Consider the following 56981-nt stretch of genomic DNA (forward strand, 5'->3'; position numbering starts at 1 on the left):
GCCGACGATGCGCCGCTTTCCGGCGCGCACGCGCGCTATCCGTTGCTGTTGTTGTCGCATGGCACGGGCGGCAGCGCGGACAGTCTCGACTGGCTGGCGGCGTCGCTGGCCGCGCAGGGTTACATCGTCGCGGGCGTCAATCATCCGGGCAACACCGCGCTGGAGCCGCTGACGCGCGACGGCTTCATGCTCTGGTGGGAACGCGCGACCGACGTGAGCGAAGTGCTCGACGGCGTGCTTGCCGATCCGCGGCTCGGCCCTCATGTCGACACGGCGCGAATCGGCGCGCTGGGCTTTTCGCTCGGCGGCTATACGGTGCTCGAACTCGCGGGTGCGCGCACCAATCTGGCCGCGTTCGAACGCTTCTGCACGTCGCCGGCCGCCGACGCGATCTGCACGCCGCCTGAAGCCGCCCACCTCGCAAGCGAGCCGGGTGCGCCGAAGCTCACGCTCGACACGCTGTCGCCTGAAACGAAAGCGTCGCGCGCGCGCTCGGGCGACTCGTATCGCGATCCGCGCATCAAGGCGGCATTTGCGATCGCGCCGGCGCTCGGAGAGGCGTTCGACAAGGCTTCGTTCGCGGACGTGACGATTCCGGTCGCGCTGCTGGCCGGAGCGGCCGACGTGACCGCGCCGGTCGGCACGAACATCCACCGTATCGGGGATCTGATGCCGCAGGCGACGGTCACGATCGTGCCGGGCGCGTCGCACTACACGTTCCTGGACGTCTGCGAGCCGCAGGTCGTCGAGCATCTGGCGATGATCTGCAAGGACGGGCCGGGCGTCGATCGCGCGGCGGTGCATGCGCAAACCGCCGCGCGGGTGCGGGGTTTCTTTGCGGCGACGTTGCCGGCGGGGCGTTCGCAATAGTCGCGGCATTCATCGCCGCATCATTCATCGCGGTATTTGCCACCACATTCGCCGCGCCGCTCAATCCTCCAGCGGCGACAGCGCCTCGATCGGCACCGGCTTGTCCTCGCCGAGCCTGATCGACGGCACGAGCGCGAGCAGCGCGACCACGAACAGCGCAATCACGAAGATCGACACGAAGGTCAGATGCAGCGACTGATGCAGCACGAGCCGGATCAGGTCGCTATCGCCGAGATCCACCGCGCGGTTCTGCAACAGCGCCTTCAACTGATCCGACGTGACGACGGCCACGCCCTTCGAATGCGTGAGCCCGAAGTTGAGCACCGCGCCGAACAGCGTCGCGCCGAGCGTACTGCCGAGATTGCGCGAGAACAGGTTCGACGCGGTCGCGCTGCCGCGTTCTTCCATCCGCACGATCTCCTGGATCAGCACGAGCGAGCTGACGCTCGACGTGCCCATGCCGAAGCCCATCACCAGCGAACCGAGCGCGGCGACGAGCGGCGACACGCCCGGCGACAGGAACAGCAGCAGCACCGCGCCGAGCGGCACGAACGCGCTGCCGCCGACCAGGATGCGCCGCAGGCCGACGCGATGGAACGACTTCGCCGCGAGCGTCGCGCCGGCCGGCCAGCCGACCATCATCATCGTCAGCGCGAGGCCGGCCACGACCGGCGAGCGATGCAGCACGCCCTGCACGTACATCGGCAGGAACGTGGTCGCGCCCATCAGGATCATGCCGGAGAGCACGGTCGAGCTGTTGCACGCGGCGATCGGCCGGCGGCTCCACAGCGCGAACGAGATCATCGGCTCGGCCGCGCGGCGCTCCTGCAGCACGAACAGCAGCGCACACAGCAGGAACACACCGCCCGCGAGCGCGGCGGGCGCGAACGCGTTGTCGCCCGCATAGGTGAGCGCCATCATCAGCGCGGCGATCGCGGCCATGAAGAGCGCGGCGCCGCCGAAGTCGATCGACGGGCGCGCGTGCCGCTCCGACTCCCGCAGGAACGCGATGAAGCCCGCCGCCGACGCGAGGCCGATCGGCACATTCATCCAGAAGATCCACGCCCACGACAGGTTGTGAATGATGAAGCCGCCGACCATCGGCCCGACCACCGCCGAAATCGCCCACACGCTCGCGAGATAGCCCTGCACCTTGCCGCGTTCGCGCGCGGGGTACAGATCGGCGACGATCGTCAGCGTGATCGGCTGGATCGCGCCCGCGCCGACGCCCTGGATCAGGCGGAACACGATCATCGCCGGCATCGACCATGCGAAGCCGGCGAGCACCGAGCCGAGCAGGAACACCGCAATGCCGGCGAGCATGACCGGCTTGCGTCCGTACAGATCAGCGAGCTTGCCGAAGACCACGGTCATCGCGGTCTGCGTGAGCAGGAATGACGAGAACACCCAGCTATACAGATGCAGGTCGCCGAGTTGCGAGACGATCTGCGGCATCGCGGTGGACACGATGGTCGCTTCGATCGCGACCATCGCCATCGACGCCATTACGGCGGCGATCACGAGCGCGCGCGAGGATTGAGAACTGCGTGGAGACGGCGGCTGCGGGCTGCTTGGGGCGCTGCGTTGAGGGCTGGAAGACATGAAGGGCGTAGTATCGATATGTTGGGCGCGTCCGACGGCCCGCGGGGCCTTGCCGCGACGCCGCATCAGCGCGGCCGCGTGGCGGCCGGTGTGGAGTATGCACCTTGCGGAGAATGCGTGCTTCGGACCCGACGGTCCGGAGCGTCGGCCGGTTGGCACGGCCGTTGCGCATTCAGGTTTCCCTTTCGACACATGGAGGACGATTATGAGGATCGAATTCACCGGACGCCGGGAAGTGATAGCTGCCGCACGCGTCGCCTTCGAAGCCAATGTGGACGGGACGGACGTATGGTGCAGCGTATCGCTGGATGCGCTGAATAGTCATTTCGGCAACGGGGGCCCGTCGGCTCACGATCTGGTGGGGACGTTCGAGGCGAATCGCGCGCGCATTGAAAATGCGACACGGCGGGTGCTCGAAAGAAACGGCGGGCGGTCCGTCGAACTCGAGACGCGCGACTTCGACAAGGTTTGAAACGCGCTTTTTGACTGCGCGGTCCAGCCGTGGGGTTTGACCGCGCAGGCCGGCCGGGCGGCTGAAACGATGCGGCAGGGAACGACGCGTCACGGCGCGCTACGCGTGTCGTGGTGATTCGGAACGCGCAGCGCAATTAGCACGATGATTCGCGCGACGATTAAACGGCTGCGGTATAGTCGCGGCAATCAATCATTCGCCTCTTTGCTTCTCTGGAGAATATCGTGCAGGAAATCATCGAAGGTTTGATCCGCTTTCAACGCGAGGTCTTTCCGCAGCAGAGTGCGCTGTTCAAGCGTTTGTCGACGGCGCAGAGTCCCCGCACGCTTTTCGTCACCTGTTCGGACAGCCGCGTGGTGCCGGAACTGCTCACGCAGACGGAGCCGGGGTCGCTGTTCGTGATCCGCAACGCGGGCAATATCGTGCCGTCGTACGGCCCGGAGCCGGGCGGTGTGTCGGCCACCGTCGAATACGCGGTGGCCGTGCTCGGCGTGCAGGACATCGTGATCTGCGGCCATTCGAACTGCGGCGCGATGACGGCAATCTCGACTTGCACGAATCTCGAGCACATGCCTGCGGTTGCGAGCTGGCTGCGTCACGCGGATGCGGCGAAGGCGATCAACGCATCGCGCCACTACTGCTCGGATGCCGAGCGTCTGGCAGCGCTGGTCAAGGACAACGTGATCGCGCAGCTCAGCAATATCCGCACGCATCCGTCGGTAGCCGTCGGGCTCGCGAACAAGACGCTGCGGTTGCACGGCTGGATCTTCAACATCGAAAGCGGGGAGATGCTCGCGCTCGACGGAAAGAGCGGCGAGTTTTTGTCGTTGGCGGATAACCGGGATATTTATGCCGTTTGACGTGGGTTCTTGATGTGTTATTGAATGGTTTTTTTTAGCGTGTTTCTCAGCTTTGCTTGCTGACGTGTCATTTGTTCTGTCATGACCTGGTAACCCCGGTGATTGACGCGGCGGTACGATACCCCACCTGAAAAAAACGCGGCGCAGCGGATTTTCCGTGCGCCGCGTTTTTTTTTCGGGTTTGAGCGATGGGCTCTGACTTCATCGCAACCGGCAGGTGGTGGTGATCATTTCTTATCCTGTCTGAAATGTCGATCCGGTTCGCACCAGTGGGTAACGTCCAGCCAGGAACATTCCTAAAAAGTTTAAAGCCTTGTAAAGATTGATATTGAGATAGCTACGGGGCTGCGTGTGAGTTGCTACGATGCGAGTCTTGCCGGGAACAGTAGCGGGTATGACCAGACCTATTAATCGAGGCCATCCTCTCAAGACGCTCGTAATGATTGGCTTGTCGATCGGGCTTGCCGGATGTAGTCAACCGATCGAACAACACGGAAAGGATTCACAGATGACGCAGCCGGGCACGACGCTATGGCGGACCATCGATGCACTGGTGCAGCAGATTCCATTTACCAAGATCAAGGTCGAAAACTTGCTCGCGACTCACCTTGTCGAGAAAGACACTAGTGGAAGCCCATTTCAAAATACGGCATTCCAGTTCTATACAGGCGGTCCCGTCACACTGACGGATGGCGTAATAATCAGCGACGTAGATTTGCGTATCCGACACAGATCAGGACATCCCGGCTTTCTCGTGCTTAACGTTGGCGGCAACTGCATTCACCCGGACGAGGTTCGTGCACACTACGGCAAACTCAAAATCACGGACTATCCTCGCGGGAATTCGCTTGATGAGGCCACGTCATATTCGGTTTTTCCTGAGTGGGGGAAATTGTCGTTTGGTTTCGTGGAGCGTAACCGGAGTTGTCTGGCATATGTCGCCTTCGATCCGAGGTTCGAGGCAGACAAGACCGCACAGTAGTGGAAGTTTCAGTTTGGATAGAGCGGAGGTCCGAGCACGCACAGATCCCGTGACGTTTGACATGCGATGTATTCGTGCCACGAGGATTGGTCATCAATGTTTGGCAACGAAATCACTTCGAACACGGGGCAGACTTGCTCTGACTGCTATGGAAACTGATATGACCGGACTCGCGAGTCCGGCTAGTCTGATCAGGTATTTCGCAATACTCGGTGCGGCGATTGTGCTTGTCGGATGTAGCCAGTCGGCCGTACAACACGGAAAGAATTCACAAATAGCGAAAGCGGACATGACCCTGTGGCAAACTATCGACGCAGTGGCCCAACAGATTCCATTTACCAGGACCAGGATCGAAAGCTTGCTGGTAACTCAGCTTGTCGAGAAAGATACCAGCAGGGACCCGATACAGAACACCGCATTCCAGTTCTACACAGGTGGCCCGCTCAAGCTCTCAGATGACGTAGTAATCAGCAACGTAGATTTACGTATCCGGCATAGAGCAGGACACCCGGGTTTCCTCGTTCTTAACCTTGATAGCTCTTGCATTACCCTTGATACAGTACGTGCGCATTATCATGGGATCAGGCTCACGGACCACCCTCGCGGGCGTTCGCTTGATGAGGCCGCGTCATATTCGGCTTTCCCGGAATGGGGAAAACTGTCGTTTGGTTTCAAGGAGCGTAACCGGAGCTGCCTGACATATGTTGTCCTCAATCCGAGGTTCAATGAAGACAATACCGAGTAATAGTAGAACTCTGTTTGGAACAGAGTCGGATCTTTGTCTTTGAAATATCGAAACTGACCTAGAACAACCTGTCCAAGGCCTTACTGGACGAACTGGTCAAAAGTCCGATGATACCGGTCCAGATGCAGGATCGGATGCTGGCGTTCAATCTCTTCCATTCCGCTAACCCCGCGGCCAGTATTTGCTGTTCGATACGTTCGCTTGCCACAGCCCATCGAACGTCAACAGGCCCATCATCCACGGCGTGCAGTAGCGCATTTAAATGGCCGTTCCACATGGTTGCTGGATCGCTTGATAATCAGCGAACAGGAATATGCGTCAATTGGTGTGCCGGGTGACAAATAGGGTAAACCTTCGTTGGCGCGCACTTTACCGCGATCTATTTTTCCCTTGCAAAGATCTGCGGTAGTTACTGCTATCGGAAAAACAAAAAATCAGCAATCCGCGAAGCTGAAGTGCGGATTTCTTTCTTGCGCCACATGATGTTCGCAAATATCGAACTAACACAAAGAACGAATCCCAAAAAATTGATATGAATGGGGTGGCGTGATGAATAAGCGCAAGGGATGGAGAACGAGGGGGAACGAGGAGTCATTACATGCGGCTCATTCAATGCCGCTGCGCGGGCTGTGCACTCGTGCATCCAGATTCTGGCTCGGCAGTCTTGCTTTGGTAACGGCCTGTACCAGTCCGACATTCAATCCGCATATTCCATCATCGCAGCAAGAAGCCGCGAGTGTTCACGTTGCCGTGCTTTCGGCCGGCAGATGGAGCGAATACGAATCGGTCTTGCAGCCAAACATGTCGGTCACCATAGAGCAAGCCGAGAACATGGCGCTCCCTGTGACATCGAACTATGTGCGTAATGTCTACGACGCGTTCAACGGCAAGTTGAAAGTCGGCTGGGGTAAAACCAATAACGTTAATGGCGACGGTGGGGATGACCAGACAGGTGCGGCGGCTCCCGCGTCGGGAGCGAGTTCGACGGACGCGGGAGGCGGTGGAGGAAAAGGCGGAAAGAAGAGCGGTAAGGACAGTAAGGGCGGCGCGGCTGGCGCTTCGGAAGCTTCGGCGGCAAGCCCCGCGAGCGCGGCAAATGGCGCAAGTGCGCCTGCTGCCGCGAGCGCAAGCGACGTTGGCAATGCTCCGATTCCTTCAATAGAAAGTAATCCGCTATTGCAGCATGAACTCGCGCTCAGTATTTATCAGGAAATGCAAATCCTGAGCCGCTATCTGAAGGATGCCGCGTTCAAGGCGGACTGGGAGCCGTATGTGGTTCGCGCGCAGATAAGCGTCTCTCCGTATGCGCATTACCAACCTTTCGACGTTTACGTCGACATGGGGCTCTTTGCCACCTGTATGACCAAACACGAACAGCCGAAATCACCTACGAATGCGGCGATAGCCATACCGTTACTGGTGACGGACAGCATCGAAGCTCAGCAGGCATCCAATACGGTCCAACTCGCTCGTGACCTCGCGCTGGGTCTGGGCGGAAACATCGGCAACGTTGCGCTCCAGGGGGATATGGAGAAGATCACTAAAAATCTTCAATCCATTCTTGGCATGGACTACAACAGTCTGTACATGGTGTCTCGGGTTACCGACAGCATCATGCAGGTCCGGTTCGGGGCACCGGCTAATGCACAGTCGCAATACTCGATGTCGACCGTTACTCACAACGTGACGCTCGTTGTACTGACTCCTCGCTGCAAGGCCGACCATATGCAATTGAATGTCGCAACGGTTAGTCATTTGCGCAATGCGGTGTCCGGAAAGGTGCTGGATGCAAACGACACTTATGGACTTACTGAAGCGAGAAAGGTGCTCACGCGCATTGTGGGACCGTCGTTTCTCACCTCTCCAGCGAATAATCCCAAGGATATCGGGGACCTGGTCGGTGCTATTCGCTTCGGACACTATGGCACGTTTCTCCAGACGCTCAAGAAGGCGTGCCTTCCTACGGATAACGCGCAGGTACTTTGGACCGCGTTGGGGGACGTCGGCGCCAGCAGTGAGTTTTCCGTGGCCTACGTCGACCTGCCGCCGGCGAATAAGGGGCCTCTGACGCAGGCAAACCAGATCGTTTATCTTCAGGACGGCGCCACCTCGAGTACCGCGACTATTGGCATCAACCCTGAACTGCTGCCGGTGACCCAGTCAGCCCAGTTGCAACTGGCAGGCGGCAAGCTCGTGCTGGCGGCCAATTCCATTACTCCAACAAACGAAGGCCGCACGCTGCAGATTCAATTTCCGTCACTTGCGCCGTTGAAATCGATGCCGGGCAACGTCGTACCCGGCAAGGCGGGTCCGCTGAAGGGGACGCTGATTTTGCAACCCGCGACGGAGTCGTGGGATGGTCCGACGGCTGCTGGCGCAACGGACGGGAAATTCGTGTTCTCGTCGCTCCTTTATATGCCGACGCCCGAACCTCCCAAAAATGCGGCGACGACCACGCGCAAACAGCCGGTCCACGAACCCGCGACCAGGAAGAAGGAGCCGGCCGCCGGCGGGGCAGCGGGTGCCGCGGCGGCATCCGCTCCGACGCCGCCATTGCCTACCCAGCCGGTCGCGCCCGCGCACGGCGCTCATGATGACGTCGCCCCGGCGAATCATGCCGCGGGCCACAGGAAAGGGGAGCAACTTCCGGATAAGGCGGGCGCAACGCACGACGGCTGAGCGTACTTCCCGACAAAGTCGATTTACTCTGGATGCGGAGGTTCGCAATGGCAAAGGGCGGAAAAGAGAAACGGTCTGGTAAGCGCACAGAAAGCTTGCATGAAAGCTTAGCAGGGCCATGGTATAGCCCCGGGAGCAACTATCCGTTGTTGGCAAAAAAGCGCCGTGCGCCGACACTGGTGGGCGTAGCGGAAGATCCGGGCGACTCGAACGACTCGGACGACTCGCAAGAAGGGCCTTACTATCACGACGGCGACGGCGTGCCCTTGCTGGCTCATCACGAGCAGGCGGTACGCCCTTCGAAAGGTGGCATACCCGACTCCAACGGAATGCCGCTTTTTCCCGTCACGTCGCACCACACACACGTGCGCACGATAAAAGGCTTCGGCTGGACGCGAGATGTTCCTGACCAGCGCGATCACTACTACTCGGCGCCGCTATACCTCGAGTTACCCGACAGGTATAGCCTGCGTGAATCGTGTCCGCCTGTGTACGACCAGAAGAATCTCGGCAGCTGCTCCGCGAATGCCATCGCCGCGGCCGTTCAATTCGAACGGATGAGGCAGTCGTTGCCGCACTCCGGACGTGTGCCTTCGCGTCTGTTCATCTACTACAACCAACGTTCGATCGAGGGGGCCGTGAGCGAGGATTGCGGCGCGCAGATACGCGACGGCATCAAATGCGTGGCGGCACTTGGATCGTGTTTCGAAGGCGGGCGCATAGGCGAGTGGGCCTACGACAAGAAGAAGTTCGCGCGGCGCCCGCCCAAAGCGTGTTACGAACAGGCGTCGCTCGACCGCTCAGTGGGCTACAGCCGCCTGCGACAACAACTCGAGCAACTGAAGGGATGCATCGCGTCGGGCTGGCCTTTCGTATTCGGATTCACGTGCTACGAGTCGTTCAGTTCGGAAGAGATTGCCCGATGCGGCGTGTTGCGTTTGCCAAGGCGATCGGAACATATCATCGGCGGGCATGCGGTGATGGCTGTCGGTTACGACGACATCAGCGCGACCTTTGAGGTCCGCAATTCGTGGGGCGACAACTGGGGCCACGGCGGGTACTTCACGATGCCGTACAGCTACGTCACCGATCCGGATCTGTGCGCGGATTTCTGGACGATCCGGCTCGTATCGGCGGCGGGCTGACAGAAACGGAAGTATCGAACGGTTGGCGCAGCAACAGGGGCTCATGACAGTCGACTACGTCAACCGTCCAGAAGATGCCTACGTGGCGCTGCGACGCGGCCAATACGGCATTGTTATCACGAGCATTGCGTTACCGGAAAGCAATTCGCGTGGGGCGGCGGCGCTCGACGAGTGTGGCGGGCTGACTTTCCTTGGAAAACTCTGCGCGGTTCCGTACGCTTCGAGTCGAGCGCCCGCGATCATCTATTCGTACCACTTCTCGCAGGCGGACGGCGTACCGCCTAACGTGTACGGCGTAGCGCGCAATCGGGCGCAGCTTGTTCAGTTCGTTTTCGATATCGTCGAGCGGGGATTTCCGCAGGCGGAGTGCGCACGGCGCAGCGACGACGTGGACCCGACATATACGTTCGCAACGTGCCACCCCTATCACGACCAGGCCGCGGCGGCTGGACATTCCGCATCCGCGACGCGGCCGGCGAGCAGCGTTCCCTCGTCGGGTGATCCGCATACGGTCCAGCCGGTCCGCGGGATTTACCGATGCAGTTCGCTCGACCGGCGTCGGCGGTGAGTTCACGCGACAACTAGCGGAGTCGACTTCACCACAGGGGATGCGTCGTTCTAAAAACAACTACTCCGTCAGCCGCCTGCGAACAGTCGCCATCAACCGCTCGAACGGCAATGTACTGGCCGCAAGCGCCGTGGTATCGGAAAAGTTCTCACGCGCAATATCGGTCAGTACCTGCCCCGGCGGCGCCTCGACCAGCACGTTCGCGCCCATTTCCTGCATCGCGGTGAGCGCATCGAACCAGCGCACGGTATAGCGCATATTGGTGGCGAGATCTTCCCGGATCGCATCGGCCGTATACAACGGACGTCCGCCGCGATTGCCGATATAGACGCCGCGAGGCTGTCGAAAAGGCAACTCACGCGAATACGCCAGCAATTCATCAGTAGCCTGCGCGAGCAGTTCGCAATGAGACGGCACGCTGACCGCAAGCCGCGTGGCTTTACGCGCACCCGTCGCCAACGCACGCGCAATGAACGCATCGAGCGCATCGTTCGCACCGGCTATCACGATCTGGCGCGGCGCATTCACGTTGCCGATATACACACGTTGCTGAACCTCATCCGCGTGCCGCGCGGCGAGCGTTTCCACCTCGTGCTCGCTCAAGCCCGATATCGCCGCGAGGCCATACCCCGACGGATACGCCGTTTCCATCAATTCGGCGCGCCGCCGCACCATCTTCAACGCGTCACAGAATTCGATCGCCCCGCAACTGACCGCCGCCGGATACGCGCCGACCGACAGACCGGCGCTCATCTGCGCCGTCAATCCCTCGACGGCGAGCGCGCGCATGAGCGCGACGCCGGCAATCGTCAGGCCGACTTGCACCGCGACCGTCGAATTCAGTGCTTCGGATGTATCGAGCGTGAGCACGTCGAGGCCGAGCGTGTCGGACGCTTCCGCAAGCGTGTCATGCACCGCGCGATGTTGCGGCAAACGATGCAGAAAGCCGTCGCTCTGCGCGCCCTGGCCGGGAAACAGGAGCGCGAGCATCATGCCGCGCCGCCGTGAGCCGTCGAGGCCCACGGATCGGCGATCCAATACGGGCCGCTCGCATGACGCGCGAGCACGCGCGCTTTGCCCGCGGCCCATTCGGCGAGCGCGATGCCGCCCGCCGGTGTTTCGAGCTGTGCATCGATACGGATGCCGACACGCGCCGCGACAGTTTGCAGTTGCTCGAACAGCACGCACGCAACGTCTCGCGCAAGCGGTTCAGGCGTGCGGATCAACAGATCGAGATCGCTTGCTTCGGTCACGGCCGGCATATTCGTCGCCAGTTCGAAACCGGTGCTGCCGGTCGGCCCCCAGACGAATCCGGCGAGCGGAGCGCGCGCATCACTCCGCAAGGCGGCGAGGGCGACGAACGAGGGCAGCACGCCGCGCCCGCCGCCGGGTTGTGCCTGCACCAGCGATTCCGGCGCCACCACGCTCACGATATCGCTCTCGTGCGCCCACGTGCCATAGCGCCGCGCACGTCCATCACCGCGCACGCCAATCGCTACAAAACCGTCCGCTGTCAACGCACGCCGAACGACCGCATAGGGAGCACGCGCAAATGCATCGCGGACCCATGCCAGTTCGTCATCGAACGAACGCAGGCATTGCAAACGCAACAGATCATGCGGCCGCCACCGCGCATCGCTCGTGGCCGCCGCAACAGCCGCAGCCGCCGCCGTGGACGACACGGCATACGACACATCGAACGGCGCCGCCGCACCAACACGCATCACACTGCCTCCCACTGTTGCGCGAGCCGTCGCCGCACCTCGATCGACGCCGCGCGATTCTGCCGCGCCGCCGCCGATTCCAGCCGATGCGCCAGCGTCCGGTCACCCTCGCGCGCGCCACGAATCTGTTCGACGAGTACCGCACGCACGCGCTCGATCTGCGCGGCATCCGGCGCATCCGCATCGACGCCCTCGATCAGTTGATCGAGCAGTCCAAGCTTCGCAAACGACGCCATCGAATACGACATCGGCACGATCGTCTCGCCGAGCGCGTCGAGTGCCTCGATGGTGCGGCGCGTGACGCGCGCCGCCGCTTCCTTGCCCATTGCGTGCACCATCATGCCGGGCGCGTCGAGCGCGACGATCCGGTTCGCCTGATAGCCGTGCGCAAGAAACGCGCCCGACATCGCCGGTCCGACGATCAGCGCGATCACCGGGTGGCCCGCGTCGCGCGCGCTCGCATACGCATCGACCGCCGCCGCGCACGCGAGATGAATACCGAGCATTTCCTCGCGATACCCATACGCCTGGCTTTTCACGTCGACGATCGCGACGATCGGGCGGCGCGAGTGGCCCCCGGCGCCTGCGTCGGCGCGTGCGTCCGCGTCGATCGCTTCGCGTACCGCGCGCGCGAGCCGCCAGCCCTGTTCGAGGCCGACCACGTTACTGGTCGCGCGCGGAAAGCGGTTGGTGGGATCGGGCACGACCGCGATGAAGCGCGCGGTTTCGCCGCCGAGCAGCGCGTCGCCGCTCCAGACGGGCGCCTCGCTGGCCGGCTCGCCTGCCAGCGCACGGAACCAGCGCGCGCCGCGCGTCAGTGTCGTGTCGTTCATGCCTGCTCTCCGTTCGATGCGTCGTGCTCACGCGGGTTGTAGACGTCGCGCATTGTCCGCGGCGTGACGTTCGCGGGGTCGATCCGAGCGAGCCGCCGCAGGAACGTGTCGACCTGTTCGCTGCGATGCGCGGCCGGCACGCCCTGCGCGAACGCGGCGCGGACGGCGGCGCGCACCGCGTTGGTGTCCTCCTCGACGAGTCGATCCGCGAGCGCGCTCGCGACACGCTGCTCGCCACCGATCAACTGCCACACACGGCGGCGATCGCCCGCGTCCAATTCCTCGATGCCGGCTTCCTGTTCGATCACTTCGGGTCCATTCATCCCGAGCCGCGCCTGTTTCGTCACGACCAGATACGAGCACAGTGCAGCCGCGAGCGACATGCCGCCGAAGCAGCCGACCATCCCCGCGATCACGCCGACCACCGGCACGTGCCGGCGCAATGCGACGATCGCCGCCTGAATCTCGGCGATCACCGCGAGCCCGAGGTTCGCTTCCTGCAGCCGCACGCCGCCGGTTTCGAACAGCACGACCGGGCGCACTGGTTTGCCGCGCTCGCAGTCGCGCAAGGCCATTTCGAGCGCCGCGGCGATCTTGCTGCCCGACACTTCGCCGATGCTGCCGCCCTGGAACGCGGATTCGATCGCGGCGACCACGGCCGGCTCGCCGTCGATCGTGCCGCGCGCGATCACGCAGCCGTCGTCGGCCTGGCAGACGATCCCCTGCAACGGCAGCCACGGCGACTCGATGTGGTCGAACGGACCCAGCAGTTCGCGGAAGCTGCCCGCATCGAGCAGCGCACGGGCACGCTCGCGCGCGGGCAGTTCGATGAAGCTGTCGTGCAGCAGCGGCGCGGCTTGAGCCGCGGTTTGAACATGAGCGGCAGTACTCATGCGGCGTCTCCTTCCTCGGCGGCTTCGACCGCTTCCGCGAGGCGCAGCGCGACCACGCCGGGCGTCGCGCCGAAGTCGTTGATTTCGATCTGGGCGGCGCCGTCGTAGCGCGTGAAGAAGCGGTCGAGCACGCTCTTCCAGATATGGCTGTAGCCGTCGACGCTCGTGCGGACGACGACGCGCGCGCTGAGTCCACTGCCGGCATTGCTGGCGGGCGAGAGCAACACTTCCAGATCGCCCGAGCCGACCACGCCGACGTGCGCGCGGGTCGTGACGGCGCGGCGCGCCGGATAGTCGAAGGTCAGATGTTCCATGAGGCTCAGCTCCGGCCGGCGTCGCGAGGCGCCAGCATGTCGAGAAAGAGGGTGGCGGCGAGCAGGTCGGCCGCGCCGCCGGGCGATGCATTCAGCGACAGCAGCTCGCGTTCGAGCGCGTCGAGCGCGACGCGGCCCGCCCGTACCGCGCTGCCGCCCGCGTCGAGCACGCGTTGCGCGCCGCGCTGGCCCGCGTGCAAGCCGGCGAGGCCCGCGCGATGCAGCAGGCAGGTGTCGTCGAGCGTGGTCATGATCGCGAGCAGCGCGTCGATGCGCGCGGCGCTTTCGTCGATGCCGCGCGCACGCGCCGCATGCAACGCGGGCAGGCCGACGCCGATCACGTGCGGAAAGCCGTCTTGCGCCTCGCGCCGCGCGCCGCCGACCTGATAGCGTCGGCGCGCGCGTTCGCCGTGACTGTTCGAAGGGGCGGCGAAGCGGTCCGGAAAACAGGCGATCCGCGCGGCCAGCGTGCAGACGCGCGCGGCGTCCGGCTGCGTGGCATCGCCGGAAAGCCGTGCATGCGTGGCGGCGCTGGCCGACATCTCCAGCGCCGCGCCGGCGACGAGCAGACCGATGATCCAGATCGCGCCGCGATGCGCGTTGCTGCCGCCGGTCGCGCGCAGCATGTCCTGTTCGCCGGCGCGGCCGATTTGCGCGAGCTCGGTGCGCAGCAGCGCGGACGGTTCGCCACGGCGGCGCGCCACGCGCGCGAGCGCCGCGAAAGTCGGTTCGAGCGCGTGCGCCGAGCGCCGCATCGTCGCGAGATCGAGGTCGCGATGCGCGCCGCTGCCGCGCCGGTCGACCAGCGCGGGTTTGGGCGTGAGCTCGGCTTCGTCGAGCAGCGCGACGACCGCGCAACGCGCGAGTTGCGCCTCATCGGCAAGCGGCGACGCGACGACCTCCCCACGTGCCTCGCCTGCGTCGCGTACGACGCACGCACTCGCCGGATCCAGACGTTCGAGCAGAGCAGCAGCGGGCGCCATCGTCACCAGCTCCTGAAGCGCGCAGGCGGCTCGTAGAGTCCGCCCGACCACGTCACCAGATCGTCGATGCTGCGCGCCGCGAGCAGCGAACGCTTCGCCTCGCCGCGCCGGATGCCGAGATCTTCCGGATACGCGACGATGCCGCGCCGGCGCAATTCCGCGGTCTTTTCGGGTTTCGCGCGCAGGCCGATCGGCGTCACGCCGGCCACCGCGGCGAGCGCCGCGCGCCGCTCGTCGATGCCTTCGGCCCTGTGCAGATGCGCGATGCCTTCCTCGGTGACGACGTGGCTGACGTCGTCGCCGTAGATCATCACCGGTGCGATCGGCATGCCGCTTTTCGCGCCGACCGCGACCGCGTCGAGTTCATCGACGAAGGTCGGCTCGCCGCCTTTCTTGTACGTTTCGGCCAGTTGCACGACGAGCTTTTGCCCGCGCGCCACTGAGCCGTCGCCTTTCAGCAGCTTCAGCCACGCCTCGCTCGAATGACGCCGGCCGCGCGGATCGTGGCCCATGTTCGGCGCGCCCCCGAAGCCGGCCAGCCGCCCGCGCGTCACCGTCGACGAATTCGCGTCCGCGTCGATCTGCAATGTCGAGCCGATGAACAGATCGACGCCGTATTGCCCGGCCAGCTGGCACAGCACGCGGTTCGAGCGCAGGCTGCCGTCGTTGCCGGTAAAGAACACATCGGGGCGCGCCTCGATATACGCCTCCATGCCGACCTCGCTGCCGAAGCAATGGATGCTGTCGACCCAGCCCGACTCGATCGCCGGGATCATCGTCGGGTGCGGGTTGAGCGTCCAGTTGCGGCAGATCTTGCCCTTGAGTCCAAGCGATTCGCCGTAGGTCGGCAGCAGCAGTTCGATCGCCGCGGTATCGAAGCCGATGCCGTGATTCAGCGAGCTCACGCCGTACGGCTCGTAGATGCCGCGAATCACCATCATCGCGGTCAGCACCTGCAAGTCGCCGATATGGCGCGGATCGCGCGTGAACAGCGGTTCGACCGCGAACGGCCGGTCCGCCTGCACGACCACGTCGACCCACGAGCCGGGAATGTCGACGCGCGGCAGTTCATCGACGATCTCGTTGACCTGCACGATCACGATGCCGTGGCGGAACGCGGCGGCCTCGGCGATCGTCGGCGTGTCCTCGGTATTCGGGCCGGTGTACAGGTTGCCGTGACGGTCGGCCTTTTCCGCGCACAGCAGCGCGACGTGCGGGCTCAGGTCGACGAACATGCGCGCGTACAGCTCGACATACGTGTAGATCGCGCCGATCTCGAGCTGGCCGTCCTCGAGCAGTTGCGCGACCCGCAGGCTCTGCGGCCCCGCGAACGAGAAATCGACCTTGTGCGCGATGCCGCGCTCGAACAGCGTCAGATGCTCGGGACGGCTGATGCTCGAAATCAGCAGATGGATGCCGTGAAGCTTTTGCGGATCGACTTTGGCGAGCGAGCGCGACAGGAAATCGGCCTGCTTCTGGTTGTCGCCTTCGAGCACGACGCGCTCGCCGGACTGGATCAGCGTTTCGAGCGCCTCGACGATGCGATGCGCGGGCAGCACGCCGTCTTCGAGCCAAGGGGCGATGGCCGCGAGACGGCGCAGCTTTTCGTCGCGGCGGGTCGTCCATGAACGGGCGGCGGGTAATGCTGATGCGGCGGACGACGTAGCGGGCGACATGGCGGCTTCGGCGGGGTGGTTCATCGGCTCGGTCAACTCCCGGTGGTGGCGCGCGGGCGTCGGCCGCGCGGCTTCGGTTGATTGGCAAGCGCGGCTTCGGCTTGCGCGCGTTCGGTCAGGAAACGGTGCAGCAGTTCGCCGGTGCCGAGCAGATGCGCGACGACGAGCGACTGTGCGTCGGGAATGTCGCGGCGCTGCACCGCGGCGAGCAATGCGGCGTGCTCATTGTCGGACTCGCCCTTGTACGACGGCAAGCCGAACTTGAGCCGCAGATAGCGTTCGCCGCGCCGGTGCAGCAGGCCGATCATGTCCTGCAACTGCGGGCGGCCGGCGGGCGCGTAGAGACTCATGTGGAACGCGGCGTTGCGCGCGACGTACAGCGACGGGTCCGCTTCGCGCTCGGCGGCGCGGCACAGGTTGGCTGCTTCGCGCAGCGTCGCGGCGGTGTGGCGGGGAATGGCGAGGCTGAGCGCGAGGCTTTCGAGCGCCGAGCGGATCTCGTAGATTTCGCGCGCTTCGTCGGCGGAGAGCGGCGCGACCGTCGCGCCTTTATTGACCGCCACGCGGGCCCAGCCTTCGCTTTCGAGCTGGCGCAGCGCTTCGCGCACGGGAATGGCGCTCACGGAAAAATGCCGCGCGATCGCGTCCTGACGCAACGGCGCGCCCGGCGCGAGCGTGCCGTCGACGATCGCCGTGCGCAGCGCCTGGGCGATCACGTGCGAGGTGCTTTCGCGCCGCGCCGCGGCCGGAAGAATCGGCCCGCGCGCGGTGGACTCCAGGGGAAAACCTTCAGTTGCGTCGCTCATGATTTCAAATATTGTATATAAAAAGACGCGTTTTGCAGCGCGGGCAAACCCGGAAAAAGTCAGCCGGAAAAATTCGTCGGAAGAAGTTGCGCCCAGATTCCCGCCAGGCTCGCGCGCGGTCCTCTTCACGAGGAGTATGAGGACCTCGCCGGGCTATCAACAAGCGCGCACCCCGTTGTTTTTCGTTACGTTCGCCATCGTAGGCTGGAGGAGCATGATGAATACACTGACCGACCGCGGCGCGGCCGCGCGGCGGCGCACACCGCTCAATCGTTCGCAGATCGCAGGGTTCTGGGGAGCGTGGGCCGGCTGGACGCTCGACGGCATGGACTCGTTCATTTACGCGCTGGTGCTCACGCCGGCGCTCACCGAATTGCTGCCGCGCTCCGGCTTCGCGGCGACGCCGTCGAACGTCGGTCTTGCCGGCTCGATCCTGTTCGCGCTGTTTCTCGTCGGCTGGGGGTTGTCGTTCATCTGGGGGCCGCTCGCCGATCGCTTCGGCCGCACCAAGGTGCTCGCCGCCACGATCTTCACGTTCGCGATTTTCACGGGACTCGCGGCCACCTCGACCAATGTGTGGCAGCTCGGTATCTATCGTTTCATTGCCGGCGTCGGGATCGGCGGCGAATGGGCGCTCGCGGGCACCTACGTGGCCGAGGCGTGGCCGGAGGATCGTCGCAAGATGGGCGCCGGTTATCTGCAGACCGGCTACTACGCGGGCTTCTTTCTCGCCGCCGCGCTCAATTACACGATCGGCGTGCATTTCGGCTGGCGTGCGATGTTCCTGACCGGCGCGGTGCCGGTCGTGGTCGCGATTCTGATCCTGCTGCGCGTGAAGGAGCCGGAGAAGTGGCAGAAGGCCGAGGCGAATACCGCGCGCGTGAAGCCGCTGCGCGAAATCCTCGGGCCGGCTTACCGGCGCCGCACGTGGGTCGCGTGCATTCTGTTGACGATTGCGATCATCGGTCTGTGGGCGGGCGCGGTGTATGAACCGTCCGCGGTGATTCAGCTCGCGGCGCGCGCCGGCATGTCGAAGGCCGATTCGATCCGCACCGCGTCGCTCGCCACGGGGCTGCTGTCGATCGGCACGATCCTCGGCTGTCTCGCGCTGCCGCCGCTTGCCGAGCGCATCGGCCGCAAGCGGACGCTCGCGGTGTATTTCGCGGGCATGGCGGTGTCGATCGCGGCGAGTTTCGGCTGGGCGTTCTATCTGCCGAACGGGCTCGCGCCGTTCATCGCGTGGCTGTTCGTGCTCGGCTTCTTCGGCGGCAATTTCGCGCTGTTCAGCCTGTGGCTGCCGGAGCAGTTCGAAACCCGCGTACGGGCGACCGCGTTCGCGTTCTGCACGTCGTTCGGGCGGTTTATCGGCGCCGGCGTCAACTTCCTGCTGGGTGCCGCGGTGCTGCATATGCAGACGCTCGGGGTGCCGGTCGCGTTGACGGCGATTGCGTTCGTGATCGGCCTGTTCGTGATTCCGTTCGCGCCTGAGACGAAGGGCGAGACGCTGCCGCAGTGAGGTTCGCGCGGTGAGGTCAGGTCCGCGCGGATTCAAGGCGGGCGGTGCAGCTTACTTCGCGTGGCTACCCGCCCCAGGGCCTGTTCACGCTAATAACGGACTTGCGAACATGCCTTTGCGCTCGCAGTGCAAGGAGGGAGGAGCGCCGTTTGGCTCCGCCAAACAAGCGACGAGCGACGCAGCACTGTGGGCGCAAAGGCATGTTCCCCTGACTAAAAAAATGGATCGCGGGCTGGCCGCCAGAAGGGCCGATCGCGGCGTCATGCTCCTCGCGAATACGTCGGGTATTCGCTTCGTCGCATCCTTGCGCTCGGCCCTTCTGGCGGCCAGCGCAAGCCCGTTATTAGCGTGAACAGGCCCTGGGATGCAGCAGCGACAGCAGCGGCCAGCCGAGGTTGACGCCGAGGCTCGCCGCGACGATCAGCACCATGCCGGCGAGTTGCGGCAGCGACAGCGCGCGGCCGTACACCACCGCATCCACCACGATCGCGGTCAGCGGATAAACGAACAGCAGCACCGCGATTACCGGCGTGGTCAGCTTCGGCAGCGCGCCGTAAATCAGCACATACGACAATCCCGTGTGCAGCACGCCCATGCCGATCAGCCAGAACCACTGCAGCAGGCCGATATGCGTAAGCGTCAGCGGGGCGACGAGCGGCGCGATGAGCGGCAGGCACACCACGCCGACCGCGCACTGCGCGAGCGTCAGCAGATGCGGGCGCAGCTCGCCGAGACTCTTCGCGATCAGGGTCACGGCTGCGTAAAGCAGCGAGCCGAACAGCGCTTCGCCGAGGCCGATCAGATAGCGCGTATGGCCCTGAAGATGATCGGTCGCGACCACGCCCGATGCGAGCACGAGCCCGACGAACGCGGTCGCGATCCAGCCGAGCCGGTCCGTGCCCAGCCGCTCGTTGAAGAGCGCCGCGCCGATCAGCACGACCCAGAACGGCTGCACATGAAACACCACGGTCGCGACCGCGATGCTGGTGCGGTGAATCGCGTCGAAAAAGCCGACCCACTGCGTGACCATCAATACCCCGGAGATCAGCGCGAGCACGACCGTGCGACGCGTGAACTGCGCGCGCGTGAAAAAGCCCTTCCACGCGCAATACGCGGCGAGCGACAGAAAGCCGAACAGGCAGCGAAAGAACACCAGCGTCAGCGCATCGAGCCGCGCTTCCTCGACGAAAACGCCGAGCGTGCCCATCAGCAGCCCGCCGCTTGCCAGCATGATCGCGCCGTGTTGACGCGAGGTGAGAGACATGCGCAACAACTCCAGTGAAGTGATGGCCCCGAGTATTGCGCGGCTTGCGGCCCAGTCACAAACGAATTAAATTGAGCAATTCCATAAGCTGGATTGATAAATCGTGAACCCTGAATTCGACATCGACCTGTTGCGCAGCTTCGTCGCGGTCGTGGACGCGGGCAGCTTCACGAAGGCGGCCGCGAACGTGCATCGCTCGCAGGCGGCGGTCAGCATGCAGATCAAGCGGCTCGAAGCGATGCTCGGCACGACGCTGTTCGCGCGCAACACGCGCAGCCTGTCGCTGACGCGGCCCGGCAATACGCTGCTCGAATACGCGCGGCGCTCGCTCGCGCTGCAGGAGGAGGCGTGGTCCGCGATCGTGCGGCCGGAGGTGACAGGGCGTGTGGTGCTCGGCGCGCCGGACGATTACGTGTCGTCGCTGCTGTCGCCGGTGTTGCGGCGCTTCGCGACGCTGTATCCGCACGTCGAGATCGAGATCGTTTGCGCGCAAAGCACGGCGCTCGCGCCGATGCTCGCCGACAACAAGATCGACCTCGCGTTCGTCACGCGCGACCGCAAGCTGCGCGGCGAATTCGTGCGCAGCGAGCCGATGGTGTGGGTAGGGGCGTCGGTGGATACGCCGGTGCTCGCGGTGTCGCCGTTGCCGGTGGGACTGTACGAGCCGGGCTGCCTCGCGCGGCAGCATACGCTGGCCGCGCTCGACGCCGCGCGCATCCGCTATCGCGCGGCGTTCAGCAGCGCGAGCCTGATGGGGCTCGTCGCGACCGTCGATGCGGGTTTGTCGGTGATCGCGCTCACGCGTTGCAGCGTGCCGCCGCGGCTCGCGATTCTCGGCGACGCGCAGGGGCTGCCGAAGATCGCGCCGCTCGATATCGTGGTCGCGCGCAGCGCGAAGTCGGACAGGCCGACCTGCGATTATCTGGCGCAGCAGATGGTGCAGGATCTGTCGCTGCGTACGCCGGGGCGGGGCGTGGGGGCGGCGGCAGGATGAAGCACGACGGTCAGCCGCGCAAATAAGCGGTCACGTCCCCGTCCACCGCAATTCTCACCCGGTCGCCCGCGCGCGGACACAGATACCCCGGCACGCGCGCGCGCACCATCGTGTGCGTGGCGGACTGCAATTGCAGCGCGACACTCGCATCTTGCCCCTGGAAGATCACGTCGGTGACGAGCGCATCGTGCGCGGCGCCGCTCCGCGCGCTCTCGCCGGCGCGCAGCAAACGGATCTGCTCGGGACGCAGCATCACGTCGACCGCACCGTTGCCGGGCGGCGCGACCAACGTCAACTCGCCCAGCTCGCAACTCACGCGATCCTGGCGCGCGTCGCCCGGCAGCAACACCGCCTCGCCGACGAACGACGCGAGCTCGCGCGTCACCGGCCTGCGGTACAGCGTTTCAGGCGTCGCGGTTTGAATCAGCCGGCCGTTCCACAGCACCGCGACTTCGTGTCCGAGCGACAACGCCTCAGCCTGATCGTGCGTGACCAGCACCGCGGTCGCGCCGGCCGCGGCGAGCGCGCTCGCCACCGCATGACGGGTTTCGACGCGCAACGCGGCGTCGAGCGACGAGAACGGTTCGTCGAGCATCACCAGAGTCGGCGCGGGAGCCAGCGCACGCGCGAGCGCGACGCGCTGCTGCTGACCGCCGGACAGTTGCTGCGGCGCTCGCTCGCCGAAATGCGCGGGCAGGCCGACCAGCTCCAGCAGTTCGGCGACGCGATGGCGCGCGCGGCGCTGCGTGCGCGGCAGGCCGAACACGATGTTGTCCGCGACCGACAGATGCGGAAACAGCGCGCCTTCCTGCGGCACGTAGCCGATGCGGCGCTGTTCCGACGGCACGTGCAGGTCGTCGCCGGCCACCCGCCGGCCGTCGATCTCGACGCTGCCGCCGTCCGCGCGTTCGAAGCCGCACAACAGCCGCAGCAGCGTGGTCTTGCCGCTGCCCGACGGACCGAGCAGCGCGAGCAGGGTGCCGCGCTCGACCGACAGATCGATGCCGTGCAGCACCGGGTGGCCGTCGAACGCTTTCCGCAGTCCGCGGATACGAAGTTCGCTCATGAAAATCCGCAATTAAATCGATTCAACGGTGTTCGCCGAGCAGCGCCGAGCGGCCGAACAGCATGAACAGCAGCCCCGACGCGGCCAGCGAAATGCCGGTGAGCAGCGCTGCATACGGCGCGGCCGCGGCGAACGCCATCGTCGACGTGTCGGCCCACACCTGGGTCGCGAGTGTTCGCGTGTCGAGCGGCGACAACAGCAGCGTCGCGTTCAGCTCGGTGACGACCGAGATGAACACCATCGCCGCGGCCGCGCCGAGTCCGGGGCCCGCGAGTGGCAGCACCACGCGCACGAGCGTTTGCGTCCAGTTCAGTCCGAGTGCGCGGGCGGTTTCCTCGAGGCGCGGCTGCGCCTGCATGAACGCGGCGCGCACGCTGACGAGCGCGACCGGCATGAACAGGATCGCGTACGCGATCACGAGCAGCGTCGCGCTCTGATAAAGCGGCTGCAGCGCATGCACCGCGAGCGAGACGATCGCCAGTGCGATGACGAGCCCCGGCACGCCCTGCGCGAGAAACACGCTGCGTTCGAACAGCGTCGCGAACCGCGTCGGATAACGCACCAGCAGAAACGCGAGCGGCACGACGAGCAGCGTGGTCAGCAGCGCGGCGGCGAGGCCGAAGCCGAGCGACGACAAGGTCGCGTTCAGCAGCAGTTCGGGCGACACGTCGGCGGGTGTTACCGCGGCCGCGCCCGGCTGCGTGAGCCAGAAGCCGATCATGCCGAGCGGCACGCCGAGCGTCGCGAGTGTGAGCAGCGCGAAGCCCGCGACGACGACCCAGCGCCACGCGCCGAGTTCGTAGCGCAGCACCGCGCGGCGCGCGCCGCGATCGACGCGCTCATAGCGCGCGGTGCCGCGCACGCGAAACTCGAACGCGAGCACGACGAGACAGATCGCGATCAGCAGGCAGGCCAGCAGCGATGCGCCGCCGCCGTCGAAACTGGTGCGGAATTCCGCGTAGATCTGCGTCGTGAAGGTGCGATAGCGCAGCAGCGTGAACGCGCCGAACTCGGACAGCACGCCGAGCGCGACGAGCAGCATGCCGCCGAGCAGCGCCGGGCGCAGTTGCGGCAGCACGACGCGCGTGAAACTGCTCCAGCGGTTGCAGCCGAGCGCGCGCGCGCTTTCCTCGAGCGCCGGGTCCATGCCGCGCAGCGCGGCGGCGACCGGCAGATAGACGAGCGGGAAATACGCGCAGGTGAGCACGAGCAGCGCGCCGTTGAAATCCTGCAGATCTTCGCTGAGCGACACCCATGCATAGCTCGAAATGAACGCCGGCATCGCGAGCGGCGCGGCGCACAGCACGGCCCACGCGCGGCGTCCGGGCAGATGCGTGCGCTCGACGAACCACGCGGCGGCCGTGCCGATCGCCGCGCATACGAGCGTGGTCGCGATGGTGATCAGCACCGTGTTGACGAGCAGTTCGCCGACGAGCGGGCGCCAGATCAGATCGAGCGCGTCGCCGATGCCGAAGCTCGCCGCGCGCCAGAACGTAAACGCAATCGGCAGCAGCACCAGCAAAGCGCTGAGTGCCGCCGCCGCGAACAGACCGCGCGGCGCGCGCGTACGCACGCGCGCCGGGACGGTAGGGACAGCCGGCGGACCGGCTGACAGTGCTTCGCTCATTTACAGCAGACCAGCCTGGCGCAGCAGCTTGCCGGCCTGGCTATCGTCGCCGAGCTGCTGGATCGTCAGCGCGGGCGGATTCAGTTCGGCGAACGGCTTGAGCGCCGGGTCCGGCGCGACACCCGCGTGCAGCGGATACTCGAACATCACGTGGCTATTCGCCATCAACTGCTGCGCGCGTTCGCTGACCAGGTACGCGAGAAACTTCTGCGCGCCGTCGGGGTTGTGCGCCGACTTCAGCACGGCCGCGCCGGACACGTTGACGAGCGCGCCCGCGTCGCCGTGGCCGAAGTGATAGATCGCGCTGCGGGTTTTCGCGTCGCCGATTTCCGCATGCAGGCGCGACCAGTAGTAGTTGTTGATCAGACCGGTCACGACCGCGCCGCGGTTCACCGCGGCCACCACGCCTTCGTCGTCGTCGAAGATCTGCGAGTTGGTCTTCAGGCCTTTCAGCCATGCGAGCGTCTGCTCTTCGCCCTTCAGCGCGAGCACCGCGCTCACGAGCGGCAGGAAGTCGCCGTCGCTCGGCGCGATGCCGACCTTGCCTTTCCATTCCGGCTTCGCGAGATCGAACAGCGATTGCGGCAGTTGCGACGGCTGCAGCTTCGCCGTGTTGTACGCGAGCACGTTTTCACGCGCGGTCACCGCGACCCATACGCCGGTGGGCGAGCTGAAGCGCGCCGGCACCGCGGCGAGCGTCGCCGCGTCGACCTTGGCGAGCAGCCCTTTCTCTTCCAGCAGCATCAGCTCCGGCGAGTTCTCCGTGAAGTACACGTCGGCGGGCGACGCCGCGCCTTCCGCGACGATCTGCGCGGCGAGCGCCGGGCCTTCGCCGCTGCGGATTTTCACCGAAATGCCCGATTCCTTCTCGAAGTCTTTCGCGAGCAGATTGACGACCTGCTCGTGCTGCGCGTTGTACAGCGTGATCGAGGCCGCATGGGCCGCCGACGGCATCGTCGCGATAGCGGTGAGGGTGAGCGCGGCTACGCCGCCGAGCGCGCGCAGGCGGGTGGCAAACCAGGAATGAGCCATGTTCAGGACGTCCGTTGTGTTGGTATGGATTGATGGATGGTGCGCGTGATTCACGGCACTCCGTGAATCACGCGGCTTGCATGACGAATCGGATGGCGACTGCGTGCGTCAGGTCTCGAACAGCCCCGCGCCGATGTACGAACCCGGCTTCGCGCCCGGCGGCACCGCGAAAATCGCGCTGCCGACGTGCGTCGTGAACTGGTTCATCATGTCGAACTTCGCGAGGCGGTTGTTGATCGGGATGAAGCCGGTGCGCGGGTCGCTTTGATGCGCGATGAAAATCAGCCCCGCGTCGTACTCGGTTTCCTGGCGCCACGGCGGCCAGCGCTCGATATAGAAGTTGGTGCCTTCGTTATACGAATACGAGCGGCGCAGAATCTGCGCGCCGTTGTTGCTGTCCCGATTCGACAGACGCACGTGCGAGTTCTCCGGAATCATCGGATTGCCGTCCTTGTCTTCCGCTTTCAGGTCCACCGGGTCGAACTCGTTCTTGCCGCCGATCGGCGCGCCGCTGTACTTGTGGCGGCCGAACACCTGCTCCTGGAAGCCGAGCTCCATGTTGTCCCAGTGTTCGAGCGTGATGCGGATGCGGCGCACGACCGTATAGGTGCCGCCTTCCATCCACGGCGCGTCGTCGGTCGCGCGGGCCCACACGAACTGGTTCATCAGATCCGGCTTCGCGATCGACGGATTGTTGGTGCCGTCCTTGAAGCCCATCAGATTGCGCGGCGTCTGGCCGCGCGGACCCGACAGGAAGCCGGCCTGGCCCCAGCGCATCGTCGCGACGCCATACGCGCGGCGCGTCAGTTGCCGCACCGCATGAAACGCGACCTGCGCATCGTTCGCGCACGCCTGGATGAAGAGGTCGCCGCCGGTCTTCTCCTTGATCAGTTGATCGCCGTTGAAGCGCGGCAGATCGACGAGCGCGGCGGGGCGGCGCGAGGCGAGCCCGTAGCGGTCCTTGCCGTCCTGCGTGAAGAGGCCGGGGCCGAAGCCGAACGTGATCGTCAGACCGCACGGGCCGATGCCGAGCACGTCGCCGGAGTCGGGCGCCGCCTGGTTGTCGCCGGCGTTGCCCGCCGGCAGCGCGGCGGCCGTGCCGCCTTGGGTGAGATGCGCGGCCGCTTCGGTCCAGGTGCGCAGCAGCGCGATCACGTCGTCGCGCTTGTCGGTGGTCAGATCGAGCGCGGCGACGTAGGCGTGGCTCTGCTGCGGCGTGACGATGCCGCCTTGATGCGCGCCGTAGAACGGCTCGACCGCGAGCTGCGGGTCGCTGCTCTGCGCGCTATGCGCCGGTGCTTTCGCGAGCGCCGTCTGCGGCGTCGTGAGGCCGGCGCCGAGTGTGGTACCCAGGCTCGCGCCGGCCGCCACCGCGGCGCCGCCGGCCTTCAGAAAGCCGCGCCGTGACGGCCGTGGGGGTTGATCGTTTGTCATGATCACTTCACCTTCATGAAGCTTTTGATACTCGTAGTTTACTTCGCGAGCACCAGGGTATTCACGTCGTCTTCGACGTAGTAAAAGCCGTCGCCTTCCGGCGTCATTGCGATGCCGAACAGGTCGCCGTTGCCCGGCGGCGATTGCGCCTTGTCGGTATCGATCCAGCGTGCGTAGATCTGCTTGCCGGTCGCGGGGTCGATCTCGACCACCTGGCCGTTCAGCGCGTTGGTCACGAGCAGGTGGCCGTTCGGCGCGGTGGCCATCGCGAGCGGACGGTGCAGCAGGCCGTCGGCGGTCAGCTCGCGGCCGACGCCCGCGCTGGTGTCGCGCGTGAGCGGATCGTCGATTTCGGTGATGCGGTTGCCGATCGCGTCGGACACGTACAGCAGTTTCTGATCGGCCGACAGCGCGAGGCCGGTCGGCCCGACGAGGAACACGCCCTTGTCGGCCTGCGCGCCGAAGCCGCTGCCGATCACGGTTTCCTTCTTCACGACGGGCGGCTTGCCTTCCGGCACGTCGAGGTCGAGGCGCAGCACGGTGGCCTGCTTGAACACCGGTGGATTGCCGTCCGCGCCGCCGACGCCGAAGCCCGCGTTGCTGACGAACAGCGTCGCGCTCGTGCCGTTATCGACGACCGCCATGTTGCCCCACGGGTCGTTGATGTTCGGGCTCGTGATCGTCGACGCGATCTTGCCCTGCGGGTCGATCACGATCAGGCAGCCGGCGCCCTTGGTGCCGGTCGTGCCGTCGTTGCTCGGCGTGCTGCCGACGATCACCCAGCCCGACTTCAGCATCGTCATCGCGGTCGACAGGCCGATGCCGCCCGGGCATTCCTTCAGGTCGCGCGGCACGGTCGCGAACACCGTCATCTGTTTGGTGTCCGGGTGATAGTTGACGATCGTGCTGCCGGTGCCCTGCAGGTTCGTCGAGTTGTTGAAGTTGCCGACCAGCACGTCGCCTTTCTTGATCGTGCCGGCGCTGACCGGCGCGACCACGATCGCGTACGGGTTCTGGTCGCCGTTATCGGGCACGGTGTTGATCAGCGTCGTGTGATGCTTGACGGTTTCGAGGAAGCCTTGCGGCTCGGCGTATGCGCTGGCGGCCGTCGCGAGAACGGCGGCGCCTGCTGTTGCGGCGATCAGGGCCCGCGCGGCGCGCGGCGAAAACTTGCGCGTGGGTTGGTTCACGATTGGGCCTCCGTGCGGGTGCACAAAGCGGTGATGGCGATGAGGATCGAAAGCATGGGAAGTTGCTGGTCCGGTTGCGTATGGTTGCGTGTAGTTGCGGATGGGGTCGCCGCGGGCGGCATCAGAAATTGATTATGGTCCGCACGCCGACGACGAACGTATTGCGCAGCGGCTGCGTCGGGTCGTTCGGATTCTGGCCGGCGCCGGCATTGAAAGTGTATTGCGCGTCGGCCTGCAGTTGCCACCATCCATTGACCTGGTACTGATAGGTCGCCTCGAGCGCGGTTTCGCTCGTGCGCACGCCGTACGGGCCGCCGCTGAAGGCGCGGAAGTCCTGATCGAGTCCGTTCACGTGATTGCCGACCTTGATGTAGGTCAACGCGAGGCCGGCGCTGTCGTCGTCGCGGCCCTTGAACGGCGCCTTCAGCACGATGCCGAGGTTGGCCGCGAGGCTCACGAGATTGCGGTCGCCCGGCGCGCCCATCACGCGCGCGAAGACGCCGAGGCTGCGCGGCTCGTCGGGGTCCGGACGCCAGATCATCTGGTCGGCGACCGCGTAAATGCTGTAGTTGCCGCTGTGATTCGCGGGATTGCCGCTCGACGCCGGATTCGCGAGCGACAGACCCGTGCTGTCGTAACGCTGATCCGCGAACTTGTTGGTGTTGTACCAGACGCCGATCTTGTACGTGCCCGGCAGACCGTTGTTGCCCATGCCGACCATTTCACCCTCGGCCGGCTGGTTGATCGAGTATTGCAGTTCGCCGATCCACAACGCGCCGTTGTGCAGGTTGAAGTTCGTCCCGCTCATGTTGTCGGGATTGTTGCCGAGCGGGTCGCCCGAATACACGCCGGCGAGCGCGGTCAGCGACGGCGTGATCTGGCCGCGCACCCGCACGCCGAGGCCCGAAAGCGGATAGGCGGGGCCGCCCGACGGCATGTCGTACGAGGGCAGCGCGGGCCAGCCGAACATCGTGTTGAGGAACAGCGCCGCATACGAGCTCGTGATGAATTCCTGATCGATACTCTGCTGACCGATCTTGACGTCGACGCGCTTGTTCAGGAACGACTGCTGATACCAGAGTTCCCACAGACGCGTCGCGTCATCGGCTTCGATGCCGCTCGCCGTGTTCAGCGTGCCGAGCTTGTTTGCGCTCAGGTTGGCGCCGTGAATCTGCAGCGCGCTGACGTTGAAGAGGCCGCCCGGCAGACCGAATGCCTTTTGCGTGTCCATCTGCACGGTGGCGGTCGTGAGGCCGTCGTAGTCGGCGCCGCGCGCGAGACCGCCGCGCAGATTGGCGAGCACTTCGCTGGTTTCGGTGAGCTGGAACGTCACGCCGTATTTGCCGAGCCACGGCCGCAGACCGCCGATGTCGCCGAGCATCTGTTCGCGATTCCAGAAACCGGTCCACTGGTTCGTCTGGGTCGCCTGGATTTTCAGGTCGGCTTCGGGCGCTTCCGGATTCGCATCGGGATTGGTCTCGGCCATCACCGCGTTGGCGGTCAGCGAGGCCCACGCGAGGGCCGTGCACAGAGCGACGCGCCGCATCGAGGGCAAACGCGTACGATGAGTTGCGCCGGTGCGTGCCGAGGGGTCGCAAAAAGGACGCGCGCGGGAGCGCACTCCATTGAGTTGAGCGAACTTCATCGAGATCCTTATTAGTGTAGTTTCGACTGATCTGAGCAACGTTGCGACTGCCTGGCGCGAACTCGCGTATTCCCGGGATACCGGGCAGTAGATGGCGTGATCGTACGCACGCGAATTGACAGAGTCAACACAAATGAGAACGATTCTCATCAATATTACTGACATGTAAATCAATGATTTACGGACTACCCATAAATGGCATTAGCGCGTAATCGATCGTTAATAACTATGTAAATAGATCGTATTGGTGTGGTCATACAGAACGTGTCGTGACGTCGCGTGTCGAAGCGCACGATTAACCCGAAAGCCCTAAGTAAGGAGATGGAAATGAATCGACGCATTCTTCTGATTTCGCTGCTGACGAGCGCCGGTCTGTTGACGGGCGGCGCGGCGCAGGCGCAGTTGAACCTGAAGCAGTTCGGTGTCGGCGGCGGCGGCGACAATTCGGCGGGAGGCGGGGCGGCCGGCATGCTCGGCAATGCGCTGGGCGGCAATTCAGCCAGCGCTTCCTCGGGCGGCGTGTCGCAGTTGTTGCAGAACTACGTGGGCGCGAATCAGCAGGTATTGAGCGGCCAATCGAGCCTCGCGTCGGCGATGGGCATGTCGGGCGCGGCCGGCCAGGCGCAACAGGCGGCGGGTCTGTTGAGCGGCGGCACGCCGTCGGTGAGTCAGTTGACGCAGGTGGGCAGCACGCAGCAGTCGCTGTCGCAGAAGCTGACCGATGCGTTCGCGAGCCACGCGAGCGGCGGCGCGTCGTCGGCACCGGTCGACAAGCAGGCGTTCACCGATGGACTATCGTCGCTCGGCAAGGGCGTGAGCCAGTATTCGAGCCTGAAGTCGGGGCTCGGCGGCATCGGTCAGATGAGTCCGACCGCGCTGCTGCAATCGGGCGTGAATCCGCAGACCGCGCAAAGCGCATCGTATATCGCGCAGTCGGCGCCGGGGCAGTTGCAGTCGCTGATGTCGACGCTCAGCTCGGCCGTGCAGTTCGCGTCGAGCCACGGCATTACGGTGCCGTCGATCGCGACGTCGGCGTTGAAGGGGATGTAGGCGCGACGGTCATGGCGGGGTTACGGAAATACGTTGCTCTTCGGCATCGCCACCCCATGCCGCGCCTGCGTCGAAAGCGGCTATGATCGTTTGCGCCGGCCCGCGAGCGCCGAATCCGCAACCCAACCGGAACTCCGCCGATGTCTCATACCGTCAATCTGGACAACTACTTCGCCCGCATCGGCTACACCGGCCCGCGCGCGGCCACGCTGGACGTGCTGCGGGCGATTCACCGGCTGCATCCCGCGGCAATCCCGTTCGAGAACCTGAATCCGCTCACGCGCCGTCCGGTCAGGCTCGATCTCGAATCGGTCGAGCGCAAGCTCGTCGCCGAACAACGCGGCGGCTACTGCTTCGAACAGAACACGCTGTTCGCAAACGTGCTGATGCAGCTCGGTTTCAGGATCACGCCGATGCTCGGGCGCGTGCTATGGGGCCGCGAGTCCGGCGCGATCCCGCCGCGTACGCATATGGTGCTGCGCATCGATATCGACGGCGATGCGTGGATCGCCGACGTCGGCTTCGGCAGCGTGACGCTCACCGCTCCGCTGCGTCTGATCGCGGGGCTCGCGCAACCGATTCCGCTCGGCACGTTCCGTCTCGCCGACGCCGGACACGACATGCTGTATCTCGAAGTGCAGATACCCGGCGAAAGCTGGGCGCGCGTCTATCGCTTCGATCTGTGCCCGGTCGAATGGATCGATTACGAAACCTCGAACTGGTACACGTCGGCGTCGCCGGACTCGGTGTTCGCGCATAACCTGATGGTGTGCCGCGTGTTGTCCGACGTGCGCGCCACGCTGTTCAACGACCAGTTGAGCGAACGCGACGGCGCGGGGCAGCTCGTCACCGAGCGGCGCATCGCGAGCGCCGCCGAACTGGCGGACTGTCTGCGCGAGCGCTTCGGCCTGAACCTCGAGGGCATCGATATCGCCGATGTATTCGAGCGCGTGCGCACGCGCGAGGACACCGCATAAAGGAGAGCCGCGATGCTCACGCGCATGATCCTGCAGTCGCTCGCATGGCTCGTCTTCATGGGCGTGCTGTTGTTCGGCGCGGCCGGGACGCTCGCGTGGCCGGCCGCGTGGTGGTATCTGATCGAGCTGGCGCTGTTGAGCCTGTGGCTCGGCTCATGGCTCGCGCGTTACGATCCCGCGCTGCTCGCCGAACGGCTCGCGCCGTTCGTGCAGGCGCAGCAGAGCCGCTGGGATCGTCTGTTCGTGGCCGCGCTCGGAATCGTGTGGGTCGGCTGGATGATCCTGATGGGCTTCGACGCGATGCGCTTTCGCTGGTCCGCGCCGTTGCCGCTCGGGCTCGTGAGCTTCGGCGCGCTGTGCGTGTTCCTGTGCATCGTGCTGTGCCGTTTCGTATTCCGCGCGAACAGCTATGCGGCGCCGATCGTGAAGATCCAGGCGAGCCGCGGGCACAAGGTCGCCGACACCGGTCCTTATGCGTATGTCCGTCATCCGATGTATGCGGCCGCACTGCTGTTCTTTCTCGGCACGCCGCTGATGCTCGGCTCGTGGTGGGGACTCGTCGCGCTGCCGGTGATGGCGTACGGCTTCGCCTGGCGCGCGGTGCGCGAGGAACGCATGCTCGCCGAACAGCTCGACGGCTACCTGCAATACATGGAACGGGTGCGCTACCGCTTCGTGCCGTTTATCTGGTAGCGCGCCGACAAAACGCTCGCCGCCAGCGTCGAAGCGGGTAAGATTGGGTCCGGCCGCCGGAGAATTCGGCCACGGCATACAACATGTACGACCGGCGTACCACCCACGAGGTTTGGAGTGAAAACAACTACACAGGCGCACAAGGCGCCCGCCGCACAGGCCGGGCAGAAGCAGAACCCCGCCGAACGCAATCGCGACACGCCGGTCAAGGCGATGCCCGCCTATGAACAGATCAAGCGCTACGTGATGCAGCGCATCAGCGACGGCGAATGGAAGCCGGGCGGACTGATCCCTTCCGAAACGGAGCTGGTCAAGGAATTCGGCGTCGCGCGCATGACGGTGTCGCGCGCGCTGCGCGAGCTGACCGCCGAGCGCGTGCTCACGCGCGTGCAAGGCTCGGGCACGTTCGTCGCGCCGCAGCGGTATGAATCGACGGTACTCGAGATCCGCAATATCGCCGATGAAATCGCCGCGCGCGGTCATCGCCATGCGGCGCGCGTGCTGACGCTCGAACCGGGCGACGACCCCGATGCGCTCGAAGCACTCGGTCTCGCGAGCGGCCCGGTGTTTCACTCGTGCATCGTGCACAGCGAAGAAGACGAGCCGATCCAGTACGAGGACCGCTACGTCAATCCGAAGGTGTTTCCGGAATATCTTCAGCAGGACTTTTCGGTCGAAACGCCGAATCACTACATGATGCGGCTCGCGCCGGTGCAGCGCGCCGAGTTTCGCATCTATGCGCAAAAGCCGGACGCCTACGTGCGCCGGCATCTGATGATGGAGATCGGCGAGCCGTGTCTGCTGCTGTGGCGGCGCACGTGGGTCGGCGAGAACGTCGCGACGTCGGTGCGGCTATGGCATCCGGCGTCGCGTTTTCATCTGGCGGGGACGGTGTAATCCCAACCCGCGCTTCAATCTTCAACCCTGGCGCTGCGACGTACTTGGCGAAAAACGGCAGCCGAGCCGATAGCGCGAGCCCGGATGCACGAAACGCGCGAACGTCACCGCCACGCCGCCCGTCCACGTGCGGCGCGTCAGCGTGAGGCAGGGTTCTTCCGGGTGGATTTCCAGTAGCTCGGCCTCGGCGGATGTCGGCAGCGCCGCGTCGACAACATGTTCGAGATCGTGCATCGGCACGACCGTCAGCAGATACTCGGAGGGCTTCAATGCCGAGAAATCGTGCTGCAGGAAATCCGGTGCGACGGCCGGATTCACGTAGCGATCCTCGAGCTGCACCGGCAGGCCGTTCTCGCGGTGCACGCAGATCACATGAAACACCGATGCGCCGGGCGGCAGCCCCAACGCATTCGACACCGTTACCGACGCGGTCTCGCGCTGCAACAGCGTCATGTCGCAACGATACGCATGGCCGCGCGAGCGGATCTCGTCGCCGATATGGGCGATCATCAGCAGCGTCGATTGCGGCTTGTTCGGCGCGACGAACGTGCCGACGCCGGACACGCGCGTGACGAGCCCCGCGTCGGCGAGTTCGCGCAGCGCTCGATTGACCGTCATGCGCGAGACGCCGAGCGTCGCGACGAGATCCAGTTCGGACGGCAGACGATCGCCCGCCTGACGCTGGCCCGACTCGATGATCTGGCGGATATGCTGCTTGACCTGCTCGTAGCGCGCGGCCGGCGCGTCGTCGGTCGTGCGCGCGGTCCGCGCCGCGGTGCCCGGCGCGTGAGCAGCGAGTTTGCCGCGAGGCTTGGAGCGAAGGGTCGAGCTCATATCGGCTGGGTGTCGTCGGGGCCGCGCGTCCAGAACGCATTGCGGTCGAAATAGTTCTGCAGGAATTGTCGCAGACGCGGCTGGGCGGCATCGTGAAAGACTTCGCGCGGCTTGCCCTGCACGGCAATGCGCCCTTGGTCGATGAACACGACCTTGTCGGCGACCTGCGCGGCAAAGCCCATTTCATGCGTGACGACGGCCATCGTCATGCCGTCGCGCGCGAGCTGCTTCATCACCTGCAGCACTTCGCCGACGAGTTCGGGGTCGAGCGCCGAGGTCGGCTCGTCGAACAGCATGATGTGCGGTTCCATTGCGAGCGCGCGCGCAATCGCGACGCGCTGCTGCTGGCCGCCCGACAGTTTCGCCGGATACGCGTCGCCCTTTTGCGCGAGGCCGACCGTCTCCAGTATCGCATTCGCGCGGCGGCGCGCTTCGTCGCGCGACAGCCGCCGCACGCGCAGCAGCGCCTCCATCACGTTGCCGAGCGCGGTCATGTGCGGCCACAGGTTGAACTGCTGGAACACCATGCCGACGTTGCGGCGCACGCGATTGATTTCGCCCTGCGATGCGCGCACGCGGCGGCCGTTGCGCTCGGTATAGCCGAGCAGTTCGCCTTCGATGCGCACGTCGCCCTGATCGTAGGTTTCGAGCGCCGCGATACAGCGCAGCAGCGTGCTCTTGCCCGAACCGGACGGCCCGATGATGCAGACCACTTCCGAGCGCGCGATCTCCAGATCGACGCCGCGCAGCACGTCGACGTCACCGAAGCGCTTGCGCAGATCGCGCACTTCGATCAGCGGCGCGGCGTGCGCCGGGACGATGGCGGGAGACGCGGAAGAGGGCATGTCGGTGATGGCGTTCATAGGTGTTTCCAGATCCTGGATCATGCCATGAAGCGCGCGAGGCGGGTTTCGGCCCACATGCCCGCGCGCGAGGTCAGCTCGACCAGCGCGAGGTAGCACACGCACAGCACCAGCAGGGTTTCGACGAAAGCAAACGTGGCTGAGCCGATGCCGGTCAGCACGAACGTGAGTTCGGGCACGGTGACGATCGACAGCACCGCGGTTTCCTTGCTCAATACGATGATCAGGTTGGTCAGCGCCGGCACGATCAGCACCAGCATCTGCGGTGCCTGGATGCGCAGGATCGCCTGCCAGCGCGTGAGCCCGAGGCACGACGCGGCTTCGAGATGGCCGCGCGGCACCGACTGGAAGCCGGAGCGGAACGCTTCGGCGAAATACGCGCTGCCGTACAGGCCGAGGCCGAGTATGCCGGCCGTCATCGGTTCGAGCGTGAGGCCGAACGACGGGCCGCCGTAGTACAGCAGAAACAGTTGCACGAGAAACGGCGTGCCGCGAAATAGCTCGATATAGACGCGCAGCGCGCCGCGCACCCAGCGTCCGCAGAAGAGTTGCAGCACCGCGATCAGAAAGCCGATCACGAGACCGATCGCGACCCCCGCGGCCCAGGTGACGAGCGTCGTCGCGAGGCCGGCGGCGATCGGCTGCAGGTTGTGCGTGATGACGGTGGGGTCGAACGTTTGCATGGCGGGGTTCGGGTGAGCGCGGGGCGATCAGGCGTGCCGCAAACGGTATTCCGCGGCGTGCGCGACGAGCGCGAGCGAACCGCAGATCACGAAGTAGATGAGCCCGGCCGCCACATACGCTTCGAGCGGCCGGTACGTGCTCGCGGCGATGTTCTGCGCGGTGCGGGTGATTTCGGCGACGCCGACCACCGAGATCAGCGACGACGCCTTGATCAGCAGCACCATTTCGTTGACGAGCGACGGCAGCGTCAGGCGGAACGCCTGCGGCACCAGAATGCGCCGCAGCGTATCGAGCGGCGACAGCCCGAGCATGCGCGCGGCTTCGAGATGCCCCGGCGGAATGCTCAGAAAGCCGCCGCGCAGAATTTCGGCGATATACGACGCGGAGCACAACGACACCGCGCTGATCGCGGCGACGATCGGCGACACGTTGATGCCCGCGAACGGCAGCAGGTAGTACACGAGCAGCAGTTGCACGAGCATCGGCACGCCGCGAAAGAAGAACACATAGGCGCCCCCCGCGAGACGCGCGGCGCGATGCCGCGAAAGCCGCGCGGTGCACACGCCGATGCCGACGAAGAAGCCGATCACGAGCCCCGTCAGCGAAATGCCGATGGTGGCGAGCGCCGCGTGCAGCAGCAGCGGCAGGCCCTGAACGAAGACGGTCGTGTTGAACATGACGATGACGGCCAGTGAGACACGAAGGGCGACGCGCGCGATGACAACGCGCGCATCGCCCGCATCGGGAACGCTCAGTAGTTCGGCGTGGGCAGCGTGGTCGGCACCTCCATCGCGACGCCGAACCATTTCTTCTGCAGCGCGGCGAGACGGCCGTCGTTGTGCATCTTCACGAGCGCGGCGTTGAACGCGTCGGCGAGCGGCTTGCTGTCGGCGTCCTTGCGTAGCGCATACGCAAAGTACACGTTCGCGCCGAACGGCGGCTGCACGACCGCGAACATTTCCGGGCGCTGCTTCGCGACATACGCGATGTTCGTCACCGAGTTCGCGACCGCCGCGATACGGCCGGCGGCGAGGTCCGCGTAAGCCTGGTTGTTGTCGACGTACTCGCGGATTTCAGGCGGCTTCGGCAGCGTGGCCACATAGCTCTTCAACTGGTCGAGCTGCGCGGTGCCCTTGCCCGCGCCGACCGTCTTGCCCGCGATATCCGCCGACTGCTTGATCGACGCATCGTTCGCGCGCTTGAGCAGCGCGTCGGTCGCGTCGGCGACGGGCAGCGTGTACGTGTAGCGTTCCATGCGCGCCTTCGTGACCGTCAACGGGCCGCCCACCATGTCGAACTTGCCTGCTTCGAGACCCGGCAGCACGCTCGGCCACGGCAGGTCGATGAAGCGCACTTTCACGCCGAGCTCCTTGCCGATCTCCGCGAACAGATCCTTGTTGAAGCCGGCCTGTTGACCGTTCTCGAGGAAGTCGAACGGCGCGAACTGCATTTCGGTGCCGACCACCAGTTCGCCGGCCTTCTTCACTTTGGCGAGCTGGTCTTCAGCGTGGGCGGCGACGCTTGCCGCGCACAGCGCCAGCATGACCAGACTCGATTTCCAGCCTGCAAGGATACGCATGGGATTCTCCGGGGAGCAAACAGGTGTTGAGGTGTCGGGGTGTTGAAATGTTTTCGGAGCGCGTCGCGCACGGGCCGCCCGTCGCGCTTCATGCACGGCAGTATATACCGCGTTTCCGGCGAAAAATAAATGCTTGCGTGAGTAGAGAAAAGCCCTGATATGAAGGTGTGTAAAGCAACTTGCAGGTGCGCTTTTGGCGGTATATACAACTGCAATGAAAGCGGCGTGGCGCTGGACTTCGCAGCGCTTCGCGCCGCGTCTTGCGTCGGCCGGATGCCGGATGCGCCGGCCGATGCAACCGATTCATCGATCCCTGAAGGAGCAGCGCGATGTCCGTGACCCGCATTCCGATCATCGATCTTGCCGGCGTACGCGCGGGCGACCCGCACGCACTACGGCGCGTCGCGAAGGAAATTCACGAGGCGTGTACGACGATCGGCTTTTTCTACATCGTCAATCACGGCGTGCCGCAAGCGACGATCGACGCCGCCGCGCAGGCCGCGCGCACGTTCTTTGCGTTCCCGGTCGACACGAAGCGGCGCGCGGCGGTCAATCACCGGCATCGCGGTTTCAATGCGCTCGGCGACGCGACGATGTATCAGGCGAAGCGTCCCGACTACAAGGAGTTTTTCAGCATCGGGCTCGAGTTGCCGGAAGACGATCCCGACGTGCTGGCGGGCCAGGCGCTGCGCGGACCGAACAACTGGCCGGACTTCATGCCGGAGCTGCGTCCGGTGCTGTACGGCTATTACGAGGCCGTCGGCGCGTGCGGCGCGGATCTGCTGCGCGCGGTCGCGGTGAGTCTCGGCATCGATGAAAACTTCTTCGCGCCACGCTACACGAAGCGCATGCAGCGCACACAGATGGTGTATTACCCGCCGCAGCCGCCGCAATCGGACGAGGATCAGTTCGGCGTCGCGCCGCATACCGACTACGGCTGCATCACGCTGCTGTGGCAGGACCAGGTGGGCGGCCTGCAGGTGCGCGAAATCGCCAACGATACGTGGATCGACGCGCCGCCGATCGAAGGCAGCTTCGTCGTGAACGTCGGCGATCTGCTCGCGCGCTGGACCAACGACCGCTTCCGCTCGACGCTGCATCGCGTGATCAATGCGTCGGGGCGCGAGCGCTATTCGATCGCGACGTTCTACGATCCGACCTACGGCGCGCTCGTCGATCCGCGCGAACTCGGCGCGAGCGACGCGCAAGTCAAATACCAGCCGGTCGCGGCGGGCGACTACATTCTCGGCCGCATCAACGACTCGATGGGCTACCGCAAGAAACACGCCGCTTCGGCTTCGGCTCAACAAGGGACCCCTGCATGACGGATCAGCGCATCACTCACGATGAAACACCGGCCACCGCGCCGCTCGCGGCAACGCTCGACGCGTTGCGTGCCGCGCTTGGCGAGGACGCGGTGCGCGTCGGCGAGCAGATCGGCGAACACGCGATGACCGACTGGACGCGTCACGAGCCGACGCGTCCGGCGGCGCTGCTGCTGCCACGCACGACGGAGGAAGTTTCGCGCGCTCTCGCGATCTGTCACGCGGCGTATCAACCGGTGGTGCCGCAAGGCGGCATGACCGGGCTGGCGGGCGGCGCGATCGCGCGCGCCACCGATATCGCGCTGTCGCTCGAACGCCTGACCGGCATCGAAGAACTCGACGCCGCGTCGGCCACGCTGACCGTGCGCGCCGGCACGACATTGCAGGCCGCGCAGGAGGCCGCCGGGGAAGCGGGCTTCGAACTCGCGCTCGATCTCGGCGCGCGCGGCTCGTGCCAGATCGGCGGCAATCTCGCGACCAACGCGGGCGGCAATCGCGTGATCCAGTCCGGCACCGCGCGCGACCAGGTGCTCGGGCTCGAAGTGGTGCTGGCCAACGGCGACGTGCTGAGCTCGCTCGGCAAGATGGTCAAGAACAACACCGGCTACGACCTGAAGCACTGGTTCATCGGCTCGGAGGGCACGCTCGGCGTGATCACGCGCGCGGTGTTGCGATTGCATCCGCGGCGCGCGGCGCGTCATACGGCGCTCGTCGCGCTCGATAACTACGATGCCGCGGTGAGCCTGCTGCGCCATCTGGCGACGCGCTTCGGCAACGACATCGGCGCGTTCGAGATCATGTGGCCGGACTTCTACGACTTCGGCGTGAAGCTGACGGGCACGCGCTCGCCGTTCGACGCAGCGCATCCGCTGTATGCGCTGATCGAACACGCGGGTTTCGATGCGGACGACGACGGCGAACGCTTTGCGCAAGTGCTGAGCGATGCACTCGAAGCGGGCGCGCTGCGCGACGCGGTGATCGCGCAGTCGGTTGCCGATGCACGCGCGTTATGGGCGATCCGCGAATGCACGGCGGAGTTTCCGGCCCGGCTCGATCCGATCAACTTCGACGTGAGCCTGCCGATCGGCGGCATCGGCGCGTTCGTCGACCGTTGCCGCGCGGCACTCGATCAGCGCTGGCCCGGCAACGAAGCGTATTTCTTCGGCCATATCGGCGACTCGAATCTGCATCTGACGGTAGACGGCCATTCGGTGCCCGGCGTCGATCATCACGCGGTCTATGCGTTCGTCTACGAGATGCTGGGGCCGTTGCACGGCTCGGTGTCGGCGGAACACGGCATTGGATCGCTCAAGCGCGAGTTCCTGCCGATTTCCCGCTCGCCCGCTGAACTCGCGGCGATGACCGCGATCAGGCACGCGCTCGATCCACGCGGCATTCTGAATCCGGGCAAGCTGTTCTGAGGTCGGGCGCGGCGCGCGCCGTTTTCAATCGTCAATGCGCGGTGACCGAATCGAGCCCGGTCGAGCGAACCGTTTCCTGCACGGCCGGCGACGCCAGATAGTCGAGCAGCGCCTTCGCTTCCCGCGGATGCGGCGCGTTCACCGGAATGCCGGCGGCAAAGCGCGTGACCGATTGCACCGACTCCGGAATCTTGCCGACGAATGCCGCGCCCTTCACCGGCAGCAACTCGCTGACCTGCTGGAAGCCGATTTCGTATTCGCCGTTCGCAACCACCGACGCGACCGGAATCTTCGGCACCATCTTCGCTTTCGCGCTGACCTGATCCTCGATGCCGAGCCGCTTGAACAGCTCGCGCTGAATATAGACGCCGCTCGCGCTGTCCGAATAGGCAATCGATTTCGCGTGCAGCAGCGCGTCCTTCAAGCCTTCGACCGTGCTGATATCGGGCTTCGGCGCGCCGTCGCGCACGACCATGCCGATGCGCGAATCGGCGAGCTCCACGCGCGAAGCCGGGATGACCTTGCCCTGCTTGATCAGATCGTCGAGTGCATAGCCGACCATGATGACGACGTCCGCGGATTCGCCGCGCGCGAGCCGGTTCGGAATCGCTTCGGGCGATTGACCCATCGACGGTCCGAGGATCGTGTCGAGCGTGTTGCCGGTCGTTGCCGCGAACTTCGGCCCGAGCGCTTTATAGGCGGCGGTGAAGCCGCCCGAGGTCATTACGTGAAGTTCCGCCGCCTGTACGTTGGTGGCGGCGACGGTGTTGCCGAGCAGGCCGGCGGTGAACAAGGCCAGAAGGAATTTTTTCATCGTATCGAGTGCAAAGTGAATGAAGGCGCGACGAAAGCGGGGTGTGGGCCTGGCCGCGCGTGGCGCAACAGGAACGCAACACGAACCATACCGGAAGGCGGGCGCGACGAGAACCCGTCACGCGCAGATAACGCGCCGCGCCTCTCCACGCAGGGCGCCGCCGTCAATGCGCATTCAGATACTGCACGATCACCGGGTAAACATCGACCGCCGCGTTCTTGCCGAACATGCAGTCGATGTGTCCATAGCCCGGAATCAGATGCCGCTCATACGGCTGCTCGGGGAAGCGCTCGCGCAACATGTCGTAGGTGCGCGCGGTGCTTTCGGGCAGATAGGTCTCGTTCTTCTCGCCGTGAATAAAGCCGATCGGCAGACGCATTCCCGCCAGTCCTTTCGTGCCGTTCGCGCCGGTCAGGTACACGTCGTCGCCGTTCGCATCGACGACCTTGCCGGCCCGCACCATCGCGGCCAGATGCTTGAAGACCGCCACGTCGTGAATGCCGAACAGTTCCTGCAGGTTCGCATGCAGCGTTTCGTTGAGCTTTTCGTGCTCGTAGAGCAGGCCGTACAGGAACGTCGCGCGATGACAGATCGGACTGCCGCAGCCTTCGTCGTGATCGAGCGGGTAGAGGCGCAGTGCCTCGTCGAACAGGTTCGCGGGCCACGAGTCCTCCTGCGTATAGGCAGTCAGATCGCGCACGCGCAGATGCTGCATCAGGTCGGGAATATGCAAGCCGGCCTTGATGCGCTGCAGCGTGCCCGGCACCGGATGCGCGGCTACCTGCGAAATGACCGCCGAGCGCACGCCCTCGAGTTTATGCATCAGCGACATGCTCAGCGCGAGCCCGCCCATGCAATGACCGAGCACCTGAATGTTCGGCGCGCCGGTCAGCTCGCGAATCTTCGCGACCGCGGCGGGGATGTCCTCGCGCGCGACCTTGTCGACGTTGGTCGGCACCAGCACGCTCGGCAGCTCGATGCTCACGCGCAGATCGACGAGCCACACGTCATAGCCCGATGCGCACAGATATTCGACGAGATTGGTCGGCGTCAGATCGGTCGAAAAGATGCGGCTCGATACGCCCGAGCCGTGAATCAGCAGGAGCGGCTTCGCGGGCTTGCCGGCGCCCGGGTCGAAGTAGCGCGTGAGCTTGAGCGTCGTGCCGTCGGGTGTCTTGAAGAACGTGATTTGCGGCGGCGGCGCGCGCAGCGTGCGCTTCGCGCGCGGCGGCAGGCTGGGATCGTAGAACTGCAATGGCGCGGCCACCCCACCGTATTCGGTGAACAGCACACCCGCGAAGAACCTGCCGAACTTCAGTGTCCATTCGAGGCGCGTTTTCAGATCGGGCGCATGCGTGACTTCGAGCGTGCGCTGCTGCTTCAGGAAGTTCTCCGGCGTGATGACCAGCTTCGCGGTGCCGATCGCGGGCGCGTCGTCCCGCGCGGACTCGCGAATCTCCGCATACAGCGTGTTGGTCTGCTCCCACAGATTGATCGGCGACGTGCGGGTAATGATCTTCTTGCCGGTCAGATAGTAGGTCTTGCCCTCGGCCGCGTTGAGCGTCATGTGGTAAGTCATGTTGCGCTCGTCCACGTCCGATGCATTGACGATGAACAGATTGAAGGTGCCGTCCGTGATCGTCAGCGGTTGCGCGGACAGCGCGGGGCAGGTCAGCGTGCCGGCCGTGCGCGCGAGATGATCCGGGTTGGCGAGCATATCGGCCAGATCGTCCGATTCGACCGTCAGCGTGAATTCGATCCGGCTCTTCGCGGGCTCGCCGGCCGCGGCCGGGGCGGGCGTGCCGGTGTAAGTGCCGACCATCGTCTCCGTGAAGCGCAGGCCGATTTTCTGCGCGGGCGGCGCGGCGGCCGTGCCCTTCGACGTGTAATCGATCGGCCAGTCATGCGCTTGCGCGAGCAGCGCGCAATTGCGCTCGGCGAGCGCGGAGATGGTCAGCAGCGGATTCACGCCGAGCGACATCGGCATCACGGCGCCGTCCATCACGTAGAGGCCGTCGTGTACCGCGTCGCCGGCCGCGCCGCTGAACACGCGGCCCCTATGATCGACCACGCCGTGCTGCGCATCCTCACCCATTCCGCAGCCGCCGAGCGGATGCACGGTGACGGTGCGCCGGCCGAGAATCTTCGTCGAAATCGGGTTGCGCAGGTATTTGCCGCCGAGCGGCACGGTGGCCTTGATCAGCACGTTTTCGATCGTCTGGAAGACCGGCTGGCGGCCCGCGTTCTTCCATTCGAGGCGCGCGCGGCCTGTGTCGTCGATCGTGATGCGGCCGTTTTCGTCGTCGTGCGCCATCACGAGATAGCTTTGCGTGTGATTGAGCGCGCCGTGATACGGGCCGCGAATCAGGCTGTCGAGCGAGCGCGCCTCGTAGGCGATCCGCTCGGACAGCGACGGCGGCCCGGCGGCATCGACGCCTTCGAGCGGCGCGACCGCGCCGAGCATGGCGACCAGCGCTTCGCCGACGGCGCCGGCGAGCGAGCCTTCCTCGATCACGTAGCCGTCCGTGACGTTCGGCACGTATTTTTCATCGCGATTGTCGATCAGACCGGTGATGGTCGGCCCGACCGCCGGAATGTCGCCCTTCTTGTGCGGGCCCCAGCCGACGCCGTTGATCGTCTCTTTCGTGTTGTACGCGAACGCGAGCACGTCGCCGTTGCCGGTGAAATGCTGCCCCAGCAGGTCGGACGTGCTCAAGCCCGCTTTGCGCGAGCGCAGCAGCAGCGCGGTCGAGCCGATCGTGCCCGCCGCGACGATGACGATATCGGCCAGCACGAACAGATCCGGCGCGTCATAGCTTTCGCGCCCGAGATCCACGAGCTGGAAATTCACCTTCCATTGCTGCGTGTCCGGATCGCGCAGCACCGAATGCACGGCCGTGCCGGTGAAAATCCGTGCGCCATGCGCGACCGCATCGGGCAGATAGTTCATATGGGTCGAGTTCTTCGCGTCGTAGTTGCAACCCGAGTTGCAATCGCCGCAACCGACACAGGCCTGCTGCTCGACACCGGCCTCATTCGGGCCTTCCTTGAACGTGACGGTGATCGGCGGGCGGCTGAAGCGGTTTGCCATGCCGAGCGCCTGCGCCGATTTTTCGAGCGCCTGCAGCTTCGGCAGCGTCGGGAAGTTCGCGGGCACGGATGACGGCGACAGCATCTTTCGCGCGCGCGCGTAGCCTTCGTCGCGCCCGGTCTTGTCGTGACGCAGCGCGGCCGGCCAGCGCGGGTCGTCCCACAGGCGCGGGTCGGCTTCGAGCGCGACGTTCGCATTGATCAGCGACGTGCCGCCCAGACCGCAGCCGACCACCGCGTTGACGTCCTCGTTCACGTGCACTTCCAGCAGCGCGAGCGGCGAGCCGATCTGCGCCTCGGCCGTGTTGTACTGGATCTGCTCGGCCCCCTGTACCGGCGTGCGCGGGTATTCGCCGGCCATGAATTCGCGTCCGCGCTCGAGCACGCACACGCTGCGGCCCGCGCGCGCCATGCGGCTCGCGGCAATCGCGCCGCCGTAGCCCGAACCGATCACGACCACCTCGTAATGCCGTTGCAGCGCCGTCGGCGCGCTCGATAAGCGGTTCATCAGGACCACCTCGTCTGGAATGGGATGTTGTGGGGAGACGGAAGCCTTGCTTCGGAACAAAGACGGCATGCGGCGGCAGCTTTTTTATCGTAGGCGGAATGCGCGCGCAAAAAAAGCGCGCCGTGGAGGGCGCGCAGCCGTAGCGTGCGACGTGTCAGGATGCATGACGGAGCGGCCGTTGCCGGTCCCCCACCGGACCGCCGGTCATGCGTAGGTCCCATCGCTTTCTGTGTGGCCTGTGATGCGGCTTTCTGGCGAGCCGGCTGCACGGGCGGGTAGTCAGGAGCCTTTGATGCGCCCTCTCGAGTTATTTCCCCGTGGTCTCCCGTGGCCTGTTACGCGGCCACTTCATTCATTTCGCTATCGCTCGATTCGGCCGCGAGCAGATTCAGCGCGATCAGGATCGCCGCGCGATTTTCGATGTCGATCTCGATGCCGAGCACGTCGGTGAGCCAGCGGCCGATCTTCGTATTGGAAAATTCGCCGGCGCCGGCCGTCTTTTTCATCGTGACGCCGAGTTTGACGGCGCGATAGTGATAAGAGGGGACCCGATGCTGAGCCGCCACCGCCGAGAGCCCGCCTTTTCCTTCCGAGCACCAGCCGAGGCTGCCGGCCAGCACGATGCGCTCGGGTTCGTCGAGACCTTCGATGAACTCGCGCGCCGCGCACCGTACGCGCTGTTCGTCGAGGCCATACTGCAGCAGCACGCTTTGCACCGGATCCTCGAGCGCCTGCGCGTGCAGATCGATTTCCTGCGTCATGCCTTCGTTTTCCATCGACACGTTGCGCTGATGGCACGCGCTGCGCAGGCAGTCGATCAGATAGCGGCGAAAATACGCGCACACCGCGTAGCTGTTGGACGGCGCGCTGTCGGCGCAGGCGCTCGTTTCGGTGTGGCCGGGCGCGAGGCGCAGCACCTTCGCGTAGATGAACTGCGCGACCAGTTCTTCCTTGTCTTCGCCGAGCGCCTGCAATTCGAGCGGGTGGTAGGTCCGCAATGCACGCTTGACCAGTTCGACCATCGACACCATTTCGTCCGCGGACAAGCGGGTGCGCCTGCGCCACAGGTCGGGCAGGATCGCGTCGTCGAGTTGGCGGGCGAACTCGTAGCTCGGGACTGCGCCCATGGAAACCTCCGTCAAGGGGTGGGACAGGGAGCGCGGGAACCGGGCGGTGAGCCGCCAGGCGTGGGATGCCGCCTGAGATGCCGCGCTGAAACGTGAATGCAGTATGGTTCGCGGCAAGGCCTTCGCCTATATGGATTAAGTGTTAGCTGATGGGTAAACTGCCGGGTAAACCTTCTGACGAGTTGTAACCGATTCGTCTGAGGAGTGGGTAGCCGGCGCAGGCGGCGCAGGGGAAAGCCGCGCCGCGTGGAATGGGGTGCCGCGCGGATTCACGGGGATCCGGCGGGGTTTTGCGCGACTTTGGGCGGCTCGCGTGCAATCGAGCCAGAGCCCGGTCGCCTTGACGAAGTCGCCGAGCCCCGACACCGATAAAACTGCATGGGATCGGAGTAAGTGCTCGAGCGCTCACTCCGATCGACAAAGGAGACCGCGTGATGCGGGCCGACCCGATTCAGCGGGCAATCGACGAAGACGTGGTGCGCGTGCTGTACGCGCAGGATCCGATTGCTTTCTTTTCGCACTGGTTTTCGATCGCGGTGCTGGTCGCGATCTACTGGCCGCACGTGCCGTCGCCGCCGCTCTTTATCGCATGCTTCGGCTTTTATGCGGCGGCCAATTGCGCGAGCCTCGCGCTGTGGATCTGCAATCGCCGCTATCCGCATCTCGTGTCGCCGCGCGACTGGATTTATCTGCACGCGGTGCGCGGCGTGTTGCTGTACAGCGGACCGGGCTTCGCGGTGTGGTTCGCGTTCCAGAGTCCGCAAACCGATCTGCCGCTGTTGCACACCGTGATGCTCGTGACGCTCGCGGCCGGCGTGTTCATGTCGAACGGCTTCGATCTGCTGAATTTCTCGACCTCGATTCCCTTCCTGCTGTTTCCGTCGATCGTGCTGCATTTCGGCTCGCATACGTTCGATCGCACGATTCTCGCGATCGTCCTCGCGTTCTTCTTCTGCGCGATCAACGTCTATGCGATGAGCTACCGCAAGCTGTTTCGCCAGGTCGTGCAGGCCCGCGTCGATCAGCAGTACCTCGCGGAATCGCTGGCGGCGCAAAAGCGCGTCGCCGAGGAAGCGAGCCTCGCGAAGACACGCTTTTTCGCGGCGGCAAGCCACGATCTGCGTCAGCCGCTGCATGCGATCGGCCTGCTCGCGGCGTCGCTCAACGATCCGGCGGCGACGCCCGCGCAGCACGCGAAGACGGCCGGACATATCGTCTACAACGTCGAGGCGCTGAACCAGTTGTTCAACCAGGTGCTCGATCTCGCGCGGCTCGAAAGCGGCGTGACCCAGGTGATCCGGCTGCATTTCCGGCTCTCCGAGCTGTTCGAGCGGGTCGGCAGCCAGTATCGTCCGCAGGCCGCCGCGAAGGGGCTTGCGCTGCGCATCGCGCCGACCTCGATGGTCGTGTACGACGATCCGGTGCTGCTCGAGCGCGTGCTGAGCAATCTGCTGTCGAACTCCGTGCGTTACACCGACGAAGGCGCGATCTGGCTGGGTCTGCGGCGCGCGGGACGGCCGAAGGGCGGCTATGTCGAAGTGCGCGATTCGGGCGTCGGCATTGCGCCGGAGGAGCACGAGCACATTTTCGAGGAGTTCTATCAGGTCGCGAATCCGCAGCGCGATGCGCGCCAGGGTCATGGGCTCGGGCTGCCGACCGTGAAGCGCCTCGTCGGCCTGCTCGGCGGGGAGCTGCAACTGCGCTCGGCGCCGGGCCGCGGCTCGGTGTTCCGTTTTCCGGTGCAGGCGGGCGACCCGAGCGGCATCGTCTCGAGCCTGAACGACTCCGAAGGGGCCGGCTCGGCCGCGCAGGGGCGCAATGTGCTCTGCATCGACGACGATCCGTCGATTCTCGAAGGCCTCGCGAGTCTGCTCGAGCGCTGGGGCTGCGGCGTGCATGGCGTACGCGACGAAGTCGAAGCGCTCGCGGTGCTCGCGGGCGACTTCGTCCCCGACGCGGTGCTGTGCGATTACCAGCTCGCGAATCACCGCACCGGCGCGCAGGCGCTGACGGCGGTGCGCGCCGCACTCGCGCGCACGGGGCACGGCAACGTCGTAACCCTGCTGATTACCGGCGATATGGCGTCGGCGGAACTGGCGGCGCTCGCGTCGCAGGGCATTCCCGTGCTGCACAAGCCCGTCACGCCCGCGCGTCTGCGGCGCACGCTCGAAATGCTGTGGCAGCAGGCGGAGCTGAACAAGGGGCGGGAGGCGGGGGCGCCGGCGTTGGGACAGGATGCGGCGGGCGCCGCTGTGATGCGCCCCGTGGCCGTTCGGGCGGGTGAACCCGGCGAGTCCCGCGAAGCGGCGGGCTCGCCGTAAGCCGGGACGGGCGCCGGGCGCGCGGCGAAACGCGCTGGCCCGCCATCCCATCCCGACGCCCTGGAAAACCCGCAGCCAGAAACGCTACAACGTCTTCCCGGCTTCGAGCCAGCCGTTGATCACCGCAATCGCGGTCGAGCGGTTATGCACGCCGAGCGCCCGGAAGATCACCGACAGATGCACCTTGACGGTGCCTTCCGCGACGCCGAGGTCGCGCGCGATCATCTTGTTGGTCCAGCCGCGATGCACGAGCCGCATGATGTCCTGCTGACGCGGCGACAGGTTTTCCAGCAAATGCTGCTGATGCGGCTGCAGCGCCGGGACCTGGGTGAGCGGTTCGATCCGGCCGGCGGCGGCCTGGCCAGGCGCGGGCGCGGCAGAGGCGGATTGCGCGGCGGCGATCTGGGCGGACATGCCGGCCGCCACTGCATCCGCATTGGCGCTCGACGCGGCGCTTCCGCATGCGGCCGCCGTCTCTCGCGAACCCAGCAGACTCAGCGCCTCCATCGGCACATACGCGCCACCGGAGAGCACCAGCTCGATCGCCTTCAGCATCACGCTGGCGGGCTGCCGCTTCGGCACGAAGCCGAGCGCGCCGGCCGCCAGCACCGCGCGCATTTCGTCGGGTGATTCCTCCGCGGACAGCACCACGACCGGCAGCGCCGGATTTGCCTTGAGCAGGGTTTCGAGCGACGTCGCGCCGCTCATGCCCGGCATATGCAGATCGACGATCGCGAGATCGTGATTCGCATCGGGCCGCGCGGCGGTCGCGAGGGTTTCCCAGCTATCGGCTTCGTCGAACTGGGCTTCGGGATCGAAACCGCGCAGCATCCCCTTGACGCCTTGCCGGATCAGTTCATGGTCGTCGGCCACAAGAAACTTCATGATGTCTCCGCGAGTCGAGCCTGTCCGTTAAGGGCTGGCGCCATTGCAGGGGGCGTTGTTGCAAAGTCTTCTGCTTCTGTTCTCGTGAAACGCATCATGGCCGGTTTTCCCGCGCTTCTGTGTCGATCTCCGGGCCACCCGGCGAGTCGATCCGTATGCCGCTTTCCGTGCGATTTTGGTGGCGCGGTTATTGACGCCGCCGTGGCCAGGATCGTTGCCGCTGTCCTGGTCACGCTCGCCGCCGCGTTGAGTGCCGCTTCGTTGCCGCATCCGGTACCGCTTCGACCCGCTGTTGTCCCGCTCCCTTGCCGTGCTTCGCGCGGCTTTGCTTGACCGTTTCGACGCGCGTGACCGGCTGCCGGCATGGTTCGCTATGCTACGTGATGTGTAAGGCAGGTCTCTCGCGCATAGGTTCCGGCTTGCTACGTAGACGAGTCGCGCGAACCATTTTTGAAGCGGTTCGCGCGCGATCCGGCAGGTTATGCCCGCTGATTGGCGCGTTAATTAACGCATTGATTGGCGTGTATTCGCGCGGCGCTATCCGACCGCAAACAACGTCGCATTCATCAGAAGCCTGAACGCGAAACCGAGCGACATCGCCGCGGCCACGCCGAAGCACCAGAGCGCGATGAACCAGAGCCAGCCCGGCAGCTTGCGGGCGGCGCGGGAGCCCGCGGGGTCAGTGATAGTGATGTTGGTCGCCATGACGCACCTTGCCTCGAAAGATCCAGTAACCCATCGTCGTGTACGCGATGATGATCGGCAGGATCACCGCCGCGCCGGCCAGCGTGAACGTCTGGCTCGTGCGCGGCGCGGCGGCTTCCCACAGCGTCATGCTCGACGGAATCGCGTACGGCCACAGGCTCACGAGCAGCCCGAGGTAGCCGAGCAGCACGAGCGTCAGCGCGAGCACGAACGGCGTGTTGTGATGCCGCGCGCGCACCGCGCGGTGCATGAAGAACGTGCAGATCGCGACGAGGAACGGCACCGGCAGCAGTCGATAGAAGATCCCGTCGTGGAACCAGCGTTGCGCGATGCCCGCATCCATCAGCGGCGTCCACAGGCTCACGATCGCGATGAAGCCGAGCAGCACCAGCGTGAGCGGCCACACGACGCGATGCAGGCGGCGCTGCAGATCGCCGTCGGTCTTCGCGACGAGCCAGCAGCAGCCGAGCAGCGCATAGGTGGCGACGAGCCCGAGGCCCGTCAGCAGGCTGAACGGCGTGAGCCAGCCGAACGCGTCGCCGGCGTAGGCGCCGTCGATCACCGGGATGCCTTGCAGGAACGCGCCGAGCACGATGCCCTGGAAGAACGTCGCGCCCGCCGAGCCGCCGATGAACGCGAGGTCCCACAGGTGCTTCGTGCGGCGCGCCTTCGCGCGGATTTCGAACGACACGCCGCGAAAGATCAGGCACACGAGCATGAAGACGAGCGGCAGATACAGCGCCGACAGCACGGTCGAATAGACGACCGGAAACACCGCGAACAGTGCGGCGCCGCCCAGCACCAGCCAGGTTTCGTTGCCGTCCCATACCGGCGCGACCGTGTTCATCATCAGGTCGCGTTCTTTTTCATCGGGGAAGAACGGAAAGACGATGCCGATGCCGAGGTCGAAGCCGTCCAGCACGACGTACATGAAAAGGCCCAGCGCGATGATCGCGGCCCATACGACGGTTACGTCCATTTTTTTCTCGCTTCTGGCAGGGTTAGACGGCGTCGATCATCTGATCGGCGGCGGACAGGGGGCGGCGCGCGGTCTGCGCGGGCGTCGGCTGCGGCACGTCGTCAGGTGTGCTGCCCGGCAGCGCTGGACCCTTGCGCATCAGCTTCAGCATGTAGTAGATGCCGGTGCCGAACACGAGGAAGTAGACGACCACGAACGTCATCAGCGACAGGCCGACCTGCTGCGTGGTCAGCGGCGAAACCGCCTGCGAGGTGCGCATCACGCCGTACACGACCCACGGCTGGCGGCCCGCTTCGGTGGTGACCCAGCCGGCCAGCAGCGTGACGAAGCCGCTCGGCCCCATCGCGACGCACAGGCGCTGGAACCACTTTGCTTCGAACAGCCGGCCGCGGCGGCGCAATACCCAGGCCGCGACCGACATCGCGATCATCAGCACGCCGAGCCCGGCCATGATGCGGAAGCTCCAGAACACGACGGTCGAATTCGGCCGATCCCGCGGCGGGAATTCCTTCAGGCCGCGAATTTCGCCGTCCCAGCTATGCGTGAGGATCAGGCTGCCGAGGTGCGGAATCGACACCGCGTAGCGCGTGGTTTCCGCTTTCATGTCGGGGATGCCGAACAGGTTCAGCGCGGTGCCGCCTTTTTCGGTGTTCCACAGACCTTCGATCGCCGCGATCTTCGCCGGCTGATACTTGCGCGTATTCAGGCCGTGCTGATCGCCGACGAACGCCTGGACCGGCGTGAGAATCAGCAGCAGCCACAGCGCCATCGAGAACATCTTCTTCACGGCCGGATCGCGCCGGCCGCGCAGCAGATGCCATGCGCCGGCCGCCGCGACGACGAGCGCCGCGACGATGAACGCCGCGAGCGCCATATCCGCGAGCCGGTACGGGAATGACGGATTGAAGATGATCTTGAACCAGTCGAGCGGCACGACCTGGCCGTTGACGACTTCGAAGCCTTGCGGCGTCTGCATCCAGCTATTGGACGCGAGAATCCAGAACGTCGAGATCAGCGTGCCGATCGCGACCATCAACGTCGCGCCGAAGTGCGCGCGCGGACTCACGCGCTGCCAGCCGAACAGCATGATGCCGAGGAAGCCCGCTTCGAGAAAGAACGCGGTCATCACTTCGTACATCAGCAGCGGGCCGGTAATGGGTCCGGCGAAACTCGAGAAGCCCGACCAGTTGGTGCCGAACTGATAGCTCATGACGACGCCGGAGACGACGCCCATGCCGAAGGCCACTGCGAAGATCTTCGACCAGAACAGGCAAAGATCTTTGTAGTACGCCTTGCCGGTTTTCAGCCAGCGCCATTCGAGAACGGCGATGAAACTGGCGAGACCGATGCTGAGCGCGGGAAAAACGATGTGAAAGGAGACGGTGAACGCGAATTGAATGCGGGCGAGATCGAATGCCGATATTGCGGAGTTCATGATCGTGTTGTGCGTGATAGCCGCGTGAGCGGAGTTACGCGCGTCGACCGATGTCGGTGCGCACTGCGCTGGCAGATGACGCAAGAGTAGGGGATGGAAAGGGATTGTGTTGCGATGCGGCGTGCGTCAAAAAACCACCTTGTTTCAGGCGGCGCGCACCGATTTGTTCGGCAAGCTGTTGATGAGTATCAAGTTTTCTTCATTGCGTCGCGCGGCTCGTTTCGTGCGTTGCGGCGCGCGATGCGTCAATCGACCGCGCTGCAGCAACGATGCGCGTCACACTGCGCGGATATCCCGGTTGGCGTCGTTGTCGCGCCGTTCGCCATCAATCGACGCGGCCGTTGTCGAAGCTGGTAAGCACACGGATGAAGCCCGTCTCGCATCCGAGACACGCTTGCCAATAAGAGAGCATCTTAGTTATACGATGTCACATAAATAGAAGCGTCATACCTCATTGTTTCTTAACAGATTCCCTAGCTCGTCTATTTGAACTTAAGGGTAAGTGCCTAGTTGAAATCCACCTGGTCATCGTGGATAGTACGTTATCGTACAACATGACGATCTCGCGCGCGGCGCAGTTAAAGGAATCCCTTATGAAGAAGATTGCCCTGAGTGGCGCCGGTGGTCAGCTCGGCTCCGTGGTACGTGCTGCATTTGTCGCGCGCGGCATTCCGTTGCGTTCGGCCGCGGGCTCGAAAGTCCTGACGCCGCTCGTCGAAGGCGAAGACGTAATGAACGGCGATCTGCGCGAGCCGGCGGTCGTCGACCGGCTGCTCAACGGCGTGGACGTGCTGATCCACTTCGCCGGCACGAGCGTCGAGCGGCCGCTGCCCGAGATCATCGAGAACAATCTGCGCGGCCTCGTCGAAGTCTATGAAGGCGCGCGCCGCAACGGCGTGAAACGCATCGTGTTCGCGAGCTCGAACCACGCGATCGGCATGTATCCGGTGACCGAACACCTGAGCCTCGACTGCGAGCTGCGCCCGGACGGCTTCTACGGCCTTTCGAAGGTGTGGGGCGAGGCGCTCGCGAGAATGTACTGGGACAAACACGGTATCGAAAGCGTGTGCGTGCGCATCGGTAGCTGCCTCGAGCGTCCGACCGAGCCGCGCCACCTGAGCACCTGGTTCGGCCATGAGGACCTGATGCACTTTCTCGACCGCTGTGTCGAGGCGGAAGACGTCGGCTTCCTGACGATCTGGGGTGTGTCGGCGAACACGCGCAGCTGGTGGGACAACAGCGGCGCCGCGCGTCTCGGCTATCAGCCGAAGCAGAACGCCGAAGACTACGCCGCGGACATCCTGTCGCGCCCGAACCCGCTCGACGCGCTCGGTCAGCGCTTTCAGGGCGGCGGTTTCGTCGGCATCGACTATTCGCGCAAGGAAGACCCGGCGGTCTGACGGGCGGTGCATCACGAGGAGACGCAGCAATGAAGATCAAGGGCATCCGCTGGTGGATGGTCGGTCTGGTCGCGGCCGGGCTGATCATCAATTACCTGGCGCGCAATACGTTGTCGGTCGCGGCGCCGACGTTGATGAAAGACCTCGACATCACGACCGAGCAGTATTCGCACGTGGTGGTGGCATGGCAGCTCTGCTATGCGTTCATGCAGCCGGTCGCCGGCTTCGTGCTCGACACGGTCGGCACCAAACTCGGCTTCGCGGTGTTCGCGCTTGCGTGGTCGGTGGCGTGCGCGGCGGCCGCATGGGCGACGGGCTGGCGCAGCCTCGCGGTGTTCCGCGGTCTGCTCGGCCTCGCCGAATCGGCGGGTATCCCGGCCGGCGTGAAGGCGACGAGCGAGTGGTTCCCGGCCAGGGAGCGTTCGGTCGCGATCGGCTGGTTCAACATCGGCTCGTCGATCGGCGCGCTGCTCGCGCCGCCGCTGGTGGTGTGGGCGCTGCTGCGCGGCCAGTGGCAACTGGCGTTCGTGATCGTCGGCGTGGCGGGCATCGTCTGGAGCGTGCTGTGGATGGTCGTCTACAAGCATCCGCGCCACCAGAAGCTGCTGGGCAACGCCGAGCGCGACTACATTCTGAGCGGCCAGGAAGCGAAGCATAGCGACGACGTCAACACGCCGAAGCGTAACTGGCGCTCGATGCTCTCGAGCCGCGATTTCTGGGCGATCGGTATTCCGCGGATTCTTTCCGAGCCGGCCTGGCAAACGTTCAACGCGTGGATCCCGTTGTACATGATGACCGAGCGTCACATGAACCTGAAGGAAGTCGCGATGTTCGCGTGGATGCCGTTCCTCGCCGCCGATATCGGCTGCGTGCTCGGCGGTTATCTGAGCCCGCTGTTTCACAGATACCTGAAGGTGTCGCTGTTCACGTCGCGCAAGCTGGTGTTCGTCGTCGGCGCGCTGTTCATGATCGGGCCGGCGTGCATCGGCCTGGTCGAGAGCCCGTACATGGCGGTGGCGCTGCTGTGTGTCGGCGGCTTCGCGCACCAGACGCTGTCGGGCGCGCTGTACGCGATCACGTCGGACATGTTCGGCAAGAACGAAGTCGCGACCGCGACGGGCATGGGCGGCATGGCCGGTTATCTGGGCGCCGCGGCATTCACCGCGCTGTTCGGCGTGCTGGTCACGCAGATCGGCTATAGCCCGTTGTTCGTCGTGCTCGCCGTGTTCGACCTGATCGCCGCGGCTGTGGTCTGCCTGATGGCGAGGAGCTCGGACAAGGTGCCGGATCCGATGTGGGCTGCGGGCGATGTGGTGACGGCGAAGTGAAAGTGAGGGGCGGGCGGCGCTAGCTGGTTGACGCGGGAGTGAAAAGAGGCGGCGTCCATGATGAACTGGGCGCCGTTTTTTTGTTGGCTGGGTTGATGCGGTTGGCAAGATCCTGGGGGCCGCGCCGTAGGTATTGGTGGCTAGCCAAACCTGGCGACGGCTGGAGTCCGCATTGAGTGGCTGACGTGAAATGCGAACATCGCCGCGCGTGCCTGTGCCGGGATCAGACGGGCTGTCTACTCGTTCAGGAGGCGCTGTATCTCGTCAAGGAGAGAAGCGGTCGTATAGCCCCACCCCTCGGGACGAAAGCCCCGCCCGAACAACTGTTTAAATGTGGCGTCCAGGTCATCCGGATGGTTGCCCCTGAACGAGTCTATTTCACGAACCAGATTTTCGTAATCGTAAGGACTGTCTTTCTTGTAACACGCGACAATTTCTGGAACGGTTTCTCCAAACAGATCGAAGTCCTGGCCGAAATATGTATTGAAGAGATGGTCCATTGCTGGATAGCGCTCTGACGAACTCATTTCTCTCATCCAAGGTAGGCGGTAAGAATGTAATACGGCATGCCGTTGTAGGTTTCGTATTTCAGTGTGACGAAAACCATTGTTCGAGGCTGCCAGGCTAACAGCCGATCACAGGGGTAGGGAATGGGCGATGGATGATTCTTGCGTCTGACCGGGCGTCAGGCTGCGCATCGCTGACAGTCACACGCTGGAGTGGCTGACGTGAAATGTGAATATCGCCACGCGTGCGTGTGCCGGGAAGCGTGAAATCATTCACGCGTGGCGGCAAGCGGACTACTCGCTGAGAAGCCGCTTTAATTCGTCAAGGAATGAGGCGATCGTGTAACCCCAAGGTTCGGGATCAACGTAAAAACCATATTTTTCTTCAAAATATTCGTCTAGGTTGGCAGAATGGTCGCGCTTAAAGCGGTCAATTTCACCCGTGATCAACGTGTGAAGAGTTTGGTCATTCTCCTCCTTGAAGCAGGAGATAATTTCCTGCACGTTGTCGCCCCATAAATCGAAATCCTGATTGAAATAGCCGTGAATCAATAAGTCCAGATTCGGGTAAGGTGATTCGTTTTCCATAGCAACCCTCAAGGCATCAGACCGGCTGTCTACTCGCTCAAAAGACGCTTGAGTTCTTCGAGAAACGAAGCGGTCGTGTAGCCCCATGGCGCCGGGTCAAAATCTCGTCCGTAATCCGTTTCGAACGCCGAGTCCAGATCATCCGGATGTTCGCTGATGAACGAATCTATTTCGTGAATCATTTCGAGGTAGTTTTCCCGCGGGCAGTCCCTCCTGTAGCACGAAACAATTTCCGGAATCGTATCTCCCCATAAATCAGAATCCTGATTAAGGTATGCGCCGAACAATTGATAAATTTTGGGGTAGCGATCTGACAGCATAGTTTTGGCCTTCATCCAACGATTGCAGTTTTGATATTTCAGCGCGACGACAACCTCATTCATCCGCATTAGTTTTCCTGTCTGCCTCGCTATTCCGTATGGGCGCGCTTTACTCCTGATATTGCCCATTCCGCCCGTTGTTGTTGAGGCCGCGAGGCTAACAGCCGATCACAGGGGTAGGGAATGGGCGGTGGATGATTCTTGCGCCTGACCGGGCGTCAGGCTGCACATCGCTGACAGTCATACGTTGGCCAAAGCGTAGGAGTGGGCGCCGGTCTTGAGAGACGCGATGGCGTGAGGCTTTTACCGCTTGGGAGGCGAGGAGGGCATCGCGTGCGGACTACGCGCGATGATCAGACGGCGAAGTGCGATCGAGCCAGCCATCAGTCACAATCAGTCACATGAAGACGGACGGCAAGCCCGATCGCAACGGGCGCATATGCGCGCCTGGCGGCGCGACGCATATGTCGCGTCCGTTAAATCAAGCGGTCTTCTGCCCGATCTCGTGATTGGCGAGCACTTCCAGCGCACGCACCATCGCGGAGTGATCCCACGCCTTGCCGCCGTGCGCGACGCACGCATTGAAGAGTGCCTGGCAGGTGGCGGTGTTCGGCAGCGACACGCCGAGCGCCTGCGCGGTCGACAACGCGAGGTTCAGGTCCTTCTGGTGCAGCTCGATGCGAAAGCCCGGATCGAACGAGCGTTTGGTCATGCGCTCGCCGTGCACTTCGAGAATGCGCGACGACGCGAAGCCGCCCATCAGCGCCTCACGCACGCGCGCCGCGTCGACACCGGCCTTCGACGCGAGCAGCAGTGCTTCGCCGACCGCCTCGATGGTCGCCGCGACGATCACCTGGTTCGCGACCTTGCACACCTGGCCCGCGCCGACCGCGCCGATCAGCGTGACGTTCTTGCCCATCATGTCGAAGAGCGGCTTGACGGTATCGAACGTGGCTTGCTCGCCGCCGACCATGATCGTCAGCGAACCGGCCTTCGCGCCGACTTCGCCGCCCGATACCGGCGCGTCGAGATAGTCGGCGCCGGCATCGCGCACGCGCGCCGCGAACTCGCGCGTCGCCATCGGCGAGATCGAGCTCATATCGACCACGATCTGACCCGCGCGCAGTGCGCTCGCCAGACCGTTCTCGCCGAACAGGACCTTCTCGACGTCCGGCGTGTCCGGCACCATCACGAAGATCACGTCCGCGTGCGCGGCCACCGCCGCCGGGGAGTCGCATGCGACGGCGCCGGCCTGGGTGAGCTCGTCGGGCACGCCGCTGCGCGTGAATGCGGCGAGCGGCACGCCGTTCTTCAGAATGTTGGCGGCCATGGGCTTGCCCATGATGCCGAGTCCGATAAAGCCTGCTTTTTTCATGGAATGCTCCGAAGATGTCGTGGCGGTGGCGTTCAAGCCTCACCCGCCGGTTTCTGCATGAAGTGTTTCTGTACCGCTTGCGCGGCGCCTTTGAGCAGCCCCAGATCCGCGCAGACCGCGACGATGCGCGCGCCCATCGACAGATAACGTTCCGCGTCGGCTTGCACCGGCGCGAGAATGCCGCTCGATTTACCGGCCGCTTGCGCGCGCTCGAACACGTGCGCGATTGCCTGCTGCACATCGGGATGGCCCGCGTTGCCGAGCTGGCCGTACGACGCCGCGAGATCGGACGGGCCGATGAAGACCGCGTCGATGCCGTCCACCGCCAGAATACTGTCGATTGCGTCGACTGCCTTG

At 64.7% G+C, this 56981-nt stretch carries 52 protein-coding genes (2 of these 52 cut by a window edge); 19 read left to right on the forward strand and 33 right to left on the reverse strand.

Going from position 1 to position 56981, the window contains the following annotated elements:
- On the forward strand, positions 1-870 hold the 3' portion of the coding sequence (locus QM685_RS20550) for an alpha/beta hydrolase family protein (RefSeq protein ID WP_415118723.1). The gene continues 300 nt to the left of window position 1, outside the view; the window shows 870 of its 1170 coding nt (coding positions 301-1170); its start codon lies beyond the left edge, outside the window; it ends in the stop codon at positions 868-870.
- 60 nt (positions 871-930) lie between these two features.
- Here the strand turns inward: QM685_RS20550 and QM685_RS20555 are convergent, their stop codons facing one another.
- Positions 931-2376 (reverse strand): MDR family MFS transporter, encoded by a 1446-nt coding sequence (locus QM685_RS20555; protein WP_415119030.1) that lies wholly within the window; start codon positions 2374-2376, stop codon positions 931-933.
- A gap of 301 nt (positions 2377-2677) precedes the next feature.
- Here QM685_RS20555 and QM685_RS20560 point away from each other — a divergent pair, with 301 nt between their 5' ends.
- The 7 genes from QM685_RS20560 (at position 2678) to QM685_RS20590 (ending at position 9923) form a co-directional block, all read left to right on the forward strand.
- Positions 2678-2944 carry a DUF1488 domain-containing protein gene (locus tag QM685_RS20560; RefSeq protein ID WP_233835623.1) on the forward strand — a complete coding sequence of 89 codons (267 nt, stop codon included), beginning with the start codon at positions 2678-2680 and terminating at the stop codon, positions 2942-2944.
- A gap of 224 nt (positions 2945-3168) precedes the next feature.
- Positions 3169-3804 (forward strand): carbonic anhydrase, encoded by a 636-nt coding sequence (locus QM685_RS20565; protein WP_415118725.1) that lies wholly within the window; start codon positions 3169-3171, stop codon positions 3802-3804.
- Positions 3805-4198: 394 nt separating this feature from the next.
- The gene (locus QM685_RS20570; RefSeq protein ID WP_415118727.1) at positions 4199-4786 is read left to right on the forward strand and encodes a hypothetical protein; all 588 of its coding nucleotides are present in this window, start codon (positions 4199-4201) and stop codon (positions 4784-4786) included.
- 160 nt (positions 4787-4946) lie between these two features.
- Positions 4947-5531, forward strand: coding sequence for a hypothetical protein (locus QM685_RS20575; RefSeq protein WP_415118729.1), 585 nt, complete (start codon positions 4947-4949; stop codon positions 5529-5531).
- A gap of 549 nt (positions 5532-6080) precedes the next feature.
- Positions 6081-8210 carry a hypothetical protein gene (locus QM685_RS20580; protein WP_415118731.1) on the forward strand — a complete coding sequence of 710 codons (2130 nt, stop codon included), beginning with the start codon at positions 6081-6083 and terminating at the stop codon, positions 8208-8210.
- A 47-nt stretch (positions 8211-8257) separates the two neighbouring features.
- A complete protein-coding gene (locus QM685_RS20585) occupies positions 8258-9355 on the forward strand; it encodes a C1 family peptidase (RefSeq protein ID WP_415118733.1) in 1098 nt (365 codons plus the stop codon).
- A gap of 43 nt (positions 9356-9398) precedes the next feature.
- Positions 9399-9923: a hypothetical protein gene (locus QM685_RS20590; RefSeq protein WP_415118735.1), complete on the forward strand. Its 525-nt coding sequence runs from the start codon at positions 9399-9401 to the stop codon at positions 9921-9923.
- Positions 9924-9983: 60 nt separating this feature from the next.
- On the opposite strand, the gene mdcH is transcribed toward QM685_RS20590, so the two are convergent.
- Genes mdcH through QM685_RS20630 form a run of 8 tightly spaced genes read right to left on the reverse strand, consistent with a single transcriptional unit; the run spans position 9984 to position 17152 of the window.
- On the reverse strand, positions 9984-10913 hold the full coding sequence (gene mdcH / locus QM685_RS20595; protein ID WP_415119032.1) for a malonate decarboxylase subunit epsilon: 930 nt from the start codon (positions 10911-10913) through the stop codon (positions 9984-9986).
- Complete coding sequence (locus QM685_RS20600) at positions 10913-11647, reverse strand: malonate decarboxylase holo-ACP synthase (protein ID WP_415118737.1); 735 nt, start codon at positions 11645-11647, stop codon at positions 10913-10915. Before QM685_RS20600 ends, mdcH begins: the two co-directional genes overlap by 1 nt.
- A complete protein-coding gene (mdcE, locus tag QM685_RS20605) occupies positions 11647-12480 on the reverse strand; it encodes a biotin-independent malonate decarboxylase subunit gamma (protein ID WP_415118739.1) in 834 nt (277 codons plus the stop codon). Before mdcE ends, QM685_RS20600 begins: the two co-directional genes overlap by 1 nt.
- The gene (locus tag QM685_RS20610; RefSeq protein ID WP_415118741.1) at positions 12477-13373 is read right to left on the reverse strand and encodes a biotin-independent malonate decarboxylase subunit beta; all 897 of its coding nucleotides are present in this window, start codon (positions 13371-13373) and stop codon (positions 12477-12479) included. Before QM685_RS20610 ends, mdcE begins: the two co-directional genes overlap by 4 nt.
- A complete protein-coding gene (locus QM685_RS20615; protein ID WP_415118743.1) occupies positions 13370-13687 on the reverse strand; it encodes a malonate decarboxylase subunit delta in 318 nt (105 codons plus the stop codon). The genes QM685_RS20610 and QM685_RS20615 overlap by 4 nt, the downstream gene beginning before the upstream one ends.
- Positions 13688-13692: 5 nt before the next feature.
- Complete coding sequence (locus QM685_RS20620) at positions 13693-14670, reverse strand: triphosphoribosyl-dephospho-CoA synthase (protein ID WP_415118745.1); 978 nt, start codon at positions 14668-14670, stop codon at positions 13693-13695.
- A gap of 2 nt (positions 14671-14672) precedes the next feature.
- Positions 14673-16370: a malonate decarboxylase subunit alpha gene (mdcA, locus tag QM685_RS20625; protein WP_415118747.1), complete on the reverse strand. Its 1698-nt coding sequence runs from the start codon at positions 16368-16370 to the stop codon at positions 14673-14675.
- A gap of 8 nt (positions 16371-16378) precedes the next feature.
- Entirely contained in the window at positions 16379-17152 is a 774-nt protein-coding gene (locus QM685_RS20630) for a GntR family transcriptional regulator (protein WP_415118749.1), read from the reverse strand.
- A gap of 217 nt (positions 17153-17369) precedes the next feature.
- Between QM685_RS20630 and QM685_RS20635 the strand changes: the two genes are divergently transcribed.
- Positions 17370-18668 carry an MFS transporter gene (locus QM685_RS20635; RefSeq protein ID WP_415119034.1) on the forward strand — a complete coding sequence of 433 codons (1299 nt, stop codon included), beginning with the start codon at positions 17370-17372 and terminating at the stop codon, positions 18666-18668.
- Positions 18669-19011: 343 nt separating this feature from the next.
- Here QM685_RS20635 and QM685_RS20640 read toward each other — a convergent pair whose 3' ends face one another.
- The gene (locus tag QM685_RS20640) at positions 19012-19932 is read right to left on the reverse strand and encodes a DMT family transporter (RefSeq protein WP_415118751.1); all 921 of its coding nucleotides are present in this window, start codon (positions 19930-19932) and stop codon (positions 19012-19014) included.
- 103 nt (positions 19933-20035) lie between these two features.
- Between QM685_RS20640 and QM685_RS20645 the strand changes: the two genes are divergently transcribed.
- Complete coding sequence (locus QM685_RS20645; RefSeq protein ID WP_415118753.1) at positions 20036-20926, forward strand: LysR family transcriptional regulator; 891 nt, start codon at positions 20036-20038, stop codon at positions 20924-20926.
- A 10-nt stretch (positions 20927-20936) separates the two neighbouring features.
- On the opposite strand, the gene QM685_RS20650 is transcribed toward QM685_RS20645, so the two are convergent.
- From QM685_RS20650 to QM685_RS20675, 6 genes are all read right to left on the reverse strand, one after another.
- The gene (locus QM685_RS20650) at positions 20937-21992 is read right to left on the reverse strand and encodes an ABC transporter ATP-binding protein (protein ID WP_415118755.1); all 1056 of its coding nucleotides are present in this window, start codon (positions 21990-21992) and stop codon (positions 20937-20939) included.
- Positions 21993-22014: 22 nt separating this feature from the next.
- Positions 22015-23619, reverse strand: a complete 1605-nt coding sequence (locus QM685_RS20655) for an ABC transporter permease (RefSeq protein ID WP_415118757.1) — start codon at positions 23617-23619, stop codon at positions 22015-22017.
- Positions 23620-24651: an iron ABC transporter substrate-binding protein gene (locus QM685_RS20660; protein WP_415118759.1), complete on the reverse strand. Its 1032-nt coding sequence runs from the start codon at positions 24649-24651 to the stop codon at positions 23620-23622.
- A 108-nt stretch (positions 24652-24759) separates the two neighbouring features.
- Positions 24760-26085: an iron uptake transporter deferrochelatase/peroxidase subunit gene (gene efeB / locus QM685_RS20665; protein WP_415118761.1), complete on the reverse strand. Its 1326-nt coding sequence runs from the start codon at positions 26083-26085 to the stop codon at positions 24760-24762.
- 38 nt (positions 26086-26123) lie between these two features.
- Positions 26124-27275 carry a hypothetical protein gene (locus QM685_RS20670; RefSeq protein WP_415118763.1) on the reverse strand — a complete coding sequence of 384 codons (1152 nt, stop codon included), beginning with the start codon at positions 27273-27275 and terminating at the stop codon, positions 26124-26126.
- A gap of 121 nt (positions 27276-27396) precedes the next feature.
- Positions 27397-28920 (reverse strand): carbohydrate porin, encoded by a 1524-nt coding sequence (locus QM685_RS20675; RefSeq protein ID WP_415118765.1) that lies wholly within the window; start codon positions 28918-28920, stop codon positions 27397-27399.
- A 327-nt stretch (positions 28921-29247) separates the two neighbouring features.
- Between QM685_RS20675 and QM685_RS20680 the strand changes: the two genes are divergently transcribed.
- The 4 genes from QM685_RS20680 (at position 29248) to hutC (QM685_RS20695) (ending at position 32537) form a co-directional block, all read left to right on the forward strand.
- Positions 29248-29970, forward strand: a complete 723-nt coding sequence (locus QM685_RS20680; RefSeq protein WP_415118767.1) for a hypothetical protein — start codon at positions 29248-29250, stop codon at positions 29968-29970.
- Positions 29971-30110: 140 nt separating this feature from the next.
- Positions 30111-30947: an arylamine N-acetyltransferase family protein gene (locus QM685_RS20685; protein ID WP_415118769.1), complete on the forward strand. Its 837-nt coding sequence runs from the start codon at positions 30111-30113 to the stop codon at positions 30945-30947.
- Between the two features lie 12 nt (positions 30948-30959).
- Positions 30960-31640: a methyltransferase family protein gene (locus tag QM685_RS20690; RefSeq protein WP_415118771.1), complete on the forward strand. Its 681-nt coding sequence runs from the start codon at positions 30960-30962 to the stop codon at positions 31638-31640.
- Between the two features lie 117 nt (positions 31641-31757).
- A complete protein-coding gene (hutC, locus tag QM685_RS20695; RefSeq protein ID WP_415118773.1) occupies positions 31758-32537 on the forward strand; it encodes a histidine utilization repressor in 780 nt (259 codons plus the stop codon).
- A gap of 21 nt (positions 32538-32558) precedes the next feature.
- Here the strand turns inward: hutC (QM685_RS20695) and hutC (QM685_RS20700) are convergent, their stop codons facing one another.
- The 5 genes from hutC (QM685_RS20700) to QM685_RS20720 all read right to left on the reverse strand — a co-directional run bounded on the left by hutC (QM685_RS20700) (position 32559) and on the right by QM685_RS20720 (position 36497).
- Positions 32559-33371: a histidine utilization repressor gene (gene hutC, locus QM685_RS20700; protein ID WP_415118775.1), complete on the reverse strand. Its 813-nt coding sequence runs from the start codon at positions 33369-33371 to the stop codon at positions 32559-32561.
- Entirely contained in the window at positions 33368-34234 is an 867-nt protein-coding gene (locus QM685_RS20705; protein ID WP_415118777.1) for an amino acid ABC transporter ATP-binding protein, read from the reverse strand. Before QM685_RS20705 ends, hutC (QM685_RS20700) begins: the two co-directional genes overlap by 4 nt.
- A gap of 20 nt (positions 34235-34254) precedes the next feature.
- Positions 34255-34917, reverse strand: a complete 663-nt coding sequence (locus QM685_RS20710; RefSeq protein WP_415118779.1) for an amino acid ABC transporter permease — start codon at positions 34915-34917, stop codon at positions 34255-34257.
- A 27-nt stretch (positions 34918-34944) separates the two neighbouring features.
- Positions 34945-35595 (reverse strand): amino acid ABC transporter permease, encoded by a 651-nt coding sequence (locus tag QM685_RS20715; RefSeq protein ID WP_415118781.1) that lies wholly within the window; start codon positions 35593-35595, stop codon positions 34945-34947.
- Between the two features lie 74 nt (positions 35596-35669).
- Entirely contained in the window at positions 35670-36497 is an 828-nt protein-coding gene (locus QM685_RS20720; RefSeq protein ID WP_415118783.1) for a transporter substrate-binding domain-containing protein, read from the reverse strand.
- A gap of 329 nt (positions 36498-36826) precedes the next feature.
- Here QM685_RS20720 and QM685_RS20725 point away from each other — a divergent pair, with 329 nt between their 5' ends.
- Together QM685_RS20725 and QM685_RS20730 are read left to right on the forward strand one after the other, a co-directional pair.
- The gene (locus QM685_RS20725; RefSeq protein WP_415118784.1) at positions 36827-37822 is read left to right on the forward strand and encodes an isopenicillin N synthase family dioxygenase; all 996 of its coding nucleotides are present in this window, start codon (positions 36827-36829) and stop codon (positions 37820-37822) included.
- Positions 37819-39243 (forward strand): FAD-binding oxidoreductase, encoded by a 1425-nt coding sequence (locus QM685_RS20730; protein ID WP_415118786.1) that lies wholly within the window; start codon positions 37819-37821, stop codon positions 39241-39243. The genes QM685_RS20725 and QM685_RS20730 overlap by 4 nt, the downstream gene beginning before the upstream one ends.
- Positions 39244-39274: 31 nt before the next feature.
- On the opposite strand, the gene QM685_RS20735 is transcribed toward QM685_RS20730, so the two are convergent.
- The 3 genes from QM685_RS20735 to QM685_RS20745 form a co-directional block, all read right to left on the reverse strand.
- Positions 39275-40057 carry a substrate-binding domain-containing protein gene (locus tag QM685_RS20735; RefSeq protein ID WP_415118788.1) on the reverse strand — a complete coding sequence of 261 codons (783 nt, stop codon included), beginning with the start codon at positions 40055-40057 and terminating at the stop codon, positions 39275-39277.
- Positions 40058-40220: 163 nt separating this feature from the next.
- On the reverse strand, positions 40221-43655 hold the full coding sequence (locus tag QM685_RS20740; protein WP_415118790.1) for an alpha/beta fold hydrolase: 3435 nt from the start codon (positions 43653-43655) through the stop codon (positions 40221-40223).
- Positions 43656-43990: 335 nt separating this feature from the next.
- Entirely contained in the window at positions 43991-44782 is a 792-nt protein-coding gene (locus tag QM685_RS20745; RefSeq protein WP_415118792.1) for a hypothetical protein, read from the reverse strand.
- A 434-nt stretch (positions 44783-45216) separates the two neighbouring features.
- On the opposite strand from QM685_RS20745, the gene QM685_RS20750 reads away from it, so the two are divergent.
- Entirely contained in the window at positions 45217-47103 is a 1887-nt protein-coding gene (locus QM685_RS20750) for an ATP-binding protein (RefSeq protein ID WP_415118794.1), read from the forward strand.
- Between the two features lie 84 nt (positions 47104-47187).
- Here QM685_RS20750 and QM685_RS20755 read toward each other — a convergent pair whose 3' ends face one another.
- The 4 genes from QM685_RS20755 to QM685_RS20770 all read right to left on the reverse strand — a co-directional run bounded on the left by QM685_RS20755 (position 47188) and on the right by QM685_RS20770 (position 51107).
- Positions 47188-47988, reverse strand: a complete 801-nt coding sequence (locus tag QM685_RS20755; RefSeq protein ID WP_415118796.1) for a response regulator transcription factor — start codon at positions 47986-47988, stop codon at positions 47188-47190.
- Positions 47989-48525: 537 nt separating this feature from the next.
- Positions 48526-48693, reverse strand: a complete 168-nt coding sequence (locus tag QM685_RS20760) for a hypothetical protein (RefSeq protein ID WP_415118798.1) — start codon at positions 48691-48693, stop codon at positions 48526-48528.
- Complete coding sequence (cydB, locus tag QM685_RS20765; protein WP_415118800.1) at positions 48668-49672, reverse strand: cytochrome d ubiquinol oxidase subunit II; 1005 nt, start codon at positions 49670-49672, stop codon at positions 48668-48670. Before cydB ends, QM685_RS20760 begins: the two co-directional genes overlap by 26 nt.
- Positions 49673-49694: 22 nt before the next feature.
- On the reverse strand, positions 49695-51107 hold the full coding sequence (locus tag QM685_RS20770; RefSeq protein WP_415118802.1) for a cytochrome ubiquinol oxidase subunit I: 1413 nt from the start codon (positions 51105-51107) through the stop codon (positions 49695-49697).
- A gap of 593 nt (positions 51108-51700) precedes the next feature.
- Here QM685_RS20770 and QM685_RS20775 point away from each other — a divergent pair.
- Together QM685_RS20775 and QM685_RS20780 are read left to right on the forward strand one after the other, a co-directional pair.
- A complete protein-coding gene (locus tag QM685_RS20775) occupies positions 51701-52507 on the forward strand; it encodes an NAD-dependent epimerase/dehydratase family protein (RefSeq protein ID WP_415118804.1) in 807 nt (268 codons plus the stop codon).
- 29 nt (positions 52508-52536) lie between these two features.
- Complete coding sequence (locus QM685_RS20780) at positions 52537-53835, forward strand: MFS transporter (RefSeq protein WP_415118806.1); 1299 nt, start codon at positions 52537-52539, stop codon at positions 53833-53835.
- Between the two features lie 236 nt (positions 53836-54071).
- Here the strand turns inward: QM685_RS20780 and QM685_RS20785 are convergent, their stop codons facing one another.
- The 5 genes from QM685_RS20785 to garL form a co-directional block, all read right to left on the reverse strand.
- Positions 54072-54362, reverse strand: coding sequence for a contact-dependent growth inhibition system immunity protein (locus QM685_RS20785; protein ID WP_415118808.1), 291 nt, complete (start codon positions 54360-54362; stop codon positions 54072-54074).
- 273 nt (positions 54363-54635) lie between these two features.
- Complete coding sequence (locus tag QM685_RS20790; RefSeq protein WP_415118810.1) at positions 54636-54929, reverse strand: contact-dependent growth inhibition system immunity protein; 294 nt, start codon at positions 54927-54929, stop codon at positions 54636-54638.
- A 29-nt stretch (positions 54930-54958) separates the two neighbouring features.
- Entirely contained in the window at positions 54959-55312 is a 354-nt protein-coding gene (locus tag QM685_RS20795; protein ID WP_415118812.1) for a contact-dependent growth inhibition system immunity protein, read from the reverse strand.
- 418 nt (positions 55313-55730) lie between these two features.
- Positions 55731-56660, reverse strand: coding sequence for a 2-hydroxy-3-oxopropionate reductase (locus QM685_RS20800; protein ID WP_415118814.1), 930 nt, complete (start codon positions 56658-56660; stop codon positions 55731-55733).
- Positions 56657-56981 carry the final stretch of a 2-dehydro-3-deoxyglucarate aldolase gene (gene garL / locus QM685_RS20805; RefSeq protein WP_415118816.1) on the reverse strand. Its footprint extends 476 nt past the window's final position, so the window shows 325 of its 801 coding nt (coding positions 477-801); its start codon lies off the right edge, out of view — the gene reads right to left on this strand; it ends in the stop codon at positions 56657-56659. The genes QM685_RS20800 and garL overlap by 4 nt, the downstream gene beginning before the upstream one ends.

The sequence above is a fragment of the Paraburkholderia sp. genome, assembly GCF_047605525.1.
Lineage (GTDB): Bacteria > Pseudomonadota > Gammaproteobacteria > Burkholderiales > Burkholderiaceae > Paraburkholderia.

Bases quoted from the DNA above. Each gene is read 5' to 3' on its own strand.
- QM685_RS20780 (WP_415118806.1), top strand. From the start codon at position 52,537: ATGAAGATCAAGGGCATCCGCTGGTGGATGGTCGGTCTGGTCGCGGCC.
- cydB (WP_415118800.1), bottom strand. From the start codon at position 49,672: ATGGACGTAACCGTCGTATGGGCCGCGATCATCGCGCTGGGCCTTTTC.
- QM685_RS20760 (WP_415118798.1), bottom strand. From the start codon at position 48,693: ATGGCGACCAACATCACTATCACTGACCCCGCGGGCTCCCGCGCCGCC.
- QM685_RS20650 (WP_415118755.1), bottom strand. From the start codon at position 21,992: ATGAGCGAACTTCGTATCCGCGGACTGCGGAAAGCGTTCGACGGCCAC.
- QM685_RS20600 (WP_415118737.1), bottom strand. From the start codon at position 11,647: ATGCGTGTTGGTGCGGCGGCGCCGTTCGATGTGTCGTATGCCGTGTCG.
- mdcH (WP_415119032.1), bottom strand. From the start codon at position 10,913: ATGCTCGCGCTCCTGTTTCCCGGCCAGGGCGCGCAGAGCGACGGCTTT.
- QM685_RS20730 (WP_415118786.1), top strand. From the start codon at position 37,819: ATGACGGATCAGCGCATCACTCACGATGAAACACCGGCCACCGCGCCG.
- QM685_RS20775 (WP_415118804.1), top strand. From the start codon at position 51,701: ATGAAGAAGATTGCCCTGAGTGGCGCCGGTGGTCAGCTCGGCTCCGTG.
- QM685_RS20575 (WP_415118729.1), top strand. From the start codon at position 4,947: ATGACCGGACTCGCGAGTCCGGCTAGTCTGATCAGGTATTTCGCAATA.
- QM685_RS20675 (WP_415118765.1), bottom strand. From the start codon at position 28,920: ATGAAGTTCGCTCAACTCAATGGAGTGCGCTCCCGCGCGCGTCCTTTT.
- QM685_RS20740 (WP_415118790.1), bottom strand. From the start codon at position 43,655: ATGAACCGCTTATCGAGCGCGCCGACGGCGCTGCAACGGCATTACGAG.
- QM685_RS20635 (WP_415119034.1), top strand. From the start codon at position 17,370: ATGAATACACTGACCGACCGCGGCGCGGCCGCGCGGCGGCGCACACCG.
- QM685_RS20790 (WP_415118810.1), bottom strand. From the start codon at position 54,929: ATGGAAAACGAATCACCTTACCCGAATCTGGACTTATTGATTCACGGC.
- QM685_RS20655 (WP_415118757.1), bottom strand. From the start codon at position 23,619: ATGAGCGAAGCACTGTCAGCCGGTCCGCCGGCTGTCCCTACCGTCCCG.
- QM685_RS20690 (WP_415118771.1), top strand. From the start codon at position 30,960: ATGCTCACGCGCATGATCCTGCAGTCGCTCGCATGGCTCGTCTTCATG.
- QM685_RS20560 (WP_233835623.1), top strand. From the start codon at position 2,678: ATGAGGATCGAATTCACCGGACGCCGGGAAGTGATAGCTGCCGCACGC.
- QM685_RS20725 (WP_415118784.1), top strand. From the start codon at position 36,827: ATGTCCGTGACCCGCATTCCGATCATCGATCTTGCCGGCGTACGCGCG.
- QM685_RS20770 (WP_415118802.1), bottom strand. From the start codon at position 51,107: ATGAACTCCGCAATATCGGCATTCGATCTCGCCCGCATTCAATTCGCG.
- QM685_RS20750 (WP_415118794.1), top strand. From the start codon at position 45,217: ATGCGGGCCGACCCGATTCAGCGGGCAATCGACGAAGACGTGGTGCGC.
- efeB (WP_415118761.1), bottom strand. From the start codon at position 26,085: ATGACAAACGATCAACCCCCACGGCCGTCACGGCGCGGCTTTCTGAAG.
- QM685_RS20785 (WP_415118808.1), bottom strand. From the start codon at position 54,362: ATGAGTTCGTCAGAGCGCTATCCAGCAATGGACCATCTCTTCAATACA.
- QM685_RS20715 (WP_415118781.1), bottom strand. From the start codon at position 35,595: ATGTTCAACACGACCGTCTTCGTTCAGGGCCTGCCGCTGCTGCTGCAC.
- QM685_RS20610 (WP_415118741.1), bottom strand. From the start codon at position 13,373: ATGAGTACTGCCGCTCATGTTCAAACCGCGGCTCAAGCCGCGCCGCTG.
- QM685_RS20585 (WP_415118733.1), top strand. From the start codon at position 8,258: ATGGCAAAGGGCGGAAAAGAGAAACGGTCTGGTAAGCGCACAGAAAGC.
- QM685_RS20580 (WP_415118731.1), top strand. From the start codon at position 6,081: ATGAATAAGCGCAAGGGATGGAGAACGAGGGGGAACGAGGAGTCATTA.
- QM685_RS20590 (WP_415118735.1), top strand. From the start codon at position 9,399: ATGACAGTCGACTACGTCAACCGTCCAGAAGATGCCTACGTGGCGCTG.
- QM685_RS20705 (WP_415118777.1), bottom strand. From the start codon at position 34,234: ATGAACGCCATCACCGACATGCCCTCTTCCGCGTCTCCCGCCATCGTC.
- QM685_RS20745 (WP_415118792.1), bottom strand. From the start codon at position 44,782: ATGGGCGCAGTCCCGAGCTACGAGTTCGCCCGCCAACTCGACGACGCG.
- QM685_RS20795 (WP_415118812.1), bottom strand. From the start codon at position 55,312: ATGAATGAGGTTGTCGTCGCGCTGAAATATCAAAACTGCAATCGTTGG.
- QM685_RS20680 (WP_415118767.1), top strand. From the start codon at position 29,248: ATGAATCGACGCATTCTTCTGATTTCGCTGCTGACGAGCGCCGGTCTG.
- QM685_RS20640 (WP_415118751.1), bottom strand. From the start codon at position 19,932: ATGTCTCTCACCTCGCGTCAACACGGCGCGATCATGCTGGCAAGCGGC.
- QM685_RS20660 (WP_415118759.1), bottom strand. From the start codon at position 24,651: ATGGCTCATTCCTGGTTTGCCACCCGCCTGCGCGCGCTCGGCGGCGTA.
- QM685_RS20685 (WP_415118769.1), top strand. From the start codon at position 30,111: ATGTCTCATACCGTCAATCTGGACAACTACTTCGCCCGCATCGGCTAC.
- QM685_RS20755 (WP_415118796.1), bottom strand. From the start codon at position 47,988: ATGAAGTTTCTTGTGGCCGACGACCATGAACTGATCCGGCAAGGCGTC.
- QM685_RS20710 (WP_415118779.1), bottom strand. From the start codon at position 34,917: ATGCAAACGTTCGACCCCACCGTCATCACGCACAACCTGCAGCCGATC.
- mdcA (WP_415118747.1), bottom strand. From the start codon at position 16,370: ATGAACCACCCCGCCGAAGCCGCCATGTCGCCCGCTACGTCGTCCGCC.
- QM685_RS20570 (WP_415118727.1), top strand. From the start codon at position 4,199: ATGACCAGACCTATTAATCGAGGCCATCCTCTCAAGACGCTCGTAATG.
- QM685_RS20620 (WP_415118745.1), bottom strand. From the start codon at position 14,670: ATGGCGCCCGCTGCTGCTCTGCTCGAACGTCTGGATCCGGCGAGTGCG.
- QM685_RS20630 (WP_415118749.1), bottom strand. From the start codon at position 17,152: ATGAGCGACGCAACTGAAGGTTTTCCCCTGGAGTCCACCGCGCGCGGG.
- QM685_RS20720 (WP_415118783.1), bottom strand. From the start codon at position 36,497: ATGCGTATCCTTGCAGGCTGGAAATCGAGTCTGGTCATGCTGGCGCTG.
- mdcE (WP_415118739.1), bottom strand. From the start codon at position 12,480: ATGAACGACACGACACTGACGCGCGGCGCGCGCTGGTTCCGTGCGCTG.
- QM685_RS20615 (WP_415118743.1), bottom strand. From the start codon at position 13,687: ATGGAACATCTGACCTTCGACTATCCGGCGCGCCGCGCCGTCACGACC.
- hutC (WP_415118775.1), bottom strand. From the start codon at position 33,371: ATGAGCTCGACCCTTCGCTCCAAGCCTCGCGGCAAACTCGCTGCTCAC.
- QM685_RS20555 (WP_415119030.1), bottom strand. From the start codon at position 2,376: ATGGCGTCGATGGCGATGGTCGCGATCGAAGCGACCATCGTGTCCACC.
- QM685_RS20735 (WP_415118788.1), bottom strand. From the start codon at position 40,057: ATGAAAAAATTCCTTCTGGCCTTGTTCACCGCCGGCCTGCTCGGCAAC.